This is a genomic window from Terribacillus saccharophilus, assembly GCF_002272075.1.
GTDB classification, from domain to species: domain Bacteria; phylum Bacillota; class Bacilli; order Bacillales; family Amphibacillaceae; genus Terribacillus; species Terribacillus saccharophilus_A.
Genome location: NZ_NPBJ01000014.1, coordinates 1 through 57,308 on the forward strand (window position 1 = coordinate 1; position 57,308 = coordinate 57,308).

61 protein-coding genes (1 of these 61 running past the window's edge) are annotated in these 57,308 nt (G+C 44.7%); 18 read left to right on the forward strand and 43 right to left on the reverse strand.

Annotated features, from left to right (window positions below):
- Positions 1 to 7: 7 nt before the first annotated feature.
- Both CHH48_RS07640 and CHH48_RS07645 read right to left on the reverse strand, forming a co-directional pair.
- The gene (locus CHH48_RS07640; RefSeq protein WP_095218550.1) at positions 8 to 688 is read right to left on the reverse strand and encodes a response regulator; all 681 of its coding nucleotides are present in this window, start codon (positions 686 to 688) and stop codon (positions 8 to 10) included.
- A 177-nt stretch (positions 689 to 865) separates the two neighbouring features.
- Entirely contained in the window at positions 866 to 2,005 is a 1,140-nt protein-coding gene (locus CHH48_RS07645; protein WP_095218551.1) for a sensor histidine kinase, read from the reverse strand.
- A 138-nt stretch (positions 2,006 to 2,143) separates the two neighbouring features.
- Between CHH48_RS07645 and CHH48_RS07650 the strand changes: the two genes are divergently transcribed.
- A complete protein-coding gene (locus CHH48_RS07650; protein WP_095218552.1) occupies positions 2,144 to 2,776 on the forward strand; it encodes a YigZ family protein in 633 nt (210 codons plus the stop codon).
- 56 nt (positions 2,777 to 2,832) lie between these two features.
- On the opposite strand, the gene nagB is transcribed toward CHH48_RS07650, so the two are convergent.
- Together nagB and nagA are read right to left on the reverse strand one after the other, a co-directional pair.
- Complete coding sequence (gene nagB / locus CHH48_RS07655) at positions 2,833 to 3,588, reverse strand: glucosamine-6-phosphate deaminase (protein ID WP_342747519.1); 756 nt, start codon at positions 3,586 to 3,588, stop codon at positions 2,833 to 2,835.
- A complete protein-coding gene (nagA, locus tag CHH48_RS07660; RefSeq protein WP_095218553.1) occupies positions 3,582 to 4,748 on the reverse strand; it encodes an N-acetylglucosamine-6-phosphate deacetylase in 1,167 nt (388 codons plus the stop codon). Before nagA ends, nagB begins: the two co-directional genes overlap by 7 nt.
- Positions 4,749 to 4,887: 139 nt before the next feature.
- Here nagA and CHH48_RS07665 point away from each other — a divergent pair, with 139 nt between their 5' ends.
- Entirely contained in the window at positions 4,888 to 5,610 is a 723-nt protein-coding gene (locus CHH48_RS07665) for a GntR family transcriptional regulator (RefSeq protein ID WP_095218554.1), read from the forward strand.
- Positions 5,611 to 5,926: 316 nt separating this feature from the next.
- Here the strand turns inward: CHH48_RS07665 and CHH48_RS07670 are convergent, their stop codons facing one another.
- Positions 5,927 to 6,430, reverse strand: a complete 504-nt coding sequence (locus tag CHH48_RS07670; RefSeq protein WP_095218555.1) for a VanZ family protein — start codon at positions 6,428 to 6,430, stop codon at positions 5,927 to 5,929.
- Between the two features lie 180 nt (positions 6,431 to 6,610).
- Here CHH48_RS07670 and CHH48_RS07675 point away from each other — a divergent pair, with 180 nt between their 5' ends.
- A complete protein-coding gene (locus CHH48_RS07675) occupies positions 6,611 to 7,207 on the forward strand; it encodes a class D sortase (RefSeq protein ID WP_095218556.1) in 597 nt (198 codons plus the stop codon).
- A 27-nt stretch (positions 7,208 to 7,234) separates the two neighbouring features.
- On the opposite strand, the gene lhgO is transcribed toward CHH48_RS07675, so the two are convergent.
- On the reverse strand, positions 7,235 to 8,416 hold the full coding sequence (lhgO, locus tag CHH48_RS07680) for an L-2-hydroxyglutarate oxidase (RefSeq protein WP_095218557.1): 1,182 nt from the start codon (positions 8,414 to 8,416) through the stop codon (positions 7,235 to 7,237).
- Positions 8,417 to 8,432: 16 nt separating this feature from the next.
- The gene (locus tag CHH48_RS07685) at positions 8,433 to 9,128 is read right to left on the reverse strand and encodes a FadR/GntR family transcriptional regulator (RefSeq protein WP_095218558.1); all 696 of its coding nucleotides are present in this window, start codon (positions 9,126 to 9,128) and stop codon (positions 8,433 to 8,435) included.
- Positions 9,129 to 9,360: 232 nt separating this feature from the next.
- Here CHH48_RS07685 and CHH48_RS07690 point away from each other — a divergent pair, with 232 nt between their 5' ends.
- Both CHH48_RS07690 and CHH48_RS07695 read left to right on the forward strand, forming a co-directional pair.
- Positions 9,361 to 10,638 carry an Nramp family divalent metal transporter gene (locus CHH48_RS07690; RefSeq protein WP_245840327.1) on the forward strand — a complete coding sequence of 426 codons (1,278 nt, stop codon included), beginning with the start codon at positions 9,361 to 9,363 and terminating at the stop codon, positions 10,636 to 10,638.
- A 126-nt stretch (positions 10,639 to 10,764) separates the two neighbouring features.
- A complete protein-coding gene (locus tag CHH48_RS07695) occupies positions 10,765 to 12,024 on the forward strand; it encodes a cation:dicarboxylate symporter family transporter (protein ID WP_095218559.1) in 1,260 nt (419 codons plus the stop codon).
- A gap of 23 nt (positions 12,025 to 12,047) precedes the next feature.
- Here CHH48_RS07695 and CHH48_RS07700 read toward each other — a convergent pair whose 3' ends face one another.
- The 4 genes from CHH48_RS07700 to CHH48_RS07715 are packed head-to-tail and all read right to left on the reverse strand — an operon-like array spanning position 12,048 to position 16,301.
- Positions 12,048 to 13,100, reverse strand: coding sequence for a DUF871 domain-containing protein (locus tag CHH48_RS07700; protein ID WP_095218560.1), 1,053 nt, complete (start codon positions 13,098 to 13,100; stop codon positions 12,048 to 12,050).
- 48 nt (positions 13,101 to 13,148) lie between these two features.
- Positions 13,149 to 14,525: a PTS transporter subunit EIIC gene (locus tag CHH48_RS07705; RefSeq protein ID WP_095218561.1), complete on the reverse strand. Its 1,377-nt coding sequence runs from the start codon at positions 14,523 to 14,525 to the stop codon at positions 13,149 to 13,151.
- Between the two features lie 15 nt (positions 14,526 to 14,540).
- Positions 14,541 to 15,431, reverse strand: a complete 891-nt coding sequence (gene murQ, locus CHH48_RS07710) for an N-acetylmuramic acid 6-phosphate etherase (RefSeq protein ID WP_095218562.1) — start codon at positions 15,429 to 15,431, stop codon at positions 14,541 to 14,543.
- 9 nt (positions 15,432 to 15,440) lie between these two features.
- Entirely contained in the window at positions 15,441 to 16,301 is an 861-nt protein-coding gene (locus CHH48_RS07715) for a MurR/RpiR family transcriptional regulator (RefSeq protein ID WP_095218563.1), read from the reverse strand.
- A 315-nt stretch (positions 16,302 to 16,616) separates the two neighbouring features.
- Here CHH48_RS07715 and CHH48_RS07720 point away from each other — a divergent pair, with 315 nt between their 5' ends.
- The 7 genes from CHH48_RS07720 to CHH48_RS07750 are packed head-to-tail and all read left to right on the forward strand — an operon-like array spanning position 16,617 to position 20,188.
- Complete coding sequence (locus tag CHH48_RS07720; protein WP_095218564.1) at positions 16,617 to 16,964, forward strand: YwqH-like family protein; 348 nt, start codon at positions 16,617 to 16,619, stop codon at positions 16,962 to 16,964.
- A gap of 13 nt (positions 16,965 to 16,977) precedes the next feature.
- Entirely contained in the window at positions 16,978 to 17,262 is a 285-nt protein-coding gene (locus tag CHH48_RS07725) for a DUF5344 family protein (protein ID WP_095218565.1), read from the forward strand.
- On the forward strand, positions 17,259 to 18,686 hold the full coding sequence (locus CHH48_RS07730; protein ID WP_095218566.1) for an LXG domain-containing protein: 1,428 nt from the start codon (positions 17,259 to 17,261) through the stop codon (positions 18,684 to 18,686). Before CHH48_RS07725 ends, CHH48_RS07730 begins: the two co-directional genes overlap by 4 nt.
- A 28-nt stretch (positions 18,687 to 18,714) precedes the next feature.
- Positions 18,715 to 18,960, forward strand: a complete 246-nt coding sequence (locus tag CHH48_RS07735; protein WP_095218567.1) for a hypothetical protein — start codon at positions 18,715 to 18,717, stop codon at positions 18,958 to 18,960.
- Positions 18,953 to 19,258 (forward strand): DUF4176 domain-containing protein, encoded by a 306-nt coding sequence (locus tag CHH48_RS07740; RefSeq protein ID WP_095218568.1) that lies wholly within the window; start codon positions 18,953 to 18,955, stop codon positions 19,256 to 19,258. Before CHH48_RS07735 ends, CHH48_RS07740 begins: the two co-directional genes overlap by 8 nt.
- The gene (locus CHH48_RS07745; protein ID WP_095218569.1) at positions 19,248 to 19,643 is read left to right on the forward strand and encodes a DUF4176 domain-containing protein; all 396 of its coding nucleotides are present in this window, start codon (positions 19,248 to 19,250) and stop codon (positions 19,641 to 19,643) included. Before CHH48_RS07740 ends, CHH48_RS07745 begins: the two co-directional genes overlap by 11 nt.
- Before the next feature lie 41 nt (positions 19,644 to 19,684).
- Positions 19,685 to 20,188: a hypothetical protein gene (locus CHH48_RS07750; RefSeq protein ID WP_095218570.1), complete on the forward strand. Its 504-nt coding sequence runs from the start codon at positions 19,685 to 19,687 to the stop codon at positions 20,186 to 20,188.
- Positions 20,189 to 20,226: 38 nt separating this feature from the next.
- On the opposite strand, the gene CHH48_RS07755 is transcribed toward CHH48_RS07750, so the two are convergent.
- From CHH48_RS07755 to CHH48_RS07875, 25 genes are all read right to left on the reverse strand, one after another.
- Positions 20,227 to 20,934 (reverse strand): ABC transporter ATP-binding protein, encoded by a 708-nt coding sequence (locus CHH48_RS07755; protein ID WP_095218571.1) that lies wholly within the window; start codon positions 20,932 to 20,934, stop codon positions 20,227 to 20,229.
- Positions 20,931 to 21,719, reverse strand: coding sequence for an ABC transporter ATP-binding protein (locus CHH48_RS07760; RefSeq protein WP_095218572.1), 789 nt, complete (start codon positions 21,717 to 21,719; stop codon positions 20,931 to 20,933). The genes CHH48_RS07755 and CHH48_RS07760 overlap by 4 nt, the downstream gene beginning before the upstream one ends.
- Entirely contained in the window at positions 21,700 to 23,001 is a 1,302-nt protein-coding gene (locus CHH48_RS07765; RefSeq protein ID WP_095218573.1) for a branched-chain amino acid ABC transporter permease, read from the reverse strand. The genes CHH48_RS07760 and CHH48_RS07765 overlap by 20 nt, the downstream gene beginning before the upstream one ends.
- Before the next feature lie 7 nt (positions 23,002 to 23,008).
- A complete protein-coding gene (locus CHH48_RS07770) occupies positions 23,009 to 23,968 on the reverse strand; it encodes a branched-chain amino acid ABC transporter permease (protein ID WP_095218574.1) in 960 nt (319 codons plus the stop codon).
- Positions 23,969 to 24,031: 63 nt separating this feature from the next.
- The gene (locus CHH48_RS07775; protein ID WP_095218609.1) at positions 24,032 to 25,189 is read right to left on the reverse strand and encodes a branched-chain amino acid ABC transporter substrate-binding protein; all 1,158 of its coding nucleotides are present in this window, start codon (positions 25,187 to 25,189) and stop codon (positions 24,032 to 24,034) included.
- Between the two features lie 242 nt (positions 25,190 to 25,431).
- Positions 25,432 to 26,400 carry a sugar phosphate isomerase/epimerase family protein gene (locus tag CHH48_RS07780; protein WP_095218575.1) on the reverse strand — a complete coding sequence of 323 codons (969 nt, stop codon included), beginning with the start codon at positions 26,398 to 26,400 and terminating at the stop codon, positions 25,432 to 25,434.
- Between the two features lie 2 nt (positions 26,401 to 26,402).
- On the reverse strand, positions 26,403 to 27,458 hold the full coding sequence (locus CHH48_RS07785; RefSeq protein WP_095218576.1) for a Gfo/Idh/MocA family protein: 1,056 nt from the start codon (positions 27,456 to 27,458) through the stop codon (positions 26,403 to 26,405).
- 24 nt (positions 27,459 to 27,482) lie between these two features.
- Positions 27,483 to 28,304: a carbohydrate ABC transporter permease gene (locus CHH48_RS07790; RefSeq protein WP_095218577.1), complete on the reverse strand. Its 822-nt coding sequence runs from the start codon at positions 28,302 to 28,304 to the stop codon at positions 27,483 to 27,485.
- 19 nt (positions 28,305 to 28,323) lie between these two features.
- On the reverse strand, positions 28,324 to 29,652 hold the full coding sequence (locus CHH48_RS07795; RefSeq protein WP_095218578.1) for a carbohydrate ABC transporter permease: 1,329 nt from the start codon (positions 29,650 to 29,652) through the stop codon (positions 28,324 to 28,326).
- A 13-nt stretch (positions 29,653 to 29,665) separates the two neighbouring features.
- Positions 29,666 to 30,940, reverse strand: a complete 1,275-nt coding sequence (locus tag CHH48_RS07800; protein WP_245840326.1) for an ABC transporter substrate-binding protein — start codon at positions 30,938 to 30,940, stop codon at positions 29,666 to 29,668.
- A gap of 218 nt (positions 30,941 to 31,158) precedes the next feature.
- The gene (gene pfkA / locus CHH48_RS07805) at positions 31,159 to 32,124 is read right to left on the reverse strand and encodes a 6-phosphofructokinase (protein WP_095218580.1); all 966 of its coding nucleotides are present in this window, start codon (positions 32,122 to 32,124) and stop codon (positions 31,159 to 31,161) included.
- A 91-nt stretch (positions 32,125 to 32,215) separates the two neighbouring features.
- Positions 32,216 to 33,226 (reverse strand): zinc-binding alcohol dehydrogenase family protein, encoded by a 1,011-nt coding sequence (locus CHH48_RS07810; RefSeq protein ID WP_095218581.1) that lies wholly within the window; start codon positions 33,224 to 33,226, stop codon positions 32,216 to 32,218.
- Between the two features lie 67 nt (positions 33,227 to 33,293).
- Entirely contained in the window at positions 33,294 to 34,022 is a 729-nt protein-coding gene (locus tag CHH48_RS07815; protein WP_095218582.1) for a ThuA domain-containing protein, read from the reverse strand.
- A 164-nt stretch (positions 34,023 to 34,186) separates the two neighbouring features.
- Positions 34,187 to 34,717 (reverse strand): chromate transporter, encoded by a 531-nt coding sequence (locus CHH48_RS07820; protein ID WP_095218583.1) that lies wholly within the window; start codon positions 34,715 to 34,717, stop codon positions 34,187 to 34,189.
- Positions 34,714 to 35,268 (reverse strand): chromate transporter, encoded by a 555-nt coding sequence (locus tag CHH48_RS07825; protein ID WP_095218584.1) that lies wholly within the window; start codon positions 35,266 to 35,268, stop codon positions 34,714 to 34,716. Before CHH48_RS07825 ends, CHH48_RS07820 begins: the two co-directional genes overlap by 4 nt.
- Positions 35,269 to 35,282: 14 nt before the next feature.
- Positions 35,283 to 36,893, reverse strand: a complete 1,611-nt coding sequence (gene ggt / locus CHH48_RS07830; protein WP_095218585.1) for a gamma-glutamyltransferase — start codon at positions 36,891 to 36,893, stop codon at positions 35,283 to 35,285.
- 40 nt (positions 36,894 to 36,933) lie between these two features.
- Complete coding sequence (locus tag CHH48_RS07835) at positions 36,934 to 37,689, reverse strand: Cof-type HAD-IIB family hydrolase (RefSeq protein WP_095218586.1); 756 nt, start codon at positions 37,687 to 37,689, stop codon at positions 36,934 to 36,936.
- Between the two features lie 24 nt (positions 37,690 to 37,713).
- Positions 37,714 to 38,406, reverse strand: a complete 693-nt coding sequence (locus CHH48_RS07840) for an HAD family hydrolase (protein WP_176466376.1) — start codon at positions 38,404 to 38,406, stop codon at positions 37,714 to 37,716.
- A 76-nt stretch (positions 38,407 to 38,482) separates the two neighbouring features.
- Positions 38,483 to 38,959, reverse strand: coding sequence for a hypothetical protein (locus tag CHH48_RS07845; RefSeq protein ID WP_095218588.1), 477 nt, complete (start codon positions 38,957 to 38,959; stop codon positions 38,483 to 38,485).
- Positions 38,960 to 39,228: 269 nt separating this feature from the next.
- Positions 39,229 to 40,137 carry a hypothetical protein gene (locus tag CHH48_RS07850; RefSeq protein WP_095218589.1) on the reverse strand — a complete coding sequence of 303 codons (909 nt, stop codon included), beginning with the start codon at positions 40,135 to 40,137 and terminating at the stop codon, positions 39,229 to 39,231.
- A 62-nt stretch (positions 40,138 to 40,199) separates the two neighbouring features.
- Complete coding sequence (locus CHH48_RS07855; protein ID WP_095218590.1) at positions 40,200 to 41,006, reverse strand: alpha/beta fold hydrolase; 807 nt, start codon at positions 41,004 to 41,006, stop codon at positions 40,200 to 40,202.
- A 2-nt stretch (positions 41,007 to 41,008) separates the two neighbouring features.
- Positions 41,009 to 41,206, reverse strand: a complete 198-nt coding sequence (locus CHH48_RS07860; RefSeq protein WP_095218591.1) for a hypothetical protein — start codon at positions 41,204 to 41,206, stop codon at positions 41,009 to 41,011.
- 100 nt (positions 41,207 to 41,306) lie between these two features.
- Entirely contained in the window at positions 41,307 to 41,717 is a 411-nt protein-coding gene (locus tag CHH48_RS07865) for a hypothetical protein (RefSeq protein WP_095218592.1), read from the reverse strand.
- 94 nt (positions 41,718 to 41,811) lie between these two features.
- On the reverse strand, positions 41,812 to 44,469 hold the full coding sequence (locus CHH48_RS07870; protein WP_095218593.1) for an MMPL family transporter: 2,658 nt from the start codon (positions 44,467 to 44,469) through the stop codon (positions 41,812 to 41,814).
- Entirely contained in the window at positions 44,466 to 44,915 is a 450-nt protein-coding gene (locus CHH48_RS07875) for a MarR family winged helix-turn-helix transcriptional regulator (RefSeq protein ID WP_245840325.1), read from the reverse strand. Before CHH48_RS07875 ends, CHH48_RS07870 begins: the two co-directional genes overlap by 4 nt.
- Before the next feature lie 388 nt (positions 44,916 to 45,303).
- Here CHH48_RS07875 and CHH48_RS07880 point away from each other — a divergent pair, with 388 nt between their 5' ends.
- On the forward strand, positions 45,304 to 47,952 hold the full coding sequence (locus CHH48_RS07880) for a beta-glucosidase (protein ID WP_245840324.1): 2,649 nt from the start codon (positions 45,304 to 45,306) through the stop codon (positions 47,950 to 47,952).
- A 57-nt stretch (positions 47,953 to 48,009) separates the two neighbouring features.
- The gene (locus CHH48_RS07885; RefSeq protein ID WP_095218594.1) at positions 48,010 to 49,449 is read left to right on the forward strand and encodes a glycoside hydrolase family 30 protein; all 1,440 of its coding nucleotides are present in this window, start codon (positions 48,010 to 48,012) and stop codon (positions 49,447 to 49,449) included.
- 17 nt (positions 49,450 to 49,466) lie between these two features.
- Here the strand turns inward: CHH48_RS07885 and CHH48_RS07890 are convergent, their stop codons facing one another.
- Positions 49,467 to 50,012: a PadR family transcriptional regulator gene (locus CHH48_RS07890; protein ID WP_095218595.1), complete on the reverse strand. Its 546-nt coding sequence runs from the start codon at positions 50,010 to 50,012 to the stop codon at positions 49,467 to 49,469.
- A gap of 104 nt (positions 50,013 to 50,116) precedes the next feature.
- On the opposite strand from CHH48_RS07890, the gene CHH48_RS07895 reads away from it, so the two are divergent.
- Together CHH48_RS07895 and CHH48_RS07900 are read left to right on the forward strand one after the other, a co-directional pair.
- Entirely contained in the window at positions 50,117 to 50,569 is a 453-nt protein-coding gene (locus CHH48_RS07895) for a DUF3237 domain-containing protein (RefSeq protein WP_245840323.1), read from the forward strand.
- Positions 50,570 to 50,583: 14 nt separating this feature from the next.
- Positions 50,584 to 51,072 (forward strand): phenolic acid decarboxylase, encoded by a 489-nt coding sequence (locus CHH48_RS07900; RefSeq protein WP_095218597.1) that lies wholly within the window; start codon positions 50,584 to 50,586, stop codon positions 51,070 to 51,072.
- A 40-nt stretch (positions 51,073 to 51,112) separates the two neighbouring features.
- Here the strand turns inward: CHH48_RS07900 and CHH48_RS07905 are convergent, their stop codons facing one another.
- Positions 51,113 to 51,469, reverse strand: coding sequence for a nuclear transport factor 2 family protein (locus CHH48_RS07905; RefSeq protein ID WP_095218598.1), 357 nt, complete (start codon positions 51,467 to 51,469; stop codon positions 51,113 to 51,115).
- 145 nt (positions 51,470 to 51,614) lie between these two features.
- Between CHH48_RS07905 and CHH48_RS07910 the strand changes: the two genes are divergently transcribed.
- Entirely contained in the window at positions 51,615 to 51,881 is a 267-nt protein-coding gene (locus CHH48_RS07910) for a hypothetical protein (RefSeq protein ID WP_095218599.1), read from the forward strand.
- A gap of 29 nt (positions 51,882 to 51,910) precedes the next feature.
- On the opposite strand, the gene CHH48_RS07915 is transcribed toward CHH48_RS07910, so the two are convergent.
- From CHH48_RS07915 to CHH48_RS07935, 5 genes are all read right to left on the reverse strand, one after another.
- Complete coding sequence (locus CHH48_RS07915; protein WP_095218600.1) at positions 51,911 to 53,818, reverse strand: BglG family transcription antiterminator; 1,908 nt, start codon at positions 53,816 to 53,818, stop codon at positions 51,911 to 51,913.
- 62 nt (positions 53,819 to 53,880) lie between these two features.
- Complete coding sequence (locus CHH48_RS07920; protein WP_095218601.1) at positions 53,881 to 54,213, reverse strand: PTS lactose/cellobiose transporter subunit IIA; 333 nt, start codon at positions 54,211 to 54,213, stop codon at positions 53,881 to 53,883.
- Positions 54,214 to 54,226: 13 nt separating this feature from the next.
- Entirely contained in the window at positions 54,227 to 55,576 is a 1,350-nt protein-coding gene (celB, locus tag CHH48_RS07925; RefSeq protein ID WP_095218602.1) for a PTS cellobiose transporter subunit IIC, read from the reverse strand.
- A gap of 5 nt (positions 55,577 to 55,581) precedes the next feature.
- The gene (locus tag CHH48_RS07930; RefSeq protein WP_095218603.1) at positions 55,582 to 55,893 is read right to left on the reverse strand and encodes a PTS sugar transporter subunit IIB; all 312 of its coding nucleotides are present in this window, start codon (positions 55,891 to 55,893) and stop codon (positions 55,582 to 55,584) included.
- A gap of 135 nt (positions 55,894 to 56,028) precedes the next feature.
- Positions 56,029 to 56,907, reverse strand: a complete 879-nt coding sequence (locus tag CHH48_RS07935; RefSeq protein WP_176466375.1) for a TetR/AcrR family transcriptional regulator — start codon at positions 56,905 to 56,907, stop codon at positions 56,029 to 56,031.
- 201 nt (positions 56,908 to 57,108) lie between these two features.
- On the opposite strand from CHH48_RS07935, the gene CHH48_RS07940 reads away from it, so the two are divergent.
- On the forward strand, positions 57,109 to 57,308 hold the start of the coding sequence (locus CHH48_RS07940; RefSeq protein ID WP_095218605.1) for an efflux RND transporter permease subunit. Its footprint extends 3,028 nt past the window's final position; 200 of the gene's 3,228 nt are visible here — the first part of the coding sequence; its start codon is at positions 57,109 to 57,111; the stop codon falls past the right edge of the window.

A 57,308-nucleotide genomic window follows, 5' to 3' on the forward strand; every position in this document is an offset into this window, starting at 1 on the left:
TTTCACCTTACAATACTTCTACCCAACCGTTGCGGATTGCCGTTACAACTGCCTGCGTACGGTCGTTTACATTCATCTTCTGCAAGATATTACTAACGTGGTTCTTAACTGTTTTTTCACTGATATATAATGCTTCCGCTACACCGCGGTTGCTCTTACCGTCAGCAAGCAGCTGCAGTACTTCACATTCTCTGCGTGTAAGCAAGTGCAATGGACGGCGGTGTTCGCCGATTTTGCTCGAGATGGACGAATTGCTTTCCTCTGAAAGGCGTCGATATTCCTTCACAAGATTATGAGTGACTTTCGGATGCAAATAGGATCCGCCTTCACTAACGACCTTGATGGCATCAATTAAAGAATCTGCATCCATTTCTTTCAGCAGGTAACCTTGTGCACCTGTTTTCAATGCATGTGTCACATAGTTTTCATCATCATGGATAGAAAGGATGATAACATTGATATCTGGACGGTGCTTAATCAAGTCCGCTGTTGCTTGTACACCGTTCGTAGTCGGCATATTAATATCCATCAGAACGACGTCAGGATTAAACTTTTCAACAAGATCAAGCGCTTCTGAACCGTCGTCTCCTTCTGCTACGACCTGGAAAGCCGGTTCGAATTCCAGGATACGTTTAACACCCTCTCGAAATAGCTTATGGTCATCAATCAATAATATTCCAGTACTCATGTGTTCGCTCCTCCTACAAGTTCTTGTTATTTTTCATCTTTTGCTGCATGTTTTTAGAAATTATGAGTAAATTGTCAATATGAGTGCGTTAACAAGTCCCGTCTAAGCGGTTGACATTAATGCATGCTCCTAATTATAAGCATAATTACCTGATTATCGCCACTGAAATCCTTCTTTTTATCCCTCTGTAAGCGGTACCTTGATTAGGACTCGGGTCCCTTTTCCAATCTCAGAATGGAAGGCAATGGTACCATCTAACATCTCGACGCGCTCACGCATTCCGATGATTCCAAAGGAGTTTTCCTTCTTTACAGTAACATCGAATCCTTTGCCATCGTCAATGATGCTTATAACAACCAATTCCCGCATAACTTCAAGGCGGACCTTGATTGTGCTTGGCTCTGCATGCTTGACTGCATTCTGGACTGCTTCCTGGGTAAGACGGAACAATGCCACCTCATACTTCGGATCCAAACGTTTTTCTGCCTTCAATGCTGTGAAATCAATATGGATATTATTGAATTCTTCAATATTAGCCAAGTACTTCCTAATTGTAGGCAGCAGACCTAGATCATCTAGTGCCATCGGGCGAAGGTCATAGATGATGCGGCGCACTTCGTACAGCGAGCTGCGGACCATCTTGCGCATATTCTGAATTTCAAGCAGCGCTTCCTCTGTACTTCTTTCGCGGAAGGTACGATCAACAAGTTCGGATCTGAGGAGTATATTCGCCAGCATTTGAGCAGGGCCGTCATGCATTTCCCTAGAGAGCCTGCGGCGTTCTTCCTCTTGCGCTTCAATAATTTTCAATCCGAATTCCTGTTTCTCTTTCGCATCAATAATTAGCTGGGAAACTTGTTTAAAATCATCATTCAGATAATTTAGGACGACGCTAATCTTACCTACAAGACCTTCTGCGCGCTTCATTTTCAGTTCCAGCCCCTGCAATCGGCGCTGGATCTCATTACGGCGTTCCCGGAGAAGTTTTTCCTTTTCACGGGACATGCGCAACTCAATCTGAAGCTTATGGGTCTGCTCGTACACTTCCCGGATCTCTTCTTCCGAATAGCGATCAAAATCACGGCTCACATCGGACAAGCGAATCTTGGAATAGCGGACCTTTTGTTCCAGCTGATCACCTTCCTTGATCATATCGCCCACTTTTTCTTTCGTGAGCTGCAGATCAGCGAGAAGCTGATCATATTCCATGCGCGACTCTTCCCCTATGTAAAAAATCTCATCCTTGCTGTTCTCGACAGCTTCCACCATTTCATTGATGATCCGGTCGAGCGCTTTGTCTTCGATTTTTTTACCCATTTCATTTCTCCAATCTTGTATGCTATATCATTCGAATTACCCAACTGCTTTATGGGGTTTGCGGGATACTTTTCTATGTAATTCGTCATGTTTTCTGCTATCTTTATATAATGAGTGCTCAAGGAGGTAAAATGCAAGATGCTTACAACTTATTTTACCGTAAAAACGGAAGGTTCACACGAAATTGTCATCCAAAAATCCCGTTTTATCGGTCATGTGAAGCGTGTTGAGACAGAAGAAGAAGCGATCAATTTTGTTCAGAAAATCAAAAAAGAACATAAAGACGCCACCCATAACTGCTCAGCCTATATGATTGGCGAACACGACTTGATTCAAAAAGCCAGTGATGATGGGGAACCGAGCGGTACTGCTGGAGTGCCGATTCTGGAAGTATTGAAAAAGAAGGGCTTGAAGGATACCGCAGTGGTCGTCACAAGGTATTTTGGCGGTATAAAACTTGGAGCAGGCGGTTTGATCCGCGCTTATTCTGGTTCTGCATCGCAATCGATCGACGAAATCGGTGTTGTAAAACGGCAGCTCATGCAGCTGGCTGACATTCATATCGATTATACATTGCTCGGAAAAGTCGAAAATGAACTGCGGCAATCTGCCTATACATTGCGTAATATTGATTATGCTGATCGAGTCGTGCTTCATGCTGCATTCCAATCGGGACAGGAAGAAGAATTCCAAGCATATGTTACAGATATGACGAATGCACAGTCAGAAGTCACCTTTGGCGGCCAAGAATATATAGAAGAAGATGTGTAAAAGTCAAAACGGCTTTTACACATCTTCTTTTTTTCGACAAATTATTCCCCGGGAAATCACTTCCCGGCTTGATAATCTGCTGCCTTCAAGCCACTCAATGCTCCTTGATCCGCAATAATAGTGACATTCGGATGCTCTTTGATTATGGATGCTGGAAATGCTTCGGTTTTATCACCGTATACCAGCCTCTCTAATACAGAAGCTTTTTGTTCACCTGCCACAAGCAGCAGCAGTTCTTTACTTTCCATTATATTCTGGATGCCCATCGTGATAGCATGTGTCGGGACAGCTTCTAAGCTAGGGAAAAAGCGGGCATTCGCATTTCTCGTTGTCTTGTCCAGCTCCACTACATGGGTCCGCTGCTCAAATGGCGTATGTGGTTCATTGAAACCGATATGTCCATTTAAGCCGATACCAATTACTTGTAAATCAATACCGCCAGCTTCCTCGATCCGCTGCTCATAAGCCTTACACGCCTCGTCCATATCATCTGCTTCTCCATCCGGGAGATGCGCTTTTTCTGGGGACAGATCAATATGTTGGAACAGATGCTGCTTCATATAGTACGCATAGCTATTCTCGTCATCGGAATGAAGCCCTACATATTCATCCAGATTGAATGTTGCAGCTTCTGCAAAAGAAATACGTTTTTGATTATACATCTTGATAAGTGCGTCATACATACCTTCCGGTGTTGAACCGGTCGCTAGTCCCAGCACAGCATTCGGTTTATTAGAAATCTTCATGGCAATACGTTCGGCAGCCATTACACTAAGTTCTTTATAATCCTTTGCTTTTTCCATTGTCAGCATGATTCTTCCTCCTTCTGATAAGCCAAGTGTCCCTTGCAATAGGTTGCTTGCAATGTCAGCTGGTCATCCAGCAGAACGATATCTGCATCTTTTCCTATAGCCAGTGACCCTTTCCGGTCATATATTCCATACTGCTTGGCCGGATTTTCCGCCGTCATTTTGGCGATATCTGCAATAGACACATCTGCAAATGCAGCCATGTTCCGAACAGCATCCTTCATTTGCAGCATGCTTCCGGCGAGCGTCCCATCCGGCAGCAATGCTTTACCATCCTTCACAGTGACAGCCTGCCCGCCAAGGTCATACGTGCCATCTTCCAACCCTTTTCCGCGCAAGGAATCTGTAATCAGAATCAACCGGTCTGGACCGATATTCTGATAAATCAAACGCAGCATTTCAGGCGCTACGTGGATACCATCTGCTATTAGCTCAGACATGAGCATGGGTAATAGAAATCCTGCACCGACAGCCCCCACATCGCGATGATGAATTCCATTCATCTGATTGCACAAATGAGTCAGCTGCGTAATTCCCTGATCAGCAGCATCCTTTATCTGTTTAAAAGAGGCGTCAGTATGACCCGCCGATGCTACAATCTGTTCCGAAGCAAGCAGCTTCGTCAACTGGTAATCTTCGTCGCATTCAGGTGCTAGCGTCACTACTTTTATTTTATTTCCTGATAGCTTCTGCCACTTCTGGAAAAGTTCTGTATCAGGTTGGCGGATATGCGCGATCGGCTGAGCTCCTGCTTTTACAGGATTAACAAACGGACCTTCCAAATGCACACCGATAAGTTCAGCTTCTCCCGCTTGATTTGTAAACAAGCGTACTTGTTCCAAAGCTGTCTCAATTGCCTCTTTTTCTTGGGTAATTGTTGTAGCCAGGAAAGTAGTTGTTCCTTCATTCGGCAGCCAGGCAGCCATTTTGTGCAGACTTTCCTGCGTCGCATCCATCGTATCTGCTCCTGCTGCCCCATGAATATGTCCATCGATAAAACCGGGCAATGCATATCGATTTTCCCCATCCACTTCCTGACCATACTGCACGGATGGCTCATCTTCTCCTATTTCTACTATTTCCCCATTTCTCATACCGATATAACCCGTCACCAGCTTATCTGGCAGGCAAATTCGTACGTTGCGAAGCAAGATGTCACCCATAGCAAGATTCCTTCTTTCTTTGATAGTACCATTAGCTTAGCACATTGTATACACATTGTCTAACCACACATACAATCTGTATACATTTAACAATCAGCATGCTATACTTAGTAAAATAAAATGACAGAGGAGCACTAGCATGATCGACAAAAATTCACCTATTCCGCTTTATTTTCAGCTGGAGCAGGCAATTCGTGAACGCATCGAATCCGGCAGCTTGCCTCCTGGGGAGATGCTGCCGCCTGAAAGGCATTATACCGACTCATTAGCTATCAGCCGAATGACAGTAAGGCATGCAATGCAGGCACTAATAGAAGATGGGCTGCTAGAAAGAAGAAAAAATAAAGGTCTTTTCGTGAAAGTGCGTCCTTATCATCAATCTTTATCAAAATTGACAAGTTTCAGTGAAGATATGCAAGCTCGCGGACTTTCTTCATCCAGCAGTATATTGGAATGGAAGGAAATAAAATTAAGCAGTATGACTGCAGACAAATTACAAAAGGAAATCGGTGCAGCCGCAATCCGAATCAAACGTTTACGTTCGGCGAATCAGGAACCGATTGCTGTCGAAATAATAACGTCTCCCCTGGAAATGGCTAAAGATTTGACAGAAAACGACCTAAAGGAGAGCTTCTACGCTTATTTAGAGAAAGAAATGGGGTTTTCACTTCATCGCGCTGAACAGGAAATTGAAGCTGATTTGGCAGACGAAGAGCTAGCTGGATTGCTGAACATAACGCCAGGCGATGCAGTTCTGCGCATCCACCGCTTATCTTATCTGGAGGATGGCAGGCCCTTTGAGTACGTAACGAGCACGTATAGAGCGGATAAATACACGTTCACAAGCAGTTTCTATCGTTAATGGCACACAAAAAGAGCAGCGCCGGTTTCCGGTACACTGCTCTTTTAACTTTGGCTTACTGTACGATATGATTGTAGTTCTTGAATTAGTTTTGTCATCATGTCTTCCGTATTATTAATCTGTTTATTTTCCGTCTGGGAGATCAGCTTTACTAGGATATTCTTATATATTTCCTGCTCTTTCACTATGTCACCTCGTTTGGTAAATCGATACAATACATTATGTACGTAATCTGAATCGTGTGAATCATAGTGAATATACCACATTTTTCGCAAAAGCATGTCTATTTTTGCCAAAAATAAGGATTTCGGAGGATTTATGATCGTTTCCAGTAAATGTGATACAGATTTCTTCCGATAATTACCACTAGAAGTCCCACACAAGCACCGATTGTATCAATGACCACATCTCCGATATATGGTGTCCTGCCGGGAGTCAGGCTTTGATGGAATTCATCGAAGCAGGCATATAGAATTGATATTACCAATGCTATACGCAATGATAAGCGGTACTTCAAACCAAATCCCTTATAAAGTGCTGCAAATGCGAGAATCGCCAAGCAGAAATAGACACCAAAATGGGCCGCTTTCCTTATAAAGAATTCCACGAAAGAATACACGCCTACTGCCTGGACACTGACCTCCTGCCCATGATAGATAAAATGGATAGGTGAAAGAATTGGTTCAAGCGGACTTAAATCTATGTGGGAAGCAAGCATAGGCTTGATGTCCTGCTCCTGGTAAGGGGTAGCGGAAAATAGGAAGATGATGATGATGCAAGCAAGCGGCAGCATACCATAGACCCATTTTTTCAAACTCATCTTCTCCCCTCCCTTTTTTTGGATAAGCTTCGATTATATCATAACAGCGTATATAAGGGCAGTTTATCCCGTGCTTTGCTTTACTAAACCTTTACAAGAAACAGCTTCCGCGCTGGAAAATTTTTATATATAATATAAGTTAGATAGTATACAAGCCAGCTTGTACATAAAGGAGAACATATGAAACGATTCGCTGTCATATTAGTGGTTGCAGGGCTTTTATTGGTTGGATACGGAGGATTTGAATGGTATACGACCGCAAAGGCACAGAAAGATTCGCTATCCAGTGCAAAATCAATGCTTCATGAAGCTCATGCAGCAGAGAAACTTACACCTGAGCAAGCGGAAGAGAAAGCAAGCAGCTTCGAGCCTGGTCAAGGAGATGTGGTTGGTGTGCTGCATGTACCGAAGCTGGATGCAGATTTACCGATCGTCGAAGGGACAGATGCTGATGATCTGGACAAAGGCGTTGGCCATTATAAAGGAACCGCTTACCCGCTCCAAGATGACCAGATTGTCTTATCCGGCCACCGTGATACAGTATTTCGAAATATGGGAGAAGTGAAAGTTGGCGACACCTTTGTCGTTGAAATGCCGTATGGCTCCTTCACCTATAAAGTTGAGAATACGAAAATCGTCGATAAAGATGATTTGACAGTTATCGTCCCAACTGCTCCAGAGGAAGTTTTAACTGTGACAACATGCTACCCGTTTTCTTATGTAGGAGATGCTCCCGAACGCTTTGTCTGGACAGCAGTACCTGTGGAAACAGAATAAACCGAGCAGCCTAGACTGCTCGGTTTTCTATTGAACTTGTTTCCAAATTGTTTTGCCAATTTCCAGCGAGGCTGTCGCCGCTGGTGATGGTGCATTGCATACATGCAGCGTGCGTTTTCCTCGGATCAGCTGAAAATCATCCACCAGCCCTCCATCATGCTGCAAGGCTTGCGCCCGGACACCTGCCGGGGCAGCTTCCAGGTCATCCGCTTCAATAGCCGGGATAAGCTCTTGGAGACTTTTGACAAATTGACTCTTAAAGAAAGATCGGAAGTACTCCGCTGCTCCCTGCCGGTAATACTTTCCGGCAAGCTTCCAAAAACCCGGAAAGCGCAGCGTGTCAGCTAGATCTGCCAATGCAACATCCGTCTTTCGGTACGCTTCCCGCTTGAAGCCGAGCACTGCATTCGGTCCAGCTTCTACTCCTCCGCCGATCATCCGCGTAAAATGAACGCCCAGAAAGGGGAAGGATGGATCCGGAACAGGATAAATAAGATGTTTGACATAGTGCTTTGCTTGCGGTTTAAGCTCATAATATTCCCCGCGGAATGGAACGATTTTCGTATCGGTCAAATAGCCAGCCGCTTTTGCAATTCTGTCACTGTAGAGACCAGCACAGTTGATGACATAACTCGCTTGAAGCAAACCGTCTTTTGTGTGTATGACTGCTTGATGCAGCTTCTCCTCAATCTGTACCACTTCTGTGCCCAGCATAATCGTTCCGCCCTTGGACTGGATTCGTTCCGCCAGCACATGACATACCTGTTTATAATCTACAATCCCAGCCTGCGGAACCCGGATTGCAGCTAGACCGTTAGTATATGGTTCGATTTTCTGCAGCTGGCTTCTATCAATTTTTTCGATTTCCAGTCCATTCGCCAGTCCCCTGCGATAAAGCTGATCCAATTGTCTTAGCTCATCTTCCTTGGTCGCAACGATTACTTTCCCGCATTGCTCCACTTCGATGCCTGTTTCGCGGCAAAAGGCAAGCATGCTTTCACTTCCACGCTTTGCAAAAGCGGCTTTGAAGCTTCCGGGTTTGTAATAGATGCCCGAATGGATGACGCCGCTGTTATGACCCGTTTGATGCATCGCCAGCTCTGTCTCCTTTTCGAGGATAACAATTTCTTTATCAGGTGCTTCCTGCAGTATCGCATGGGCTGTAGCCAGACCAACGATGCCGCCTCCAACAATAGCTAAGTCATACATCTGTATCGCCCCTTTTTCAGCTGTCAGGGGTAAGCTTCTTCTCGACATTCCGCAGATGAATCAAGCACTGCAGACGTGCAAGCTCTGCTTCCCCTGCCTGGATGGCTTCATAAATCTTCTCATGTTCCTTGTAGATGATTTGCTTATTTCGCAAAAGATCCTGTTTCTCTTCAAAAGACAAAGCCAGTGCTTTCTTATAAACAGTGTCTAGATTGGCAAAGGTCTGGATCATGACCGGATTATGTGTTGCTTTCATAACAGCAAGATGGAAAGCAAAATCCGCATTGCGTCCTTTATGAGATTCAACGCTGTCAACTTCCACTTCTTTCATTAGTTCAAGCGCAGCGCGCATTTCATCCAATTCCTTCTCCGTCCGGCGTTCTGCCGCCAGCATAGCTGCTTCCGGCTCCAAAATCTTTCGCATTTCGAAAAGATAGCGGAAGCTGGCAAGATTCGATTCATCTACCATCACTTGGTGGAAGAATTCACCATGAAATGCCTGCTCCACGTAAGTGCCGCCGCCTTGTTTCGATGTGACAGCTCCCTGAGCTTTCAGCTCGCTTAATGCTTCCCGAATCGAAGCACGGCTGACACCATATTTTTCACATAGCTTTTTCTCCGTTGGCAGCTTTTGTCCCGGTTTGATATCTCCTTCCACTATTTGTTCCAATATTTCAGCCGCAATTCGATGCGCCATTTTCTCCTTTTTCATGTTGTATGCTTCTTCTCCTTTTTTGTCTGACAAGTACCAACCTATAAATATTACAAAACATTTTCCTATTCAGGTTTCCATCTTTAAAACTCCTGATATATCTAGGTTTTTTTAGCTCACTTATTATTTTAACATTCCATTTTTATTCATCAAGGATTTTTTGCCTTACAAATTTATCTTGCCAACTCTTATCTTTTATGTTTACAATCACAGTAGCGAAGGGGGTACGTGTATGGAAAACGAAAACAAACCAATGGCGCCCGCCAGTCCTACTCCTCCGAAGACTTTCGGCCAGAAACTCCGCAATGTCGGACCTGGCTTTGTCACCGCAGCAACGGGCGTCGGAACAGGCGATCTTATCGCTGCTCTAGTAGCCGGATCAGGCTTTGGCATGATGCTCGGCTGGGCAATCATATTAGGTTCTATCATCAAATATTTCCTCACCGAAGGGGTCGGCAGATGGCATCTTGCAACTGGCAAGACCATCCTTCAAGGCTGGCACTCACTCGGTAAATGGGCAACCGGCTATTTCGGTGTCTACGCAATCATTTGGGGCGTCCTTTACGGCGCTGCAGCCGGTTCCACGAGCGCATTGATGATGCGTTCGATGTTTCCGATCATGCCGCTTTGGGCATGGGCCATCATCCATCTCCTTATCGGTTTTGCATTAGTCTGGACCGGCAAATATATGTTGTTTGAGCGGGTTATGCTCGTCTTCATCGGCATTATGTTCGTCACTGTAGTAGGTACTGCAGTTATCTTGCTTCCTGATATCGGCAATATCGTACAAGGCATTGTTGTTCCAAAAATGGAAGCTGGAAGTTTCCTACTCGTCATGGGTCTGATAGGCGGCGTCGGAGGAACGATTACGATGGCTTCCTATGGCTATTGGCTGCAGGAGAAGAAATGGAAAGGAAAGGCTTGGGTCTCGATGATGCGCGTCGATAACAGCGTCGCCTACACGATGACGGCAATCTTTACACTTTCCTTGATGGTAATCGGTGCCGAATTCCTGCACAGCTCCAACATCCAGATTGACGGAGAAGCAGGCTTAATCACTCTTTCTGGAATGCTTGGGGAGGAGTTCAATGGAGCTGTTTCCTGGATGTTCATGCTTGGCGCTTGGTCAGCAGCTTTTTCTTCTTTGCTTGGTGTATGGAATGGTGTTCCATATCTGTTTGCGGATTTCATCCGTACCGTACGAAAAAAGAGGCAGTCAGAAGACAAACCTGTCTCTGAAAAAGATCCCGCTTATCGTTTTTATCTTGTTTGGCTTACATTTCCACCGATGCTTTTGTTATTCTTCGGCAAACCGGTAGGACTTGTACTGATTCAAGGAGCGCTCGGAGCATTGCTCATGCCGTTCCTCGCAATTACACTCATATGGCTGCTTAACTCGAAGCGTGTTGAATCGGATTACAGGAATGGCTGGATCACAAACGGCGTATTGGGTATCAGTATTTTGTTATTCGGTGCTTTGATGATCAACGAATTAATCAATTTGTTCTGATATACCCGGGGAGGGCACACAATTGTGTCTTCCTTTTCTTTGTTAGGAAAGTTGACATGATTCTAGTAAGCTATGCTATTATTACACGTACGTATTCATATCTTTACAACAACATGGGGGTACATCATGAAGCGTTTCAAAATCGGACTAGCCTACCAGATTCTTATCGGTCTAGTGCTAGGTATTATTGTTGGTGCAATTTTCTATGGCAGTGACACTGCCGTTAGCGTTTTACAGCCTTTCGGGGATCTATTCTTACGAGCAATCAAGATGATCGTCGTACCAATCGTCATTTCCTCCATCATTGTCGGTGTTGCTGGTGTTGGAGACATTAAACAGGTTGGTAAACTTGGATTCAAGACAATTCTTTACTTCGAAATCGTAACGACGATTGCTTTGATTGTCGGTCTGGCATTCGGTAACATCTTCCAGCCTGGTGAAGGCATTGATCGTTCTGCATTAGAGACAACCAGTATTTCACAGTACGAGGAAACTGCTGAAACACAAGAAGATCACTCAGTTGTGGATACATTCCTAGAGATCATCCCAACGAACGTCTTTCAGGCCATGACGGAAGGTGACATGCTCGCCATTGTATTCTTCTCAGTAATTTTCGGTGTCGGAGTAGCTGCCATCGGCCAGCGAGGACAACCTGTCCTTTCTTTCTTCCAAGGTGTCAGTGAGGCAATGTTCTGGGTAACCAACCTTGTGATGAAATTAGCACCTATTGGTGTATTTGGTCTTATTGGAGTAACAGTAGCACAATTTGGTCTACAATCTCTAATTCCGCTTGGTAAACTAGCTATTGTAACTTATGGCAGTATGTTATTCTTTGTCATTGTAGTTTTCGCCATTATAGCGAAGATTTGCGGAGTCAATTTATTCAAGATGCTTCGCATGCTGAAGGATGAATTACTGCTATCATTCTCCACAGCCAGCTCTGAGACGGTACTACCTAAGATAATGGAGAAAATGGAGCGATTAGGTGCACCTAAAGCGATCACATCCTTTGTCGTACCGACAGGGTATACGTTCAACCTGGATGGATCGACACTCTATCAGGCTCTGGCAACACTTTTCATTGCTCAGATGTATGGCATAGACATGTCTATTTGGGATCAATTGCTAGTACTAGGTGTCCTGATTGTCACTTCCAAAGGGATTGCAGCTGTACCAGGAGCAAGCTTTGTTGTATTACTTGCAACATTGAGTGCTGTAGGACTTCCAGCAGAAGGACTTGCCTTCATCGCTGGTATCGACCGTATTCTTGATATGGGTCGTACTGCTGTTAACGTTGTGGGTAACTCGTTAGCCGTTATTGTCATCTCAAAATGGGAAGGCAAATTCAAACTAAATAAAGATGTACTAGAACAGAAAGCAGGCTGAGGAATATCCTCACCTGCTTTTTTTCATAACCATATGACTCTGAATTGCGTTCCACCCTCAATATAGTTTAAAAGCGGTACATCCTCTGGTACAATCTGTCCGATCACATTGACTTTATCGTCTTGAGGCAAGTTTCTCCTGGTAATCTGGATTTCACCTTTGTAACGCATGTACAGATCGTTATCGATAGTTATGCTGCCTTCTTTTCGTTCGATACAGTTGAAGGGTTTTATCTCTGCATTCTGGAACATTCCGCTCATTCTGGATTCCTCTGAGCGGATCACATCCCGAGCCCGATCAGGCCGGTTATGTGTCCCCTTTTCCAGTAAATGATGAGCTTCTGTTCGCTCACCATAATAGTGTGCACGGAGTGTAATTGTATTTGATGCATCCTTAAGTTGCATTAGAGCCTCATCCGTCACGTCTGGATCTCCAATTAGGATTTTGTCCACATTGTACACTTTAAGCTCTTTATACGCAGCAAAGCTTCCATACATACGATGCTGCTCCAATGTTGGCAATCCTTGATGAAGCGGTCCCCGTAGATTACGGTCACCTGGTATAAATGCTTGCACCTTCAAGCCATGTGTTTGGAACAGGAGATTTTTCGCTAGGAAATCGCTGCGCGCAAGCCCCGTTTCCGGCCGAGGGTAAAAATTATGCCAGACTTCTGTGTGGGTAGTGCGCAAACCAGCCTCAATCAGTCGCTCTAGCTGTTCTTCTGTAAGTGTACTTGCATTCAAAGCAACCTTCATCTCTTGCGATAACCGGACAATCACATCATCCTCAATTCCGTAATCAATCCGCAAGCCTGTCAGTCCCCAATCCAACACCGTCTCTGCAGAATTCCAATCCAAATCGAGCTTCTCCATCGAAGCGGTCGAAATATCCGCTATCAATTCCATATCAAGAGCAGAAGCGATCGAACCAAGAAGCTGCAGTTTTGTTCGGTAAGCGGACGCATCTTCCTCCGGGATGTGAAGCGATGTAAACAAACTCCGGAAGCCAGCTTCATAAAACCGTCTGATTTTTTCTTCCTCTATACGTTCCTGTAAATACACAGATATCCCTAACACCTTATCCCTCCTATGTACAAAAAAGGCGTCATAAAGACGCCCTGATAATTATATATCCTTCGCCATGTCTTCCTTAAACCCGAAGAAGTAAGTAAACAAGAATCCAGCAATATAAGCGACAAAAATACCAATCAAATATTGCAGGTACTTTCCTTCTGCGATGAGCGGCGTTAAAGAAAGTCCGGAAACACCGATAGAAGTCGCGCCTGTTGCAAACAACGCCTGTGTGGCTCCACCAACAGCGGCACCAAGACATGCTGTTAGGAACGGACGTCCAAGCGGCAAGGTTACCCCGTATAATAGTGGCTCGCCGATACCAAGGAATCCTGCTGGTAAGGCACCTTTAATAATATTTCGCAAACGTTTATTACGTGTTTTGACAAAGACAGCAATAGAAGCTCCGACCTGTCCGCCGCCAGCCATCGCCAGAACAGGAAGCAATGCTGTAAAGCTGAACGTTTGGATAAGCTCCATGTGAATTGGAGTCAATCCATGATGCAGACCCACCATGACGAGTGGCAGGAAGAATCCAGCAAGCAAAGCACCCGCTACGACACCGCCGACATCAAGAATGGCGTTGATTCCGGAAGTAATACCATCTGATAGCACACCGGCAACGGGCATAATGACAAGTAAAGAAGCAACACCAACGAACAGAACGGTTAAGATAGGAGTAAAAATAATATCAATACTATTAGGCATGAATTTTCTTACGCGCTTTTCAATGAAACTCATCAGCCAAGCAGCAAAGATAGCTCCGAATAATCCGCCCCGGCCAGGAACGAGTGTTTCACCGAATAACGTGATATTTGCCAGCGCCGGATTGAACAGAATCATACCTGCGATAGCACCAAGCACCGGAGAACCGCCGAATTCTTTCGCCGTATTCCAGCCGACTAGAATCGCTAAGAAGCTGAACAAACTGCCACCGATCAGCTGCAGAATCTGGATGATACCAAGCGTAGGATCTGCACCAGCATTGACAGCGAAGCTCACACCACCATTGATGATACCAGAAGCAATCAAACCAGGGATAAGCGGAATGAAAATATTTCCGATACGCTTTAATAGGAACTTTATTGGCGTTTTATTTTTTTCCTTCATGTTCTCCCGTTTTAGCTGGGCTTTTTCCTCAAAGGTAAGATCATCAATTTCGGCTGCTTCTTCCCCGACACCGAGACCGGTGATTCGGCTGATCTCATCGGATACTTTATTAACTGTCCCAGGTCCGACTACAATCTGAATCGTATCATCTGCTACTACACCCATGACGCCATCGACTCGCTTTAGAGCATCAAAGTTCACCTGATTATCGTTTCTTACCCGCAAACGCACTCGTGTCATACAATGCGTCAAAGAAACTACATTCTGCTCTCCGCCAACTTCGCGGAGAATGTCTTCTGCCAATTGCTTCATCTTCGCCATTCTGATTCCTCCCCTTTACGCTTTTATCGCTGAACGGACAAATCCCTCTGCATTTCGAAGCTTCTCCTCTGCCTCCTCTTTTGTGACATCAAGCAGCAGCATGACAATTGCTGTTTTGACCTGGCCGTCTGCTTGATTAAAAACTTTCTCTGCTGCATCATAGTTCGCACCGGTTGCTTCCATGATGATGCGCTTGGCACGCTCCTGCAGCTTGTCATTCGTCGGCTTTACATCAACCATTAAATTTTTATATACTTTTCCGACTCCTACCATACTGGCAGTAGATATCATGTTCAGCACCAGCTTCTGTGCTGTTCCGGCTTTCAATCTTGTCGAGCCTGTCAGTATTTCCGGACCTGTTTCTACCTCAATGCTGATCTTCGCATGCTTTGAGATGGCTGCTTCTTTGTTACAAGCAACGCTGACTGTTGCAGCTCCTAGGGCTGCAGCATAATCCAGTGCCCCGATCACATACGGTGTTCTGCCGCTTGCAGCAATACCAATTACCGTATCTTTTGCAGTCAGACCGATATCCTGCAGCTCTTTTGCCCCAAGCTCCGGATTATCCTCCGCTCCTTCCTTCGCCTTACGGAAAGCGGACATTCCTCCAGCCAGCAGTCCTTGCACCATATCATGTGGTGTACTAAAAGTTGGCGGACACTCTACTGCATCCAAAATACCAAGTCTGCCGCTTGTGCCTGCCCCCGTATAAATGAGTCTGCCGCCTGCTTGAAAAGTTGCGATTACTTGCTCCACTGCTGCTTCAATTTCTGGCAGTGCTGCTTCCACCGCGTCCGGAACAGTTCGATCTTCCTTGTTCATCAGCTGAAGTACTTCCTTCGTGGTAAGCTGATCCAGCTTCATCGTACTTTCATTGCGCTTTTCTGTCGTCAGTTTATCTAGCATGTAATTCCCTCACTTTTGCTCTGTTTGGAATGCTTGCTGAATTGCCTGCCGTGATTTTTCTAGTGCGTCGATTGTATGCTCATAATCTCTTCCCGCCACTGCTGTGTAAATGATATCCATCAAGTACATTTGAACAATCCGGGAGCTTGTAGCCGCACTTCGGATACGTGCTTCTTTTGCCACAGTGAACAACTGGATATCAGCGAGCTCCTGCAGTCGGTTAGGACCTAGCTTCGTCATCGCAATCGTCGTTGCTCCAGCTTCCTTTGCCTGCTTTAAGACAGGTAGCAGCTGCTCCGTTTCTCCTGAGTAACTGATAACAAATGCAACATCCCCATACGTCAGATTCGCCGCCGATGCCAGTTGCTGATGGGCATCACTGTAAGCTGTACACCATTTACCAATCCGACCAAATTTCTGCTCTCCATCCTCTGCAACAAGATAAGAAGCTCCAACTCCATAGAAATCAATCTTTCTTGCCCTGGAAATCATAGAGACCGCCTGCTCAATTGCCATCGCTTCATTAACCTGCATCGTCTGGCTGATTGACTGGGTATGCTTCTCTGAAATTGCTTCCATCAAATGTGCAACCGTATCGTTCGGCTTGATTTCACCAAATGCATTTTTGTTACCGCTTTCATTTTGCAAATCTCCCGCAATCTTCAGCTTCAGTTCCCGGTACCCTGTCACACCGATTGATTTACAAAGACGGATAACGGCCGCCTCACTGGACCCGCTTTTTCCTGCCAGCTCCTGCACCGAAAGCTTTACCACCTCAGATGGATGGGCAAGTATGTAGTTGGCTGCATTTCTTTCAGAGGGCTTAATCAAAGGTAAGCTTTCTCGAAGCAGTGTTAAACCGCCCTTCACTGTCAGGATCACCTGCTTTCACTCTAAAATTTTAATTCATATTTAGATTATATTACTAAAATAAAATTTCATGAAGTGTTTTGTGAGAATTATTTACAGACTTTTTCTTGGATATGGTTTTACAATAAGATTTCATGGGTATGGAAAGTTATTTACATTAAATGGATATGTTAAATCATTTCGTAATGGGCATATGGATTCACAAAACTGCTTTATGTAATAAAAAACGAGTAACTTTTTCCTGTTTATAACAGCATTTACCATTTGTTATTATAACTATAGTAATATTAAAAATTACCGATTGTAGGTGTTTACATGTCTTTACTGGCATCTTTAATAGCTGGCCGTACCGATAAGTTAGAACAGCTATCACGACTTCGTCACGCTAAGTCCTCTATAGAATCCCTTCAGATTGATATGGTTCAGCATGGCAGAACTATTACTGAACCTGCACTTCCTTCCAATGCGTGGAAAGGAAGGACGACAGATAATTTTGATAAGAAACGTGATAAAGCTTTTCGTACTTATAAGGAACTCTCTCAAAATACGATGGACGATGCAATTAGGTTAATAAATAACAAAATTGGTACGCTACAAACAAGCATTCACACCACTGATTTTAGAATAGAAAAAGAAAAACAGCGTATTGAGGCAGAAAAGTGAAGGTGATTATCAAATGAGTGAAGAAATAAAAGTCGCCTATGAGGAGGCAAACAAATTAATAAGTAAGATTCAAAGTAATGCTGACAGCCTTGATTCAGATCTCCTACAAGCATTCGCTGATAAAAATGAATTGAACGCAGTGAAAAAAGTAAGGCAATCTAATGAAGCATTGATAAAGGTGACAGAAGCTTATAAACGGTTACTGACACAAAATAATGGAACAGCTCTACAGACAATCGAATCTTTCCGTACGACGGATGACTCTCTATCTAATTCGATTAAGGGAGTGATTAAATGAAACAATTACATAACCAATCCCTTCATACTGACATTAATCAACTGCTGAACCAATTTGACACAAAATTAGATCAAATGAACCAGCTGAGAAATGCTATAGTTGAACTTGTAAGTAACCAAGAGTCCTTCACTGGGGCAACAGGTAATTCCATCCGAACCTATTATCAAAATATACATCTTCCTTTCATTTCTTTTTATTGCGCTTCGCTTGAAAACTATAAGTCTAGCCTTCAAAAACTCCGGGAAACATCTTTTAACTTGGAAGAAAATAAAAGCGGTGTTATTAAGCAGGAATTTTTAGAAGGAGAACTGACTGATAGTCTGGACAGAACAAAAAGAAAAGCAATTGATTTAGTTGATGAAGCTAACAGTACGTTCAGTTCAATCAGTGATATAGTCCACATTAGTCATTTGAACACTGACGACTTTAAAAGCAGCATAGATGAAGCAAAAAGGGCAACTGATGAAACAGTAGAAGATCTTGTCAATTTTGATTCAAATAATAGTGAAGGTTTGGAATCTGTTGGAGACGATATTCTTATGATGGAGCAGTATGTAGCTGAAATGGAAAGTATGGTTAAGAATGGCACGTTGAGTTTGGAGAATTATACGCCGCTTCAAACTAATTTATCTCTAGCTCATTCGGCTATAATTCAATCATTGGATTCAAGAATTAATAGTTCATCTACTACTTATCCATATCAGTTTGAACCAATGAAAGCCCTCTATTCATCTAAAACACCATGGCAAAACATTACAACAGGGCAAAAAGGTTACGCTGCTTCTGCGTACAAGGTTTCCTCTGATACCAAGAAAGGCTATAACTTTGAACCTAATATAAAAGATGGATGGTCAGATGGAGTTGGTAATGCCAGCTTCTTATTAAACATTGACCTAGATGATAAAAAAGGTGAAATTGGCGGTTCTGCTTCTATAGTTAATACTGATTTCATGGATAAAGGTATAGAAAGTCTCAAAACTAAGCTTCTTTACGGTGATTTTCAAGCGGATGTGCCGTATGCTTTTAATTCGATATCGAATAGTATACTTTATGGACAAAACATCGGCGGGAAAATCGAAGCGGGCGTAGGGAAAGTTGAAATTTCTCACGATAATTCACCTATTTCTGGTTCCTTTAATTTTGGTCAAGCAGAAGCAAAGGCAAATTATGAAGACTATACTCTCTCTGCGGGTGCAAGTGCATCAGCAGTGAAATTAGAAATTAAAGTAGAACCTTTAAACTTCTTCGGTTACGAACCTCTCGAAGAATGGTTTGGTATTGAAAAAGATCCTTATTTAGGAGTTGATATATTATTAGGTTCTGCCGGTATAGGTGGATCAGTAGGAATGGAAACTAGTATATATGCAGCTTATGGTATCGGAGTAGGAGGAAAAGCTGGTCTTATGCCTGAGGATCAAGAGTAACTTAAAAACAACTTGAGGAGATTACACTATGGTACCCAATAAAGGAGAAAGAAAAAAAGCTATTCGCTTTGCATTACTTTTGTACAGTATTTTAATAGGATTAGCTAGTACTATCTGTTTCATAACCGCTATCTTCTTCGTGATTCCAAAAGAAGATTTACCTTATCTTATTGAACCACTCGTAATAATGGCTGTATTCCTTTATGGAACATGTGCTATCGCATTATTTATAAGATCAAGATTTTTCAATAAGGAGCGAATAAAGAATGAGTGACACCAATATTGAGTTAATTCCTATTGGTAGTGTAGTTAAATTAAAAAAAGTTGAAAAGCCTGTGATGATTTATGGCAGACATCAAATACAAGCTAAATCCAAAAGAATATTTGATTACATAGCAGTCCCTTATCCTGAAGGGAACTTGACTGAAGATTTTAATGTCTTCTTTAATAGAGAATCAATAGAAACTATTCTACATAGCGGGTATGATTCACCGATTGAAGTGATGATGAAAGAACAAATAGAAAAGGATTTATCCAACAGCAGAAAGAATGGTATGAAACATGAAGATTAAAAAACTTATATCCTTTTTTTTCCTCACTCTATTCCTAACTGGCTGCAGTGTCGGATTCACTACTTCATCTGGTGATGATGGATCCACCGAACAGCCACCGACTGTAGAAAATGTAAATACTGAAAACCTTATCCCAATAGGATCTGTTGTAAAGTTAAAGGGAGCAGAAAAGCCTGTAATGATTCATGGTTATGAACAGCAGGAGTACGGCTCTGAGAAACTCTATGATTACATATCCGTTCCGTATCCAGAAGGACATATCAGACCTGATTACAGCATCTTTTTTAACAGGGTAGATATTGAAGAAGTTCTGCATGTTGGTTATGTAACACCAGAAGATGAAAAACTTCGAGAAGAAGCTGATAGCAGGTTAAAAGAAGAATAGAATGCTTAAACAGCCAGGAATCAACAAAGTGAGGTGCCTGCATGTTTCCAAATAAAATATGGTTTAGAAGTGCAATGCGTTTTGGTCTGCTTTTTTATAGCATCTTTGCGAGCATAGGCGGAACAATCCCTGTTCTTACTCTATTCATATTTGATACAACTGCCGAAGAAGTTCCAAAAATGCTTATACTTGCAGCTATTCTTTTAATACCTCTCTATGTAACTTGTATTATCTCATTATTTATTAGAGCAAAATTCTTCAAAAAAGAAGATGTCACAATATCTGGTAAGGGTACTCTAACACAAGATGAGATGGTTTTGCTCCAAGCTAAAACATTTATAAAGAAAGCACTTCGAGCAGCTCTGCTAATCTATTCCATCATGTTTAGTATTTTAGGGACTATCATGTTAGGTATATTTATTTTCTGGCTTATACCTAAAGAAGATCTTTCTATAGCTATTACACCTCTATCTATAGCTGCAATCTTTTTATACGGTACTTGTATTCTAGCAATATGGTTCCGTACAAAGCTTCCAAAGCAATAGATTACATAATAAAAGACCCGCCTCCCAGCGGGTCTTTCCTATGCCAAATACGCTTCCGTAATCGTTGGATCTGCGAGCAAAGTCTGTCCCTTGCCGCTGCGCCAGATGCTGCCGGTTTGGAGGACGTAGCCGCGGTGGGCGACTTTGAGTGCTTGGAAGGCGTTTTGTTCGACGAGCAGGATGGTCATGCCGTCGTCATTGAGTTCTTTGATAATGTGAAAAATTTGTTCGACGATGATTGGGGCTAAGCCCATCGATGGCTCGTCGAGCATGAGCAGGTCAGGGTCCATCATCAGTGCCCGGCCGATGGCTAGCATTTGCTGCTCGCCGCCGCTCATCGTTCCGCCAAGCTGATGGAGCCGTTCTTTTACACGCGGGAAATAGCTGAATACCTTCTCCATCCTTTCTTCGATCAGCTTTTTATCCTTTACCCCGAATGCGCCAATTTGCAGGTTTTCCTTCACCGTCAGCTTTGGGAAAATCCTTCTCCCTTCCGGTACATGTGCGACACCAAGCTTCGTCGTCTGATGGGCTTTTCGAGAGGTTATATCTTGACCCTTATAAATAACAGAACCTTCCTTTACCGGAACGAGACCGCTAATCGTCTTTAGAGTAGTAGATTTTCCGGCTCCGTTACTGCCAATCAGTGTAACGATTTCGCCTTCTTCTACAGTAAGATCAATTTGTTTCAAAGCTTGGATAGCGCCATAAAAAGCAGTCACTTGTTTCAGCTCCAAATAGCTCATCCTTCCGCCTCCTGTTCCTCGGCAGCTCCCTTACCCAAATACGCCTCGATTACCTTTTTATCATGTCGAACTTGAGCTGGCAGTCCTTCGGCAATTAATTCTCCATGGTCCAGTACATAAATATAATCCGAGATTTCCATGACGAGCTTCATATCATGCTCAATCAAGATGATCGTCATATCCATTTCTTGTTTGATTTTCTCGATAAGACCAGTCAGATCAGCCGTCTCTTTTGGATTCATTCCGGCAGCAGGTTCATCAAGCAGCAGGACGGATGGCTTCGTCGCAAGTGCTCTGGCAATCTCCAAACGCCGCTGACTTCCATATGACAAGCTGGCAGCTTCATCATTGTAATGCTCCTCCAAACCTACATACTCCAGCAGACGATATGCTTCCCGTTCGGCAATTCGCTCTTCCTTATCCACTCCTGGCAAATGAAAGATCGTCCCGAAAATACCTGCTTTCAAATGTGTATGCATACCGACCAGCACATTTTCCAAAACCGTGATCGGGCCGAAAAGACGGATATTCTGGAATGTACGGGAGATTCCTTTCTTTGCTACTGCATGCGGTTTTAGACCACCGATTGATTCTCCGCGCAGTTTGATAGAACCGGATGTTGGTTTATACACACCGGTAATCATATTGAAGAAAGTCGTCTTGCCCGCACCGTTCGGTCCAATAACAGCCGTTATCTTGTTTGCTTCCGCTTGGAGGCTGATTTCCTTATTGGCAGTTAGTCCTCCGAACGTTTTGGTCAGTTTCTCAACTTCCAGTATGGTCATGTTCATCCTCCTTTGGTGCAGCAACAGATTGCAGTCGTTTCTTCGTGCCTTTCTCAGACAGGAATTTACGTTTATCATAGACGACATTTTTTGCCGGTATCAGCCCTTTCGATCGATACAGTGCAAACAATATGAGTAATGCACCAAAGAAGAAGCGTTGCATTTTTACCGGTGACATTGCATCTGGCAAGGTGATGATACCTGCGGTGCTTAAGCTGTTGAACCACATTGTCAATTCATTCAGTACTTGGGCATTCAGGATTGTCACGACTGCAGCCCCGAGGATAACCCCTGGCACACTGCCCATCCCACCGAGCAGAACCATCACGAGTATATTGATTGATTGCAACAAAGTGAAACTGGTCGGATCGATGAATGCTTGCTTGGCAGCAAATACGACCCCCATCATACCAGAGAAGGAAGCACCGATTGCGAAAGCCATCAGCTTCGTCTTTACGAGCGGAATTCCCATTGCTTGGGCTGCAATTTCATTTTCACGCACTGCTTTCCACGAACGCCCTAGCTTCGAGTGCTCCAGGCTGCGAACCGCAAAAATGATGAAAAGCAAAATGAACAGAACGACAAAATAAATTTGATTGGAATACAGCAGCTCAATGCCGAAGATTTTAGGTGGTGCAATCGAAGATAGTCCTAATGCACCATTTGTAATATTAACTGGCTGGTCCATGTTATTGAAAACGATCCGGATGATTTCCCCGAAACCAAGTGTAACAATGGCCAGATAATCACCTTTCACCCGCAGTACCGGGATTCCAAGCAGCACACCGAACAATGCGGCGACGAAACAGCCGAGGATGATGAAGATCCAGAAACTGTTTCCCGATAATGGGTACGTACCGAATGGCATGAAGTTGTTCGCCTGCGCTGTGGCGAAAATACCGTATGTATAAGCACCGACGGCAAAGAAGGCCACAAACCCGAGATCCAATAGACCAGCCATTCCGACGACAATATTCAAACCAAGTGCCATGCTGACATAAATGCCTACAAGCGTTGCTACATCCATGTATTCCTGATAAGCAGGTCCCTGCATCGCAGAAAAAGGTAAAATGAAGAACATGATGGCAAGACCGATTGCCCACTTTGACCAGTTTGGCAGCTTTGTATAATACAGCAGCAAAAACGATAGCAGCAACAGCAGAAATGCCGCAACCGAACGCTGTGCTAAAATCAAGCTAAGAGAAGTGAGCGCGATATAACCTACTAAAAGTCCGAGCTGGAGCCATTTGTTTCCACGGATTTGATCCAGGATTTTTTTCATATGTCACCTACACTTTCTCGATTGCGGCTCTGCCGAACAAGCCTTCAGGCCGGAATATCAATACGAGGATAAGGATGGCGAAAGCAAACACATCTTTGTACTCAGAGCTAAGGAGACCCGCAGTTATCGCAGATAGATTTGCCGCTGCGAACATTTCCAATAATCCCAGCAGCATACCGCCAGCCATGGCACCCCGGATATTCCCGATACCGCCCAATACAGCTGCAGTGAATGCCTTCAATCCAAGTATAAAGCCGATATACGGATCGATTGTGCCATAGTGGATGGCGAACAATACTCCTGTTGCACCGCCTAAAGCTGAGCCAACAAAGAATGTCACACTGATAACTTTGTTTACATTCACACTCATCAGGGAAGCGGTATCCTGATCCTGCGCAACAGCACGCATGGCCAGTCCCCACTTTGTCCGGTTGACGAAAAACTCCAATGCGACCATCATCAATATCGCAACGATGATGACGACGAGGAAGGAGTAGCGAATGTTCAAGCCGCTTATCGACAAACTACCCGGGAAAAGCGATGGTGTATTGACGATATAGTTATTCTGCTGTGTCTCCGTAATAAAGCGGACAATGTCCTGCAGCAGGAAGGAAACGCCGATTGCCGTAATTAACGTAATCAGCTTGGATGCTTTTCGGAGCGGACGGTATGCGAGTCGCTCGATTCCCATGCCGAGCATACCAGTGAGCCCTCCTGTTATCACTAGGACAAGAAGCAAAATGAATATAGCTGGCATGACAGCAACCCAGCCAAGACCAGTCAAACCGATCAGGACGGCTGTTCCAATAAAAGCTCCTGCCATGAAAATCTCTCCATGAGCAAAGTTAATCAGCTCCAAAATACCGTAAACCATTGTATAACCGAGAGCGATGATTGCATAAATTGCGCCAAGTGTCAGGCCATCAATCAGCACCTGCGGCAGTGTATCCCAAACCTGCGTCATCATTCCAACTCCTTTCTTTCTGTAATGGAAAAGGATATGGTACCGTGACCATATCCTTTTCACCTCTTACTGTGAAATTTCGCCTTGGATTTTGGCTGGATAGCTTGCTTCATCGAATTTGTAAATGAATATTTTAGCGAATTCGTTGTCGCCTTTATCGTCAAAGCTGACCTGGGTCATTTCCCCTTCATAATCATCGATGGCACGTACAGCAGCTGCCACTTTATCTTTAGCAGGAAGCTCGCCTCCATTTTCCTCCACTGCATTCAGTATGCCTTCCATCAGTACCTTGGCTGAATCATAGCCATAAATGGAGAAGGATTCTGGTTTCGCTCCATATTCTTCTTCATAATTCTTGGCAAATTCAGTCGCACTTGAATCTCCGGCTACTGAAGTCAGATAAACGTTACTAATTGTGTCACCAGCAATTTCTACAAGTGTGGAGGAATCAAGTCCATCTCCGCCCATGAAGGCAGCATCAATACCATTATCACGAGCCTGCTTGATCAGCAAACCGCCCTCTGAGTACAGACCGCCAAAATAGACAAGATCCGGATCTGCTGATGATACTTGATTCAGCACGCCGTTGAAATCTTTCTCTCCGACTGTGATTCCGGCTTCACCGACGATTTCAGCTCCCTCTTCTGCTGCAGCCTCAGCAAAGGCGGTTGCCAAGCCTTGCCCATAAGCTGTCTTATCATTGATAACGAAGATTTTCTTAGCACCAATTTCCTGAACAGCATATTCAGCACCTGCTGGACCTTGGAAATCATCACGTGCTACAATCCGGTTGACCGATTTCAACCCACGGTCGGTTACATCCGTCGCTGTTGAGGCCGGGGAAACAGAAGGAATATTATAACGTTCATACACTTCACTCGAAGGTATGAAAACACCAGAGTTCAAATGGGCAACAACGCCGTAAACGTCTTGATCGGAACCGATAATCTGTGCGTTGGAAACACCTTTCTGCGGATCACCTTGGTCATCGTATTCTACTAGCTCCAGACTGAATCCAGCTTCCTCGAATGCAGCTTTTTCCTCTTCCACTGCCATAACAGCACCATTCTTAATTGCTTCCCCTAATGTCGCACTGCCGCCGGACATTGGTGCTTGGAGTGCAATTTTTACCGTTTCGCTGCCTTCTCCACCTGATGCAGAGTCTGTATTACCGCATGCTGCCAAAAAACCAAGTGCCAATGTACTCGTCATCGCTAAAGCCATTACTTGTTTCCTCACCTGTTTTCCCCCTTTGCTTCTTTCAGCGTTTGTAAGATTATGTACGTGCCGCCTCGAAGTTAGGTCTAATAATATACAGGCAAATGTGGCAAGTCAAGATAGTTTTTAGAAAATTAATAATATTATGTATATTTGTCAGAAACCCTGACACACCGCGGTTTTTGGCAGATGTTAGCGTATCTAACAAACAAAAAAACACCTGCCATTTAGGCAGATGCTCTTAAATCTTACGACCACCACATTGTAGTCGCAGGTTCATTTATCACGACATTTTTCAGATTATCAACTGCACGTTGGAATCCTTCTTCAATCGACATCAACGAATCTTCATGCTCAATACTGATTACATAATCGTAGTCATAGGTGCGCAGCGCACTGATCATCTTGTTCCACTCTTCCTGACCATGTCCGAGTCCGACTGTACGGAAATTCCATGCTCGCTGCTTGATATTGCTGTACGGCTGCATATCAGTCAGCCCATACATGTTCACATTATCAGGATCGATGTACGTATCTTTGGCATGGAAATGATGGATTGCGCCAGCTTTTCCGAGTATTTTAATGGCTGCGGTTGGGTCGATTCCCTGCCACCACATATGACTTGGATCAAAGTTGGCTCCGATAGCATCACTCGTCAGCTCACGCAGCTTGAGCATCGTATAAGGCGTGTGGACAAGGAAGCCTCCGTGCAATTCCAGCGCAATCTTTACCTGATGCTCCTCTGCAAATGTACCTAGCTCCTTCCAGTATGGAACCAGTTTCTCTTCCCATTGCCAGTTCAAGACATCTGCATACTCAGTCGGCCAAGCTGTAACCGGCCAGTTCGGCTTTGTTGCGCTCTCTTCGGAACCTGCCACACCAGAAAAGCAGTTCACAACCGGAACTCCCATTTTAGCAGCCAGCTTAATCGTCTTGCGCAATAGCCAATCTGATTCTTCCGCAAATGCCTTGTCTGGTGAAATTGGGTTGCCATGACAGCTAAAAGCACCAATTGTAACACCGTACTTCTCAAATGTTGCTTGGTATTGCTTCAACGCATCTTCACTTTCCAATAATTCATCAATCTTACAATGCGCATTGCCTGGATAGCCACCGGTACCTATTTCAACAGTATCCAACCCTGCTTGTTTTACACGTGCAAGCATATCCTCAAGTGAAAGCTCCTGGAACAGAACTGTAAAAACGCCTAATTTCATGCTTATTCCCCTTTCTCGACTGCTTCTGGTGCAAGTGAAATTATTTTTTTCGTACCGTTGGAGTCCAGCGCTGCCAAGATGACAGCCAATGCAGACCGGCCTTTTTCTGCTGTGATTGGACAGTTAGAATTTTTATCCAGCACACAGCTGGCAAACGCGTCCACAACGCCGGAATTCGATTGTGTATCCGAATCATTTGTCTGAATTGCTCCAAGCGAATGATTGCTGCGGTCTCCGTTATGATACTCGACAACCAAGCTATATTCAGGGTTTTCCTCGAGACGGATGACCCCTTTCTCACCGTAAATGATTGTGGAGTTATCTTCTTCTGCTACATACGACCAGCTAGCAGTAAGTGTACCGATGATTCCTGACTTCGTACGCAGTACAGCGACTGCATTATCATCCACATCTGCGTAAGGCTTTGCCAGCGTATCGACAAAAGCCGCCACCTCCTGAATCGGTTCGTCGAGCAGGAACTCAATCAAGTGGGATTTATGCACGCCCAGATCACCAAGTGCTCCGATATAAGCTTTGTCTTTATCAAAGAACCAGCTGTTTTTCCCATCGATGCTCCACTGCTCCGGACCTCCGTGACCGAATGTCGTCCGGAAGCTGAATATTTTGCCCAGCTCTCCGTTTTGAATCATCTTCCGTGCCTTTTGATGAGATGGTACAAAACACTGGTTATGAGCGATCAGCAATAGCTTGCCGCTCGCCTTTTGTGCTGCGATCATTTCGTCTGCTTCTTCCAGAGTTGTTGCCATCGGCTTTTCACAAAGCACATGCTTTCCTGCCTGCAGAGCAGCGATCGATACTGGTGCGTGCAAATGGTTGGCCGCAGAGACGATGACCGCATCGATACGCGGATCCTCTATCAGCTCTTCATATTCGGTATATGCTGTTGCGTTAAATTCTTTGGCGATTTCCTCTGAGCGGCTCGGCACCACATCACAAACAGCAGTGATTTCGGTGTTCGGATTTTGTTCCAGCTCCGGCAAGTGGCGATTACGTGCAATACTTCCTAGTCCGACTACTCCTACGCGTAAGGTTTTCATTATCCAGCAGTACCTCCAAGTTTATTATTCTTTGACAGATCCACTTGTCAGACCAGCGACGATACGGCGCTGGAACAAGAGTACGAGAACAACGATCGGGATCGTCACGATAACAGTTGCGGCAGTGATATCTCCCCACGGAACGCTGTATTGGCTTTGATAGAATGAGATACCGACTGGTATCGTGCGCCAGCGATCATCCGTGTTGATCGTCAAGGCAAATAGATATTCATTCCAGGCAGCGATAAAGACAAGAATGGCTGTCGTAAACACGCCTGGGGCTGCCAGTGGGAAGATGATTTTGCGGAATGTCTGGAACGGAGTCGCTCCATCCAGCTTCGCTGATTCTTCCAATGCCAGCGGAATCTTGATGAAAAACGTCGATAGAATCCAGATTGCCAGAGGCAAACTGATCGTAATGTACGGGATTACAAGACCAAGATAGCTGTTGCGCAAACCTGCATCGGTGACAAAGTTGAAGATTGGTGATAGGACTGCGATTTGCGGAAACATGGATGCAGCAAGTACCAATCCTAGAATCAAACCTTTGAAACGGATTGGCAGCCGCGTGACCGCATAGGCTGTGAATGATGCGACAATGATGGAGATAATCGTGGTGAGAGTTGCTACAACAAAGCTATTCATCATGTACATAAGCAACGGCCTTGTTTCCAATGCCGATGCATAGTTATCCAATGTCATATTGCTCGAGAACCATTGGAAGGAGGAAAAAATTTCTCCCTGCGGTTTGATTGAAGTCAGGAACACCCAGATAAACGGGAACATGACCAGAAATACAAAGATAATCAAGAAAATATAGAATCCGACTCCAGCACGTTTTACCATACGATTCTCCTCCTCCGTCCTATTGTTTTAGCCTTCCGCTGAACAAATCCGAGCCGATTAGTTTGATGAAAATCGTACTGAGCAATGCGACACTCAGGAATACGATTACGCTCAAAGCAGAACCTGCACCGAAATTCTGTTGTTCAAACAGCAGTTTGTAAGCATAGACGCTGATTGATTCCGTCGAGTTGGCTGGACCTCCGCCAGTAAGAACGTAGATGAGGTCGAACACACGGAATGCGTCCAATGCACGGAATAAGACTGCAACTAGGATCGCCGAACGAATCATCGGCAGAGTGATAGAGATAAATTGCTGGAATTTGTTTGCTCCATCCACTTCCGCTGCTTCATACAGTGAGCGTGGAATGGTCTGCAAGCCAGCTAAAAGTAAAAGTGCCATATACGGTGTCGTTTTCCAAATATCAGCAAACATGATAGAGAACATACCGCCTGCTCCAGTCGAAAGCAGTGCACCTGGATCATCGATGAGACCAAACTGAGCCATATAATGGGCCATAATACCGGACTGACCATCAAACAGGAATGTCCACATCATTGCTGCTACCGCTGTCGGTATCGCCCATGGAACGAGTACAGCAGCTCGGACAAGCCCACGTCCAATGAAGACGCGATTGATCAGTAAAGCAACGGCCAACCCAACGGCAAGTTCAACACCTACAGTAACGACGGTGAACAATAACGTATTCAGCATCGCTGTCCACGTCCGTCCATCACCAAGGTAGGTTGAATAATTCTTTAGCCCGACAAAGTTCGGCTCCAGGATTGAACCTTGTGTATTCGACAGCTGAGATTCTAGATCCGTCAGCGGTTGGACAGCTTCTTCAGGAGCACCTTCTCGTAAACCCTGAACAGCGGCCGTTTGCTCTTCTAAAGTGTTGGCAAATCCATCTGCCCATTCCTCTGGAACCTCTACCAGCCGGAGTTCCTCATCGTTCACTGGCTGGAAATTATCCAGCATAGTGTTGACTTCTTCATACCGGTCCGCAAGTCCTTCATCGGTATTCAATAATGTTTCATGCTGTTCATCCAATGCTGTTGTGATGTCATCTAATGTCCCGCCAGCATCAGGCATCGCATCTCTGACATCTTCCATTGTGTCGTATACCAGATATCGGTTATCAGCATATGTTTCGAGATTAATACTTAAAGATGAAATCCGCTCTGCTTTTGCCGGGTCATTTAAACGGTAATCAAACAAGCTGTTCCAGGCTGACAACATAATTGGCCAAATGATGATGACGGCAATAAGAATGATAGACGGTGCGACCATCGCGTAACCAAGCTGCCGTTCACTCAGCTGAAACCGTCTTTTTTTCGGTTGCTTCATACACTCAGCTCCTTTAATTGGTTACGGATTCCAACGCAGCTTGCATTTTTGTCTCCATACGTTCTACCGCTTCTTCAGCAGTTATATCTCCTGCCATCGCACGAGAAAGCTCGATTTGCATGATATCAGAGATCTCCGGATAAATTGGCGTGATCGGGCGCGGTATCGCATTTTGCAGCGAATCATAGAAATCCTCGCTTGCAAGCACGGTACTGACATCCGTAATCTCTTTATCGTCATATAAAGCTTCCAATGTCGGAGCCTTACCGCCTTCAAGAGCACTGATCTTCTGCCCTTCTTCTCCGCTCATCCACTTCACGAAAGTCCAGGATGCTTCCACTTCATCGGAGTAGCGGTTGATCATCCGCATCCATCCTCCTAGTGATGATGCTGCTCCTTCACTTCCAGCCGGAAGTGTGGCAATGCCAACATTACCTGCCACTTTGGATATCTCCGGATCATTCGCTGTATCATTCAAATATGGCCAGTTTCTTGCATATACGGCATTTCCCTCATTAAAGGAGGACTCTGTGTCGATTTCCTGGAAGTTAAGTATGTTGTTTGGTACAAAATCGCTATTTGTTATATCAATCATCTTCTGCAAGCCTTCTATTGCTTCCGGGCTGTTAATGACAACATTCCCATTAGCGTCCAATACCTGCCCGCCGTAAGAGTAAATATACTCAATCGCATTGGTCACGATGCCCTCATATTGGGCTGCCTGCATGAGATAACCGAATTTGGAGCCTTCCTTACCCATGTTTTCTTGAGCCAATTGTTCCAGCTCATCCCATGTTTCGGGCACCTGATCAGTTATATCCGTCCGATAATAAAGCAATCCTGCGTCGGCATAGCCAGGCATAGCATACTGTCTGCCGTTATAACGGCCAGCCTCTACCGTAGCCGGGAAGTAAGCGTCCATATCCACTTGATCCCGCTCAATCAATCGGTCGAGCGGCAGCACATAGTTTGCCTGACCAAACTCTGCTGACCAAACAATGTCTGCATCGAATACATCTATTTCCTCACTTCTGCCGCTGAACATCGTCACATATTGATTATGTGATTCCCCAGTATCAGACGGCATTTCCCGGACCTCCACATCAATTTCAGGATGCTCCTTCTCGAATGCTTCGACTAGTACATCCGTGGCACCAGTCGTATCTGTCCCCCTCGCGTATGTAATCTGAACTCTGTCATCACTCGCACCATCTCCGCTCGTCACGGCCGAGCAGCCTGCCAGCCCAATACCGGCAAATAAGGCAACCATCAGAAAGCTTCGCTTCATCACAGCTCCTCCTCGCATTTTGGTAAACGCTTTCTTTAGTGCGGTTATCTCATTCCCTCCTTTTTGTTATATTAAGCCTATCCCCCTAAATTTTGTCTTTACTGCAGAAGTTATAAAAAGTTTATCATAATATTGCAAACGCTTTCAATAATATTGTATATACAAGTTTCGCCAAAGAAAAAAACACGCCTGTCTCAGGCGTGCTCTGTTCCGCTTATTCATATAGTATGCAATAGCATATCAAGCAAGTCATAATTCGGTTGTTTATCAGTCTTTTCATCGAGCATCGTACGCAAATCTTTCTCAATTAGCTGATTGGCTTTAATTCCGATTGCATAACCGGACTGTCCCTCCATCAGCATGTTCACAGCTTTGACGCCCATCTTGTTGGCAAGAATCCGGTCAAATGCAGAAGGCTCGCCACCGCGCTGGATGAAACCTAGGACTGTAGTCCGTACTTCGATATTCATTTCTTCTTCGATGAATCGCTGCAGTTCATCCAAATCATACATCCGTTCTGTGACAACGATGATATTATCATTCCGGCCTTTGGAAATCTTGTCTTGAAGTTTTTCACAAATCTGCTCGAAACTCAGTTTAAGCTCCGGCGTAGAAATGATATCCCCTTCTCCTGCAACAGCAGTGAACAAGGCTAGATCACCACAATGTCTGCCCATCACTTCCACGATGGTTGTTTTGTTATGTGATAAACCAGTATCCTTGATTCGTCCGATGGAGCTGAGCACTGTATTCAATGTCGTATCAAAGCCTATAGAATAGTCGGTGTAATCCAGATCATTATCAATCGTTCCCGGAATGCCGATGACTCGGATACCCAATTCATGCAGCTTTTGTGCACCTTGAAGTGAACCTTCCCCACCGATAACGATAACATCAGCAATACCATAGTTGCGAAGCACTTCGACTGCCTGCTTTCTGCCAGAATCATCCATGAAGGCAAGCGAGCGTGACGTTTTCAAGATTGTTCCGCCTTTGTTAGCGATCGTCTCTACATCAGGTGTACGAATAATCGATAATTTGTCCTCAATTAGCCCCTGATAACCGCCTTCCACACCATAAACTTCAATATCATGATAGTTTGCCGCCTTGACAATAGCCCGTATGGCCGCATTCATGCCTGGTGAATCTCCACCACTTGTGATAACAGCTACTTTATGTAACATCGGTTCACCTCTCCACCATATATGTCTTATTTTCATTATACAACAGAATTGGCAGGAAACAGAACAAAGACAGGCGTAACGCCTGCCCAAGTCATACAGAAATGACGAGTTTCCCGATCATACTGCCATCTTCCAATCGCTTATGCGCTTTTTGCACATTCTCGACGGTAAGACCCTCGAGCTCCTCCGCTATCGTCGTACGTATGCGTTCGTCCTCGACCAGCTCTGCTACTTTGGACAGAATTTCGCCTTGCTTATATCTGCTAGGTGTCTGATGAAGCGTACGTGTAAACATATACTCCCAGACAAGTGTCAGGCTCTTGGACGTCAGATCAGTCAGTTTGATATCTTCAACTGGGCCAGTGATGGCACAAATGATACCTTCTGGTTTCACGACTTCGATAATATCATCCCATGCCTTGTCCAGCTGATGCATACAGAAAACATAATCGACATTGTCTATACCCAGTTTTTCTAACTGTGGATGAAACGGTTCATGATGGTTGATTACTCGCTCGGTACCATGCTGCTTAGCCCATGTAATTGTCTCTTCCCGTGAAGCAGTTCCGACTACATTCAGACCATACAATTGTGCAAACTGAGAAGCAATCGAACCAACACCTCCAGCTGCGTTAACCAGCAAAATTGTCTTGTCTTTATTCGCTTCCGCGTCTAGCGGTATATGCATCTTCTCAAACATAGCTTCCCATGCAGTCAATGCTGTCAATGGCAACGCTGCTGCTTCAGCAAAACTGAGATTTTTCGGTTTTTTGGCGATAACTTTATAGTCGACAAGCTGGAATTCACTATTGGATCCCTGACGGGTAACGGATCCAGCATAATAGACTTCGTCTCCAGGCTGGAACCCTTCTACATTCTCTCCAACTTCCTCGATGATTCCTGCCGCATCGAATCCAAGGATACGGAAATTACCATCGTCCTCTTTCTGCTTGCGCTGTTTTGTATCAACTGGATTGACGCTGACAGCTTTTACTTTGACAAGCACATCCTCGCCTGATGCTGTCGGCTTATCCAGCTGCTCTTCTGTAAAGCTGTCTGCCTGATCCACGGATGTATGTTTGTATATCCCAATTGCACGCATCTATTTCTCCTCCTCTATTTTTGTATCTGTTTATGTAAAAGCCGTCGACCTAAAGACGGCTTTATACTTATTTCTTCGCAAGGCGCAGTATCGGCTCCAAGGCTTCTGACTTTCCGTAGTGCGGGACGACTGCTGATGGTGCTGCTGCCCACTCACAAGCATTTCGGATAACAGTCTGCACATTCTTATCATAGTAAGTCGGGTACGTTTCATGACCGGGTCGGAAATAGAAGATTTTCCCTTTTCCTCGATTGTACGTGCAGCCGCTGCGGAAAACTTCGCCGCCTTCAAACCAGCTGATGAACAGCGTATGGTCTGGTTCTGGTATATCGAAATGCTCACCGTACATTTCTTCTTCCGGAAGCTCGAAATACTCACCTAGTCCTCTCGTGATCGGATGACTTGGCTGAACCACCCAAAGACGTTCCTTCTCGCCATCCTGTCTCCATTTCAGGTCACATGTTGTGCCCATCAAGTTACGGAATATTTTGGAGAAATGGCCGGAATGAAGGACAATTAGTCCCATACCTGCCAGAACACGCTGCTTCACTCGCTCAATTGCATAGTCATTCACTTCATCATGCGCCTTATGTGCCCACCAGATCAGGACATCCGTTTGTTCCAGCGTCTCTTGGTCCAATCCTTGCTCCGAATCATCAAGTGTCCTTGTTTGTACGGTAAATCCAGTGTCCTCCAGGAATTCGGCAATTGCTCCATGAATGCCTCGGGGATAGATGCTTCTCACCTGGTCGTTTTCCTTCTCATGACGGTATTCGTTCCAAATGGTAACGCGCATAAGATGCTCCTTCTTCATTTTTTATCCTATTCCCCATGTTAAGTAGCTACCCGGTTCCCTATTAGATTATGCAGTGAATTTTATTTTACTAATTACATTAGCCCTTTTCTTTTCATCTCCTGCCCAGAGAAAAAGATCCTGCAAAAAACTGCAGGATCTTTTTCTCATCCGAGGAGCACAGCACCATAAACCAAAGCCCCAAGGATAACGAAGGCAGGATGCACCTTCCACCTCTCCATGAGCAAATAGCTAAGTACAACCAAGATGATTGTATGTATCCAGCCTGCACTTTCATAAGAAGTGTGGAAAAAGCTTATTGCCATCCCCCCCAGCAGCACAGCGATAGTCGGCCGAATATAAGCTGTCATTCTTTTCACCCGAGGAGAATCCTTGAATTTCGCTAAAATACTCAATAATCCAATCATCAGGATGAGTGAAGGCGCTACTGTAGCAAACAAACCTATTGCTGCCCCCAGTACACCGGCTTGCTGAAAGCCGATCACCCCTGCCAGCTTCGTCGCAATAGGACCAGGAAGTGCATTTGCCAGTGCCAGCATCTGGCTGTAATCAGCTGTTGTCATCCAGCCATATCTGTCCACAACTTCATTTTCGATAAGCGGAATAGTTGCTGGACCGCCGCCATATCCGACAATTCCAGGAATGAAGAAGGCAAGAAATATCTGCCAGTAAATCATGTTCCCTTTTCCTCCTTCCGTTTCTCCGGTTTTACAAGTGCAAACAGAAGAAGCGCCAGGATAAGGAAAGCAGGGTGGATATGAAGCAGTTCAATCAGCACAACAGATGCGGCTAACAAAGCAACAATTTGCCAGCTACTCAACCCATTACGAGACTTTTTAAGAAAATCCAGTGTCATCACTGCCAGCATTACCCCAACAACGGGTATGACAGCTGTTGTCATTCCGCTGAGCCAGGGCTGATCGCTCAAAGCTTCGACAAAATAAAATAAGATGATGAGTAAAATGACTGTCGGGATGACGGTAGCTATCAATGCGCTGATCATACCGATCGAGCCGCCGACCCGATAGCCGATATAGCCTGCTAATTTGGTTGCAATTGGGCCAGGCAAGCTGTTGCCAAGTGCCAGCGTATTACCGAACTCCTCGTCATCCATCCACTTATACTGTTTGACGACTTCCTTTTCCACAAGCGGGATTGATGCAGGTCCTCCGCCGTATCCGAGGATGCCGACCCGGAAAAATGCCATAAATAATTGCCAGTAGATCATGTTGTTCAACCTTTCTAATACGAAGCGATACTGCCGTCTGCTCGCGCTTCTGTTCCTCCATATAATGTTCCGTTCTCTGGGTCGCGCCAAATGACTTGTCCGCGCCCGAATGTAGATCTGTCCGCTTTCACTTCGATATCATGCCCTTTACGGATCAGTGCCTCCGCGATATGTTTCGGGAAATCTGCTTCTACGTGGAATGTCTTGCCTTTGATCCACTGCCAGCGCGGGGCGTCCAAAGCTGTCTGTGGGTTAAGCCCGAAATCAAGCATATTCATAACAACCTGAGCATGCCCCTGTGGCTGCATGAATCCTCCCATTACACCAAATGGTCCAATAGCCTTATTATCTTTCGTCAAAAAGCCTGGGATGATCGTGTGGAAAGATTTCTTTCCGCCTTGCAAACTGTTTGCGTGGTTTGGATCAAGACTGAAATTATGTCCGCGGTTTTGCAGCGCAATACCTGTTCCTGGTACGACCAGCCCGGAACCGAAGCCATGGTAGTTGCTTTGAATGAAGGAAACCATATTCCCATCATTATCTGCCGTTGCCAAATAAACCGTTCCGCCTGCTTTCGGTTCGCCCGCCTCCGGTTCCTGTGCAGTCTCCCCAATTAGGTCTCTTCTTTTGGACGCATAAGCATCTGACAGCAATTCCTCCACAGTGACAGGCATATGCTGCTCTTCGGTTATGTATGCATGACCATCGGCGAAAGCAAGCTTCATCGCTTCCATTTGCTTATGATATGTATCAATTGATTCTTTTTCTTGGAAAGAAAAACCTTTTAATATATTCAAAGCTGAAAGAGCTACCAACCCTTGGCCGTTCGGAGGAATTTCCCACACATCGTAGCCTCGATAATTAACAGAAATCGGCTCCACCCATTCCGGCTCGTAAGCTGCCAAATCCTCTTTTGTTAAGAAGCCGCCATTATCAGCAGAAAATTCCGTCATTTTAGCGGCTAGTTCTCCCTTATAAAAAGCAGCCGCATCTGTACGCGCTATTTGCCGAAGGGTTTCCGCATGATCAGGAGATCTCCATATGTCCCCGATTTTCGGAAACTCTCCGTTTGGAGCAAATGTGTCAAACCAGCCATTGTACATCGCTTCTGTACATGACGTGCTGAACTTTTTGTACGCGCGTTCCCATAGCTTGGCAACTGTCGGCGTTACCGCAAACCCGTTTTCAGCATAGTAAATTGCTGGCTGCAGCACTTCTATCAATGGAAGCTTACCGAATCGCTTGCTGAGGGCCGCCCATCCGCCTGGTGCACCTGGCACCGTCACCGGCAGGAAGCCATGCAAAGGCATCTCTTCATGTCCGAGTTCTCTCACTTTATCAATGCTAATTGATTGTGGTGCTGGACCGCTGGCATTCAAACCATATAGCTTGTCCTTGATCCAAACAAGTGCAAAAGCATCACCGCCGATTCCATTCGAAGTCGGCTCCACAACTGTCAGCATGGCTGCAGTTGCAATCGCGGCATCGACTGCATTGCCGCCTTTTTTCAGCATATCCAGTCCTGCTTGTGCAGCAAGCGGCTGTGACGTAGCTACCATTCCTTGTCTTGCAATTGTCGTCATTCGCTGTGAATGATATGGGTAATACAAATGATCTGTCTTCATTCTGTCTCCCCCTTATGTAAGAAGCCCGGGAACACCGGGCTTATGACCATCCTAGCAGATGATGGATCGCTTTAGCTACCCCATCGGCATCATTTGTATCCGTCTGATAGTTTGCAACTTCTTTGACTGCATCCTGGGCATTGCCCATTGCTACGCCGCATCCGACAGCTTCGATCATCTTAATGTCATTCAGGCTATCACCCATGGCAATTACTTGCTCCATTTTGATATCAAGCCGATCACAGACTTTTTGTACCGCTTCTGCTTTGTTGATCCCTACTGCATTGACCTCGATATTCGTCAGACTGGAATTGGACAGCTCCAGCTCATTTTTATCGGAAAGTGCTCTGACAATTGCTTCCCGCTTTTCATCGTCGAATGTATCAAAGCCGAATTTCAGCCAATCATATTCCTCCATATTTGCAGGGAAATTACCGCGGAACACATGCTCCGTGCTGACAGCCCAATAATGCGTGTCATACTCATCAGCCAGCCGCTTCATCTTTTTGATCAAATCATCCTCGATCAATTCACGCTCTAGCAATTCACCCTCAGCAGTCCAGATTTCACTTCCGTTTACTGTTACCAGAAAAGACTGCAGCCCAAGATCATCCGCATAAGGCTTACATGTCCGAATGCCTCGGCCTGTGCTCAGAATGACATGAACACCTTCCTCCTGCGCCCGTTGTATCGCCTCTCTATTCGCATCCGACACTTCTTCACGCGTATTGAGCATTGTTCCATCCATATCAAGTGCGATCAGTTTGTAATCCTTTCGTTTTACGTTCTCAGCCATCCAATCTCCCCTTTATGTAAATGCTTAGTCCATGTCCATTATAGTATAGTCGCCTTTATTTTTCCTTTCAGACCGATTCCAGTTGGCTAGCAAAGCTGGCAGTACGCGCCAATCAGAGAAACTCGGCACTCCCTCAAGTTTCCCACCGAAGAAGACCGGCTGCAGACCTGCATTTCTGCTCCCAGCCACATCAACCTCTGCATGATCTCCGACAAAAACAGCTTCTGATGCAGCGGCCTCCACCTCTAACAGCGCCATTTCAAAGATTGCCGGATCCGGCTTTCGTAAGCCGACCACTTCAGAAATGACCAAGCTTTGGCAATGCCAGTACAAGCCAAGCTGTTCGATCACCTGCTGTTGTAGCAAAGCCGGCCCATTTGTGACAATGCCCAATGTATAAGACATACTTAGTTCCTGCAAAGTCTCAAGTGCTTCCGGAAATGCGACAGCGAACTGCGCCACATTATCAAAATAATCAGCAGTCAACACAGGCTCCATGCTCATATCCAAGGAAAATCTGCTTAATAGTGCATGATAGACAACCGGTTTCTCCACATAGCCATTTTGATCTAATTCCAGAAATGCCGCTGTAAAATCCGATTCACTAACTCCTGCCAGCTCAGATTGAAATCGCTGAAATTGATCAGCCAAGAACCGCTGTAATGTAGTATGCCTGTCATGGATTGTTCCATCCAAATCGAAAAGAATTGCTTTCATACTGTCTCTCCGTTTCTCTTTTTCTCCATCATACGCCATTTAAAAAAGAATTCAACGGTCCTGACAAAAGTGCAAGTCAATTCTGGTTCCGATAATCCCACAAAATACGCCATTCTCCCTTTTCCTTTGTCACATAAACATACTGCACAAAGGAAAAGCGCCCGTACTTCCCTTGATAATTCTGTTTTACTGTATAGGAATAGACATCTTTGTAGGTCTGCCCATTTGGTTCTGCTCGCCACTTCTTCTGCTTTTCTCCCTTTTCTATTTCAAATGAAAAAGTGTCTGCACCAAAATGACCCATAAATACATGAGAACGATCCGTCACATAATCCTTAAGCGGAAATCTGACCTGCAAATCCTTATGCAGCAACCCCCAGGAGGTCGCAAATTCGCCCTTCTGTTCTAACGTATAAAAATCTTCTACAGTCTTTTTAGACTGATTAGGAGAAGCACTTTTCAGCAAGAGGACAAACAGACAAAGCAGCAGCATAATAAGCAAACATATGGCCATCATCAGTTGCTTACGTTTGAACCTCCGGTAATGATGCATAAACCAAGCCCCCTTCAGGACTAGCTTATTCACCACCGATTAAAGGTAGTATGAAAAAAATGAATGCGATAAAAGCGTTTAGTCAAATACAAATACAAATCCAAACTCACTCAAATTCTCAAATAAGATTTGCGTAAGTTTGGATTGTTTTATTTCAAGAAAGTATTAAGCTTACCTTGCGCAGTGTATTTCGCAGCGGTAGATCAAGATAGTACATTATTAATTAATAATCGCTTTATTGATCATTAAATAAGACCATTCTGACCAGTTTATTGTTTCTGCATCTTTCCAAAGGATTCATTTGTTGCATAAAACCCACTGCCCTTACCGGTGTACAATGCGAGCTCCCGTTTTTCCTCATCAGTTGCTTCATCTCTGATACAAAGAAAGTAGAGGATGCTCACGTCCATCTCGCGATCCTCTTCACTTCCCTCCGGCCCAGCTTGATGATCACGAAGCTCGTCAGCGTTGGCCTCCATGCCCCATTTTATATGATGGTAAAAGTTATCGAATGTCCTTTCTGCATCTGCAGTGATATTCTCCGCCATATATTCCTGTTTCACTTGCTCTATATCATGTGTACTTATATATTCCATGAACTCTTTTCCATCGCCATATTGGAAAAATTCTCCCCAAAGCGTCGGTGTCCGTTCTCCTAATTGGAACAGCATCAAATATTTGACTTCAAATCGTTCTCTTTCCTCGGCATCCCGTTCCCCGCGCTCTGAAGCGTCTTCGGTTATTTCCCCATCGAAGAACCGCAGACAAAACGTCTTATATTCCTTTTCGAATTGACGCATCACTTCCCATAAGCGGTGAATATCCTTATTGAATAATTCCTTCCGCCGGAAGATCGAGGCAAGAAGGAAGAAGCGGAATAAGCCGCGGAAATGTGTATTGATTTTCATTTGGCTCCAATCATAATACTCTCTTCGAAAGGCATCATTAATTCTTTCCAAATAATCATAATCCATTGCCTGCTTCAGTCTATCGATGTGCTCTTCATCCACCAATTTTGTCGGACGCACTTTTAACGTGTCATACTGCAGTTTCAGCTGCTCCCGATGGCGATCGGAATTTTGCATTGGGCGTTTACGTGCTCCAGTGTTGTAGAAAACTGCAATTCCGACAAGTACAATAACAACTGCTAAACCTACAATCGTAACAATTCCATTCATCTCTTCTCCTCCTGGCCATGGCAAATAGAGCTGACACACTTGTCAGCTCTATTTTGTTACTTTTAGCTTTGCAATACACGCAACAGCTCTTGATTGAATTTTTCTTTCTCGTCGAACATAAGTCCATGGCCGCTGTTCTCAAAAGGAACGATTGTTGAATTGACGATACCGCCTGTCATTTCTGTGGCGAAATCAAACGGACAAATCTCATCCTTTTGACCATGGAAGATATATGTCGGTGTACTGATCTGCGCTAGCTCAGCACGTAGATCCTCATCACGAAGTGCTTCCATCGCCTGAATCGTACCATGTCCGCTAGCTTCCAAGCCAAGATGGAAGAACCATTCTTTGAAAGGCTCAGAATGATCTTGAGCAAAGAACATATTACCGAAGTCCTGCAGGGTTTTCGGACGATCCGTTTGGATTTGCTCAATCATATCATCTGCCTCTTCCTTCTTCATACCGAATGGATAAGCATCACGCTGCGTGAAAACAGGAGCTGCTGCTGACAGCAGAAGCAGCTTGTTCACTTTAGCAAGACCGTATTTATTCATATAACGAATGGCAATCGGACCACCCATCGAAAAGCCAGCTAAAACGAAATTATCAAGTCCCAGATGCTCGACAACAGCATGTACTGCTTCTGCCTGTGCATCATAGGTGTAGCTGTTCCATGGCTTATCCGATTTTCCGAAACCGAGCAAATCGATACCGATGAAACGGTAGCCATGCTTCGGCAGTTCATTCATTTGATACTCGAACATTTTGTGGCTTACCGGCCAGCCGTGCAAGAAGACTACAGGAATGCCTGTACCTATATCCTCTGCGAAAATGTTATATCCTGATTCTGATTTGATCACATGTCCCATTATTATCTCCCCTTCTTGTTATAATCTCGTTCCCTTGGTTCTTTCTTTTCTCTTGTTCTCAATTCTCGGAATAAGAAAAATGCCCCTACTACACCTGAAAGAATGGTGAGCAGAAGAAATAGCGTATTTGTAGTAAATGCAAAGAATAGTAGGAAGACAAGCGCCAGGATGAAGAATCCAAAATAGCCTGCTATCTTCATACGCCTCACTCCTTCCAGTTATGTTTTTATGTTCTTGCTTCTTTATACCCGTTAGGCACCACGATTAAGCAAAAGAAAAAAGCATGCCTCCTTAGCATGCTTAATGTGTGTGCAAGACAGTGTTTTCCGGTCCGATTAATTTGACCTCCAGTTCGATTTCCCGGTTGATGTCATCTTCTAGATCATGTGCTTCCACAACATCCGCTGCTTCTCCTTTCACTTCTTCCCAAACAGTCAGCATATGATGATCGACTTCCTCTTCCTCGTTCTGAATTCGTAAACTGATAATGCCTTCCGGCTCAAAACCAACTCCCAGTACTTCATACGTATCATAAGCAGCTAGCTCCTCGACTGCTGTATTGTTCACTTCCTCCAATGCGTGTCGGATCATCTCTTCGTGGACATCATTATACGGAACAGGATGGGTGGATCGGTCGGTGAAGAAAAAGAGCAGGCCAGCTATCACCATTGTCCCAGCCAAAACAAGACGCAATCCAAGGCTTCGTTTCATCTGCATACCTCCATTCCTTGCTACTATATGCCGTATAGTATGGAAACTTGTCCATAAAAAAAGGAGCACGCCTCGCGCGGCGCACTCCTTTTACTTATTTATCTTCTTCTCTTTGTTTCCGTTTGAATGGCCACCAGTTCAGCTCGCCAAGAGTCGTAGCGACTGCTGGGATAAGCAGCGGTAGTATCACGAGTCCATACAATAATAGACCAATAATGATTACTGTTGCGACTTCCAGGAGCGTTAACACACCTGATGGCATCATGGCAGCAAATGTACCTGCCAAAATGATGGATGCGGTAATGATAACTCCGCCCATTTTCTTCATAGAGTGAATCATGCCTGCCTGCAGATCACCACGCGCTTCTTCGGTGAATCGATCAAGCAGGAAGATGGAGTAATCGACCCCAAGTGATATCAAGATAACGAAACTGAAGAACGGAACAGCCCAGCTAACACCTGCATAGTCCAACCCGTTGACAAAGATCAATTCGGTGATGGAGATAGCAGTATAGTAGGTAAGCAGCAAGGATCCGATCATGTAAGCCGGAATGACCATAGAACGGAACAACAAGGTCAGGATGATGAATAAACCGACCATCATGATGACCATCGTCCGGGAAAGATCTGATGTAGATAGATCTTCCAAATCGGCGTTAGTGCTTGTTACTCCTCCATAGACGATTTCCGCATTTTCATAAGGTGTATCCTTCACTTCTGCATCGATACGGTCCTTAATTGTTTGCAATGTCTGAATCGCTTCCTCAGAATATGGATCAGCATTCAATACGACATCAAGCGTTACACCTTCTCCATCACGGAAAGCATACGTATCGATACTTTCCTGGAAGTCACCCTCCAAAGCATCCTCCGGAATATACATACCAGTCTCGCGGACTGTCTCACTGTCGCTAATATCACGCAGTGTATCAGATGCTGTTGTCAGTCCATCTGATACTTGTGTTAGTCCTTCGTTTGCCGAACCAACACCATCTGCTAACTGCTGCAATGTTTCAGTCAATGTACCAACCTGTTCCTGCTGACCTTGCAATTGCGTATCAGCTTGTTCCAGACCTGTTTGAATTTGCGCTAGCTGCTCGCTGATTCCTGCCAGCTGAGCAGATGCTTGCTGGACGTTACCAGTTTGCTGCAATTGGCCAGTTACTTGCTGCAGCGCAGTATTGACTTGCCCAAGGCCTTCTGTCGCATCAGATAATCCGCCACCGCTTGATGAACCAGCCCCGCCAGCCTGACCAGATATTTGGTTCAGTCCATCTTGTACTTGTGTCAGACCATCCTGCACCTCGCCGATACCATCAACTGCATCATTGATACCATCCGCGATTTGAGCCGTTTGGGAATCTACATACAAGTCATCAATTTTCTCACCCGTAGGCTGTGTTGCTGTCCGGACTTTTTCCACACCATCAATCTTGCTGATCGCATCACTCAGATTATCCAGATACGGCAGAGTATTTGCTGTGGTAAGATTTTCATCGTCATTGATGACAACCTGTATCGGCATCGCTTCCCCTTTTCCGATAGCGTCCCCGATAGCGTTAAGTCCTTTTATTGAATTATAATCACTGCTGATTTCCTCGGTAGAGTTAAAGGAAACTTGTTCATCGTACGTAAGTACAAACGGCACTGTAATTACCGCTGTGATTACCAGGAACAGCACCGGTCTTGCTACCGAATGTCGCCCAAGGAAATGCCATAGCTTGTTATCTCCATGAGAGGCAGCCTTTTTGGATGGCCAAAATAGTTTCTCGCCAAGCGTTACCATGAACAATGGTAATACCGTCACGAGGACAATCAGCAATACCGCAACCCCTACTGCCACACCCACTGCAGATTGGAAGATAGCAAACTTCGCGAAGAAGATAGATGCAAATCCTACGAATACGGCAATGGCACTGATGAATAATGTACGTCCGGCTGTCCGATAAGCCGTAACAGTAGCTTCGACTTTATCATGACCATTAGCAAGTTCCTCTCGGAAACGGCTAAGCAGCAGAATACAATAGTCGGTCCCGATACCAAATAAAATCGCCACCAGGAATGTCTGGGTAAACGTTGAAATCGGAAAGTCCAACGTGTCTACTAAAATAGCTAGAATACCCTGACTGATCAAGTATGTAATACCTACAGTGATCAAAGGAACGAACGGTGTCACGATGGAACGGAAAACAATCAAAAGCAATGCCACAATAATGAATACTGTAATCAGCTCGGTCTTCTTCAATCCATCTTCTGATGTATTGGCGAAATCCTGATTAATCAATGACGCACCTGTCACATATGCTGTTTCATCGTCAGGTACAGCATCATAGATCTCCTCAGAGATTCTCTCGGCTTCTTCATCTGACCCTTCCACCGTAACCGGCATCATGACTGTCTTTTTATCCTCTGACATCATTTGATCCTGTATTTCTTGATTATCCGTCAGCGGTGTTGTTATCTCACTTACACCGTCAATTTGTTCGACTTTATCGATGACACCCTGAATCATATCTTCACTGTCCTGATTCAAAGCTTCGTCGAGCTCGAAAACAACACTAAGTGAATTACTATTCTCCCCGGCATCTTCTAAAATCTCGCTTGCCCGGATGGAAACCGCATCTTCTGGAAGCTGTGTCTGCCCCTTATCTGATGCAAGCTGGGTCAGATTCGGTGAAAAAATCGTCAATCCAACCGCGATCAAGATAACTGCAATCGCGATAATCCATTTAAAACGAATGATTGTCCTCAATCTTCTCTCTCCCCTTTTTTAAGCTGTTCTTTTACATCTGTGAAAATTCGGATGAATGCTTCTACGTCTTCGTCCTTAATATGCTCGAAAAGCCCGCAAAATCTATCATAAATAGCTTCCTCGGCTTGTTTCAGAATCTCTTCCCCATCTTCTGTAATTTGTACAAGCTTCGTCCGCTTATCCCCTTCTGAGTCGACCCATTCCACCCAGCCCTTCTCATGCAGCTTTTTCAGCCGATTGGAAATCGCACTCTTATGTACTTGCTGCACGATAGCCAAGTGGCCAGGCGAGGACGCTCCGTACAAGCTCAAGATTTTTATCAAACCAACTTGCTGCGGTGATACCTCCTTGAACACGTCATACGCTGACCCTTTCTTATGGAACAATTCGGTTGCCATGAATGACACCTCATTGAAGAGATCAATTGCTTCTTTCAATTTATCCACATTAGTTTACCCCCTATACCAATTCAGTTTATACCCTAAACTATAAGCAGTCAAACTTTTTACCAACTAAAAATATTATGTAACCAGAAAAAAACATGACAATATGAATGGGTACATATAGGCAGCAAGCGATTCATCCCCATATTTAACCAGAATATAGGCTCATGAACCCGAAAGAATATATTCCCATTACGCTGCGATTACAAAAGTGCGTGTATAGCACTGTACTTTTCCTAGTTATACCCTTTTCTTAGTGTATTAGAGGGGAAAATCTCCATGGTAGAAACAAACAGTTTCGTCTATTCCCTTCCTTGTGCTGATTCCGTAGCATTATACGAGGAACAGACGCCGCCACGTCTGACAGCTTTAAAAGAGGAGTGGAATTATATTGGCTAAGCTTTCACGCTTTCCGATCATCGGATTCATTACTGTATTACTTGTAGGACTTATCGCAGCTCCATTCCAAGCTTTTGCAGAAGAAGCAGATAAGCCTTGGATGAATGAGGATCTGTCCGCTAAAAAGAGGACAAACCTGTTACTTGATGCTATGTCACTTGAGGACAAGGTAAGTCTCATCACAGGAAACTTAAACAATTATTATGGATACTACAATGAAGGAATGGAGAAATACGGAATTCCTGAATTAAAAATGGCAGACGGCCCGGCTGGGGTCAGAATTGCTAACCCAGATATACAGAACAAACAGTCGACTGCCATGCCGGCTCCGATTGCCCTTGCAGCTTCATGGGATACAAGTGCAGCAGCTGCATACGGAGATGTTCTCGGTAATGAAGCCTTCAATACGACACATAATGTATTGCTCGGCCCTGGTCTTGATATCGCGCGGAATGCATTCGGTTCCCGTAACTTCGAATCTTTAGGGGAAGATCCAGTGCTGCAATCCCGTATCGCTGCTTCTTACATAAATGGTGTACAAGACAATCATGTTATGACAACAGCCAAACACTACCTGCTTAATAATCAGGAAACATTGCGTTTCACCAATGATTCTCAGGCAAGTGAACGTGCTATTCATGAGATTTATGCCCGGCCATTCCAAGCAGCTATCGAAGATGCTGATCTTAGCAGTATCATGTGCTCCTTTAATAAAGTGAATACGGAATATGCTTGTGATAGCAAGTCATTACTAACTGATCTGCTTCGCGATCAGCTGGAATTCGAAGGCTTTGTTATGAGTGACTATGGTGCCAACATCAGTACGGTGAACTCCATCAATTCCGGACTTGATCTAGAAACTCCAGGAGAGCCAATTGGTAAATGGGGCGATAATCTGCTCCAGGCTGTTAAAGATGGTCAAGTGAAGGAAGAAACAGTCAATCAGAGCACATACCGACTGCTTTACCAAATGTTCGATAAAGGCTTGATTGATCATCCGACACAGAATAAGCAGATTGACACAGCAGCTCATGGACAAACAGCTCGTGAAATAGCCGCCGAGAGCATGGTATTGCTGAAAAACAAAAAAGACGTTCTGCCAATCCAGGACAATACAGATTCCATTGCTGTAATCGGACCTGATGCAGATAATGCATCAGCAGCCGGCGGCGGAAGCTCGCTCGTGAATCCAACGTATACTGTAAGTCCGCTAGAAGGTATCAAAAACCAAGCTGGGAAAAATACCGAAGTCAGCTATACAGCTGGAACGGATCCAATCAGTGCAGGTGATGTTATGCCTGGACCTGACGCTGTCCCTTCTTCCCTGCTGCACACTGAAAAAGATGCATCTGAGAATGGATTAAAAGCGGAATACTGGACGAATAAGAACTTTGAAGGAAACCCGTCACACGAACGTACAGACAGACAAGTTAATATGAACCTTGGATTCTATAACTATGAAGGCTTTAACTCTCAGTCACCTAAACTGGACAAACTGCCGACAGACTTGAACGGCATGATGTCCGCTCGCTGGACTGGTGTAATTGAAGCTCCTGAGAATGGAACATATAATCTATCCACTACTAGCTTCGGTACAAGTAAACTTTATTTGGATGGCAAGCTGATTGTCGAGAATGAAGGAAAAGAACTTGGAACAAAATCCGTTGAAGTAGATTTGAAAAAAGGCGAGCAGCATGATATCAAAATCGAATATCAAACAGATTATGAAACTGGAGATGGCCGTGATTATGGCGGTCAAGTGAGATTCGGCTGGGAACCTGCAAAAGGCGTGGTCGATGAACAAATCAAAAAAGCTGTCAAAGCTGCCAAGAGAGCAGACAAAGCTGTCATCGTCACACGCACATATGATAGCGAAGGCTATACAGATCGTTCCGACATGGAATTGCCGAACAACCAGCAGCAGCTGATTGAAGAAGTTTCAAAAGTGAATAAAAACACGATAGTCGTGAATGAGAGCGGAATCGCAATTGAAATGGGCGACTGGCAGGACGATGTCAAAGCTATCGTTCAAGCTTGGTATCCTGGTCAAGAGCAAGGAAATGCCATTGCGGATGTCCTCTTCGGAGACGTCAACCCATCTGGTAAGCTTCCAGTGACATTCCCTGTCGATGAAGACAAGACGCCAACTAACAGCGAAGATCAATTTCCTGGAACAAATGGCGTAAACAACTACTCAGAAGGTGTATTCGTCGGTTACCGCGGCTATGACAAACAAAACTTGGAAGTAGCTTATCCATTCGGATACGGCCTTTCTTATACCGACTTCAAGTATCGCAATCTGCATACAAAAGTGAAGCATAAGAAAGATGATACTAGCATTGAAGTAAAACTTAACCTTCGTAACACAGGAGATACAAAAGGCGCAGAAGTCGTCCAAGTATATGCAGGTGAACTACCGACAAACGATGTAGAAACACCTAAAAAGCAATTAGCCGGCTTTGAAAAAGTCGAGCTGAAAGCTGGTAAACAGAAGTCCGTTAAGATTAAGCTAGATCCGAAAGCATTCTCTTATTATGATGAAACGAAAAATGAATGGGTCATGCCTTCTGGCGAAGTGCCTGTCTATGTGGGCAGCTCATCTGAGGATATTAGATTAGAAGGTACTGTGACCTTGCCATAACAAAAAGAAAACATCCTGCAGATATCCTGCAGGATGTTTTTATAAGGAGGAAATAAGATGAAAAGACTCGTTTTCCTTCTTTTAATCATTCTATGCTTTTTCCTGCTAATGGATAGGTTTAAAGAACCTCCTCCCCTAGCAGACAGCTGGCTGACGACCGGAGATGAGCAGCATCTTCTGGAAAAACAGCCTGCTAAATTATTTCTGGATGACAAGCAGGATCTCCCCACCATTTATGTCGATAAACACAAAACGTTTCAGCAAATGGAAGGCTTCGGCGCGGCAATGACTGGATCAAGCGCCTATTTGCTCGAGCATACATTGGCGAAACAAGAACGTAACGCGCTATTTCAGGACCTGTTCACCGACTCTGGCATTCAATTGTCCTATCTTCGCCACACAATCGGAGCTTCAGATTACAGTGTGGATGATCTAGGAAATCCATCTTCCTACACGTATGCAGATCAGCAAGGTCCGCCCGAAGATCCGCTGCAGCATTTCTCCACTGCACCAGATCAAACCGTGATGAACATGCTGAAACTAGCAAAGATAAGCAACCCCGAGCTGCAATTGATGGGTACGCCATGGACTGCGCCACCGTGGCTGAAATACGGAGAGCACACATACAATGGCTCCTATCTAAATTACACAGATCAGCGCACCTATGAGATTTACGCCGATTATTTTCTGCGATATTTGGAAGCTTACCAGGCACAAGGACTGCCTATCGATCTGCTAACCGTGCAAAACGAACCGCAGTTTGAAACAGCAGCCTATCCAAGTATGTCAATGAATGCAGCAGAGCAGCAATACTTTATCCAGAACTTTTTGGGCCCGGCAATTCAGGATACAGGTTTGCAAACATCTATCCTTGCTTATGACCATAACTGGGAAAATAGTAAAGACTATGCGGATACAGTATTAAATGGCGCCTCAGATTATACAGCAGGGACTGCTTATCATTGCTATGCTGGCAATCCAAAAGACGCTGCAGAATTACAGCAGCTTCATCCCAAGAAAGGCATCTACTTTACAGAGTGCAGCGGCGGAGCATGGAGTGAGGATTTCGGAGACAACTTAAGCTGGCTGATGGATCAGGTGATCATCGGTACAACCCGGAATTGGGCCAAAACGGTGCTTCTATGGAACTTGGCATTGGACGAGACAGGCGGACCAACAAATGGCGGCTGTACGAATTGCCGAGGTGTCGTCACAATCAACAGCCAAACGAGCAGCATCAAGAAAAACGTTGAATATTATGTTCTTGGGCATATTAGCAAGTTTGTCCAGCCGGGTGCTAAACGAATTTCGAGCACACAGCTGCCGCAATTAGCTACAGTAGCCTTTTATGATGAAAGTAAGGGAGAAGTTGTTCTGCTTGCAGCCAATACAGGTAACAGTAGCCAAACATTTCAACTCTCTGAAAGCAAACGATATTTGCAGTACACTCTGCCCCCGCAATCAGCCATCACCTTTACATGGAAAAATGCAGCATAAAATATGCTGCATTTTTTTCATTCCATGAATTGCAGACTTCGCTCCAACCATTGAATGTACCCTTTTTCCCTTTCGATTGCCCTTGTCAGAACCAAATAATGACCAAACTCAGGTGAAGAAAAAACTATGTTACTGCCAAACTCCGCTTCAAGCTCTGTTAATATTCTCCCAAGCTCGTCCAACTTACGCTTCCGGCTATCTAGCTGATTAGAAAATAACTCCTTGGCTTCTTCCTTCTCCATACTGGAAATGAAAAATGTCTTCAACATGAATTCATCTTTATGGGAAACGTCGACAGCTTCCAAACGCTGCATCCATTCTTTTAGTTCTGCTTCCCCTGCTACTGTCAGACTATAAAGCTTTTTCTCCAGCTTCTCACCTTGGATTACCGTTTCAAATTCTATTAAGCCTTCTGCGACCAGTTTTTTCAGTTCAGGATAAATTTGACTATGTTTTGCACTCCAAAATTGACCGAGCGCCCCCTTGAACGCAGCCGCAATATCATAGCCTGTCTGCTTCTCCTGTTCTAGCAGTCCTAATATTGCATATTTCAATACGCGCATTGACGTTCTCCTTCACTTTTCATTTGACACAAGTATACCATAGCGTTAAACTAAACATGTAAATAGTTACATGTTATATTTTACTCAATAGGGAGATGAACAGTATGACTCCTTCTTTGGAAAAAGTCGCCACTCTTACAATTGATGTGGCAGAACCGATTAGCGCAGGACAAACAGGCTTAGGCTTGCGGCGTCTAATCCCGATTGAAACGGGTACAATCACAGGAAAAATAGAAGGCCGTATCCTGCCAGGTGGCGCCGATTCTCAAATCATCCGCCCAGATGGGCGTACAGATCTATCGGCACGTTATGTAATTGAAACATCATCTGGCGAGATCATCTACTTAGAGAACAACGGAATAAGGCAAGTAGAAGCTGCTTATCGAAATCGTGCAGCCCATGGTGAAATCATTCCAGCGGAACATGTTTATTTTCGGACAGTTCCAACCTTTGAAACCGGCAGTGAGCAATACCGCTGGCTGATGGATAAGATCTTCATCGGTGCAGCAACACGCTTGGAGAATCAAGTGCTGCTGGACGTCTATCAAGTTAATTAAGGAGGAAATTAAAAATGGAAGAATTCATTGGAAGTCATATGATTTATACGTATGAAAACGGCTGGGAATATGAAATGTATATCAAAAATGAAGATACGATCGATTACCGTATCCACAGCGGAATGGTAGGAGGACGCTGGGTCAAAGATCAAAAGGTCGACCTAGTCAAATTGACAGAGGGTGTATATAAGGTTTCTTGGACAGAGCCTACCGGAACAGATGTATCCTTGAATTTCATGCCAAACGATAAACGAATGCACGGCATTATCTTCTTCCCAAAATGGGTGCATGAACATCCGGAAATCACAGTCTGCTATCAAAATGACCACATCGATCTCATGCATGAATCACGTGAGAAATACGAAACATATCCAAAATATGTTGTGCCGGAATTCGCTGATATCACATACATCAATAATGCTGGCGTAAATAATGAGCGAATCGTGGCAGAAGCACCTTATCCTGGTTTGACGGATGATATCCGGGCTGGAAAATTAAAATAATCCAAATAAAAAGGCGGTCTGCTTCATGCAGCCGCCCTTTTCATATTTCCGCTGGAGTTCCTTGATGGAATAACATCCGCCAGCCGCCTGGCTGATAACGCCAAATGGAGCTTCGCAGCTGTTCTCCTCCCGATGCTGTATCACAAGTCCGAAATGTAGCAAGAACTGTGTCCTCAGATAGAATACGCACATCGAAATCTCTGATATCTAAATCGACTGAATTCAAGCCATTTGTGACAATATCAACTTTACTGAATGATTGACCGGATGATCCATGCTCCAAATAGTCTTCTGTCAGTAAATTGCCGACAGCGTCTGTCGATAGTCTCGTGTCATCTTCCAGCAGGGACCTTTCTAATTGCAGAATTGTCTCTTTCACTTGCAACTGTTCATCCATCTCGACTCGCCTCGCTTTTTTTCTTAATTATATCCTTACGTCCATTCTATGAAAAGGGTTTCAAAATACAACAAAAAAGACTTACCAACTGTATTTGTATACAAATGTGAAAACTGGTACAGTATTTAAAAGATGAGGTGACAAAATGGATTTCAAAAGAACACCGCTCGTTGCGGCACTATTGAGCTTTCTATTTGCTGGCTTGGGTCAGTTTTATAATCAGCAGCATTTGAAAGGGACAATCTTCGTCCTGATCAATCTGATCAACTTGTTCCTGATGTGGTTTGTTGTCGGTCTGTTCACGTTTTTCATTTTCTGGATCTATAATATCTATGACGCCTATAAAATGGCAAAACGCGCGAATATGAAGCTTGCCCGTCAGAGCGGTAAAGTCGAGCCTTCCACGAACTAAAAACAGCTGCCCATCTGAGGCAGCTATTTTTATATTGATACAAGCGCCTTATGGAAGTCCTCATATGACTCGGCCTTTAATAGTTTTTGAACATGTTCCGGCTCTTCGATAATGCGGACAAGCTGCTGATACATGCCGGTGAAATCCTCATCACTTTCTTTCTCGATACATAAAAGACACACAAACCGCACTTGCTTACCTGCCCAGTCGATCGGCTGTTTCAAGGTGCAGATAACCCACAAAGTCTCTTCCACTCTAGCTTCAATTGGATGCGGCACAGCTACAAAATTTCCAAAACTAGTTGGCGCCATAGACTCTCTCTCATATACAGCAGTAAGAAAATCCTCCCCGACCTTCCCATCAGATTGCAGTACCTCTGTTAAATAAGCCAAAACTTCTTCCCGACTCCGTAAATCCTGCTGCAGGAATACATAAGCTGGCTTTATATAGCGGATTTGCGGACCAAAATGAAGGTAAGCTTTTAGTTTCGAAATTGCTTCTTTATCCAAGATGACAGGTACAAGTATCACAGGCAAGGGCGTGACCGTCGATTCAATTGGGATCGTACTGATAATCAAGTCAGCATCCCATTCTTTTTCGCGCAGCAGGCGATAATATTCAATCGTATCGATGATGTCCAACTTGTCCGGAAAAAGAGATTGCAGCTTATAGCGCAGCAGTTGTGCACTGCCTGCACCTGATGCACAGACTAGCAAACATCTAATTTTTCGTCCCGTTTTCCCGCTCCGCTCTAAGGCAGCACCGATATGCAGTGCCAAATAACCGATTTCCTCCTCTGCCAGCTGAATGCTAATCTCTTTTTCTACTGCACAAGCACCAATGACGGCTGCTTCAAATGCAAGTGGATAATGCCGCTTAATATCCTCCAGCAGAGGATTCCTTACATTCATAGCATACAGGTGGCGGTGCACAGCTGGCTTGAGATGCAAACTCAACCCATGCAGCAGCTCCTGATCCGACCTGAGATCTAGCCCTGTCTTATCATATATCCTCGCTACAATTGCTGATGCCAAGTCCGGCATCCCTATGTGACCATCCAATTTACTCTTGGAGACATAATCCGTTCCCATCAAATGGATCGTCATATAAGCTACTTCCACCTGCGGGAAAAACAGATGAAGCTCCGCTTCAAGCATAGCGGTAAGCTGGGCTGCTTCCCGGAAGGCTGGCTGCTGGATAATATCTTGCATGGCATCAGGGGCGAGCTCAACATATTGTTCATCCTTGATACGTCGGCAGGCGATCGCAATATGCGTAACCAAGTTCTGCACAGCTACATCCGACAGCATCAAATTGTTTTCCGTCACGAACTTATGTACAATATCATGCACATAGCGAATTTCCGCCTCAGAGACGATAGCATCCGGTAAGCTGTACGGCTTATGCCAACCCGCCTGCTTCGAAAAGAATGCAGACAGGAAATACCGTTTTTCTGTCTCTGTTCCCGCAATCCGAATGCCATACTTCGGCTTTTTCTGCAGATCCAGTCCTGATTGCTGTAACAAAGATCGCACTTGCTTGAGATCGTTTTGCACTGTCGGAAAACTGACGAAACATGCTTGCGCCAAATCTTCCATCTTGATAAAACTATCTGCTAAGAGTAACAGCTGCATAAGATGATTCACTCTTTCTGCAGGTGTCTCTACCCGCGTATACAAACGCTCCTGCTTCACTCGAATAGTTTCCTGCAAGTACTGCTGAAATAGTTTTTCCTCAATGACAATCAGCTGATAGCCTTTTCCTCGTAAGGATTCAATTTTTGCGTAGTCCGCTGGCAACTCCTGCTGCAGCAGCTTGATATCAGAACGCACTGTCCGCTCTGAAACAGCCAGTTTCCTTGCCAGCTCATCCGCTGTCAGCGTGCGCGATTCAGATGACAAGAAAGTCAATAATTCCAATAGTCTCGGTTGCAGCATACAGATCCACCCCCATATCCTCCATGCCTATGCAAAAAAGGCGATCAAATGACCGCCCAGCTTCAAACTGACCCTTTAGCAGCTGCCTGTCTGGCCAGCTCCTCCTGCAAATATATGATTTCCTCCGCCAATTCCCTTACAGTCATAGCATTCATCAGGTGATCCTGCGCATGCACCATCAACAGAGTTAAGGTCGTTTGTTCGCCGCCTGCTTCGGCAGTGATAAGCTCAGTCTGGACATGATGCGCCTGATTAATCGCTTCTTTGCTAGCCTGAATTTTCTGTCTCGCTTCCTCAAAAGCATGCTGTCTGGCTAGTATCATTGCTTCCATCGCATAGCTGCGGCCATCACCGCCATATAGTATCAACTGAAATGCTTTCTCTTCTATATTCATTACGTTCCTCCTTTTACCTGCTGACCGGACCTGTGCTGTCCTCTGATGCTGCCACTTCACGCTGTCTTGCTTCCTCTTCCTTCAGCTGGTTTTTCTCCAGAGCGCGGAAGAATGGATAATAGATAAGCATCGCAAGCGCTAGGTTGATCAGCTGAATGACAGCACCTGAGATTTTCCCTCCTGTTGCCAAATATCCAGAGATGAACGGGGGCATGGTCCAAGGAACAACAATCCCGGCTGGTTTCGCCACTAGACCTGTGCTCATCCCAATATAGGTGGTGATGACCATCACGAGCGGAACAGTGATAAACGGTATGATCATAATCGGATTCAGTACAATCGGAAGACCGAAAACGATCGGTTCGTTTATATTGAAGATCGCTGGACCAGTCGCTAGCTTACCCAGCTGTTTATTTTGCTTCAACTTCGCCCGCCAAATCATGATCAAAACCAAACCGATCGTCGATCCGGATCCTCCGACATGAATAAACACTTCAAAGAATTGAGCTGTAAATATATGCGGCAAATCTGTGCCGGCAGCAAAAGCCGTTGCATTCTCCGCTGTCGCCTTCAGCCAAATCGGAGACATGATACCACCGACGATATTGGCTCCATGCAGACCACAAACCCATAGCAGTACGATCATCAATTCTGCGACAAAGCTTCCGATGAAGGAGGAACCGACGAGCGTAAGCGGTGATCCAATAACAGTTGCAATCAAATTATGGATATCACCAAACGAAGTTGCTTCAACAAGCAAACGAATAAGCCAAACAAGGATGATGACTGCAAAACCTGGAATAAGTGCAACGAATGATCGTGCTACAGCCGGCGGTACGCCATCTGGCATGCGAATGACGATATTCCTTTTAACAATGATTCGATACACTTCGGTAGCGAACATTGCTACTAACATTCCGACGAACAAGCCGCCGCTTCCAAGCAAAGAAACCGGCACGAAATTGGCAGTAGCTTCTCCAACTTGGAAAGGACTGTAAGGCGTTGCAAGCAAAAATGCAGATAGTGCAATTGCACCTGAAGACAGCGGATCCACACCGTCTGATTCATAAGCCTGCGCCAGTCGGTACGCTATACCGAAACAGGCAAAGATCGCCATAACATCAAACGTCACATTAACGGGATATTGCAGCTTCGTACTCCATGACTCTCCAAAAATTCCAGCCATGAAATCAGCGTATCCCGGTATCGGTAAGTTACCGAGAATAAGAAATAGCGATCCGACAATGATCAATGGCATTGTCAGGATGATACCATCCCGCAGTGCTACCAGATGCCGCTGTGCTGCAACCTTACCAGCAACCGGCATCACCTTCATCTCAAGAAAATCATTGAATCGGCTCATCTACCTCACCCCTTCTTCGCAAATAGCGATTCAGCATGATGAAGCACGTTTTTTCCGTTCCCAGTACCATAATCGACACTATTGATTACATCAACGGGAATACCGCGCTCTTCTCCTAGTTTTTTCATCTGTGGCAGCATATAGCGTACTTGTGGTCCAAGCAGTAGTACTTCCGCATGTTCGATATGTTTTTTCGCCTGATCGGCTGATACAGCTTGGATATGATAGGTTTTCGATTCTGCTTCTGCTGCCTTTTGCATTTTTGAGACAAGCAGACTAGTAGACATTCCAGCAGCACACACGAGTAAAATATTCATTTTTCTACCCCCTTCAGTTCTTACTCTTAATATACTGTGAAAGCGGTTACATTTCCTGCTATTCTTTTGCCGTATCATAACGGAAACTTGTTTAAGTACAAGAAAGCCGGCATGCATGCTGCACCCGGCCTTCACTCACAGTACTTTTATATCCAGAAGCCTTGCCAATTCCCGGCGTAAGTCATCCATTTCCTCAATGCCTTTAAAGTTGGCTGACAGTCCTTGAATAAGCAGCTTTCTTGGCTCCTTTTTTTGTAACTCTTCCTGTATCAGTTCGACTACACCTTGCAGTTCTTGCACTTCCTGAATTTCTGCATCAAGCGTAAGGATGACAATCTGCATGCGCTCCAATACTTGTTTCACTTCCCGTTCCTTCATCTCTTTCTCGAAAATGGAAGCTGAGACTGGTGTAGCATCTGTCACGAGCGGTTCTGCTTTCCTTTTCAAAAGACCTTCTACCATATCATCCATCCGTTCGAGAATATAAGCAGCAGTCTTGTCCAAATCGAGTATCAGCCCATGAAGAAGCATATCCCCGATGATTTGGAAAAGTATCCCTTCCTGCAAGATCCGCAAATCCTTTAAATAAGGCTTGCTTACCTCGCCATAAACGTCCAGCAAGTCAAGCTCCGTTTTCCGTCTGCCCTTTTCCATTTCCTCCAGAAAGAACAGTTCCATTTCTTTACCTATATCGGAATCAATATCATGACGCTGCATAACGATGAAGTTTCCACGTTTAACAAGTTCCCGCATCATGGTTGAAAGACGCAGCTTCGCTTTCTCACGGCTGTTTATATCCTGTCGATCAACTTTTTCGATTTCCTCCGTTATCAAACCAAAATGATAACGAAGGATTTCCGCCATCAGTTCATCCTTAGATTTAAAATAAAGGTAAAATGCTCCCTTGGAGAGCTTACTCGCTTCTGCAATCTCCTGGATACTAGCTGCATGATAACCCTTTTTGGCAATAATCTCGGTGGCTCGTTCAATTATTGTGATTTTTTTCTCCTGCATATTGCCTTCCCTTTCGACTGACCGGTCGGTCATAAGTGTGTTAAAAGTCTGTGAATAATATATGAATCCTTAGATAAATTCCTTGTAAAAGCTATTGAACTTCCTTATATCCTTGATATAATTGTTGCATTGCAATGTGGTTGCCTATAGTATAGAGGAATAATGACCAGTCGGTCAAATAGAGGTTAAAGGAGCTGGACCGTGAGAAAGTTTATCAACTTTTCGTTAAAAAATAAGGTTGCCGTATGGTTGCTTACCATAATGGTTGTAGTGACAGGTATTTATGCTGGAACAAATATGAAACTGGAAACACTACCTGATATCAGTGTACCAGTCCTCACCGTAACGACTACATATCCTGGCGCACCGCCAGAGGAAGTATTGGAAAGCGTAACAGAACC

Bases quoted from the DNA above. Each gene is read 5' to 3' on its own strand.
- CHH48_RS07640 (WP_095218550.1), bottom strand. From the start codon at position 688: ATGAGTACTGGAATATTATTGATTGATGACCATAAGCTATTTCGAGAG.
- CHH48_RS07645 (WP_095218551.1), bottom strand. From the start codon at position 2,005: ATGGGTAAAAAAATCGAAGACAAAGCGCTCGACCGGATCATCAATGAA.
- CHH48_RS07650 (WP_095218552.1), top strand. From the start codon at position 2,144: ATGCTTACAACTTATTTTACCGTAAAAACGGAAGGTTCACACGAAATT.
- nagB (WP_342747519.1), bottom strand. From the start codon at position 3,588: ATGCTGACAATGGAAAAAGCAAAGGATTATAAAGAACTTAGTGTAATG.
- nagA (WP_095218553.1), bottom strand. From the start codon at position 4,748: ATGGGTGACATCTTGCTTCGCAACGTACGAATTTGCCTGCCAGATAAG.
- CHH48_RS07665 (WP_095218554.1), top strand. From the start codon at position 4,888: ATGATCGACAAAAATTCACCTATTCCGCTTTATTTTCAGCTGGAGCAG.
- CHH48_RS07670 (WP_095218555.1), bottom strand. From the start codon at position 6,430: ATGAGTTTGAAAAAATGGGTCTATGGTATGCTGCCGCTTGCTTGCATC.
- CHH48_RS07675 (WP_095218556.1), top strand. From the start codon at position 6,611: ATGAAACGATTCGCTGTCATATTAGTGGTTGCAGGGCTTTTATTGGTT.
- lhgO (WP_095218557.1), bottom strand. From the start codon at position 8,416: ATGTATGACTTAGCTATTGTTGGAGGCGGCATCGTTGGTCTGGCTACA.
- CHH48_RS07685 (WP_095218558.1), bottom strand. From the start codon at position 9,128: ATGAAAAAGGAGAAAATGGCGCATCGAATTGCGGCTGAAATATTGGAA.
- CHH48_RS07690 (WP_245840327.1), top strand. From the start codon at position 9,361: ATGGAAAACGAAAACAAACCAATGGCGCCCGCCAGTCCTACTCCTCCG.
- CHH48_RS07695 (WP_095218559.1), top strand. From the start codon at position 10,765: ATGAAGCGTTTCAAAATCGGACTAGCCTACCAGATTCTTATCGGTCTA.
- CHH48_RS07705 (WP_095218561.1), bottom strand. From the start codon at position 14,525: ATGGCGAAGATGAAGCAATTGGCAGAAGACATTCTCCGCGAAGTTGGC.
- murQ (WP_095218562.1), bottom strand. From the start codon at position 15,431: ATGCTAGATAAACTGACGACAGAAAAGCGCAATGAAAGTACGATGAAG.
- CHH48_RS07720 (WP_095218564.1), top strand. From the start codon at position 16,617: ATGTCTTTACTGGCATCTTTAATAGCTGGCCGTACCGATAAGTTAGAA.
- CHH48_RS07725 (WP_095218565.1), top strand. From the start codon at position 16,978: ATGAGTGAAGAAATAAAAGTCGCCTATGAGGAGGCAAACAAATTAATA.
- CHH48_RS07730 (WP_095218566.1), top strand. From the start codon at position 17,259: ATGAAACAATTACATAACCAATCCCTTCATACTGACATTAATCAACTG.
- CHH48_RS07735 (WP_095218567.1), top strand. From the start codon at position 18,715: ATGGTACCCAATAAAGGAGAAAGAAAAAAAGCTATTCGCTTTGCATTA.
- CHH48_RS07740 (WP_095218568.1), top strand. From the start codon at position 18,953: ATGAGTGACACCAATATTGAGTTAATTCCTATTGGTAGTGTAGTTAAA.
- CHH48_RS07745 (WP_095218569.1), top strand. From the start codon at position 19,248: ATGAAGATTAAAAAACTTATATCCTTTTTTTTCCTCACTCTATTCCTA.
- CHH48_RS07750 (WP_095218570.1), top strand. From the start codon at position 19,685: ATGTTTCCAAATAAAATATGGTTTAGAAGTGCAATGCGTTTTGGTCTG.
- CHH48_RS07755 (WP_095218571.1), bottom strand. From the start codon at position 20,934: ATGAGCTATTTGGAGCTGAAACAAGTGACTGCTTTTTATGGCGCTATC.
- CHH48_RS07760 (WP_095218572.1), bottom strand. From the start codon at position 21,719: ATGACCATACTGGAAGTTGAGAAACTGACCAAAACGTTCGGAGGACTA.
- CHH48_RS07765 (WP_095218573.1), bottom strand. From the start codon at position 23,001: ATGAAAAAAATCCTGGATCAAATCCGTGGAAACAAATGGCTCCAGCTC.
- CHH48_RS07770 (WP_095218574.1), bottom strand. From the start codon at position 23,968: ATGATGACGCAGGTTTGGGATACACTGCCGCAGGTGCTGATTGATGGC.
- CHH48_RS07775 (WP_095218609.1), bottom strand. From the start codon at position 25,189: ATGGCTTTAGCGATGACGAGTACATTGGCACTTGGTTTTTTGGCAGCA.
- CHH48_RS07780 (WP_095218575.1), bottom strand. From the start codon at position 26,400: ATGAAATTAGGCGTTTTTACAGTTCTGTTCCAGGAGCTTTCACTTGAG.
- CHH48_RS07785 (WP_095218576.1), bottom strand. From the start codon at position 27,458: ATGAAAACCTTACGCGTAGGAGTAGTCGGACTAGGAAGTATTGCACGT.
- CHH48_RS07790 (WP_095218577.1), bottom strand. From the start codon at position 28,304: ATGGTAAAACGTGCTGGAGTCGGATTCTATATTTTCTTGATTATCTTT.
- CHH48_RS07795 (WP_095218578.1), bottom strand. From the start codon at position 29,652: ATGAAGCAACCGAAAAAAAGACGGTTTCAGCTGAGTGAACGGCAGCTT.
- CHH48_RS07800 (WP_245840326.1), bottom strand. From the start codon at position 30,940: ATGAAGCGAAGCTTTCTGATGGTTGCCTTATTTGCCGGTATTGGGCTG.
- pfkA (WP_095218580.1), bottom strand. From the start codon at position 32,124: ATGTTACATAAAGTAGCTGTTATCACAAGTGGTGGAGATTCACCAGGC.
- CHH48_RS07810 (WP_095218581.1), bottom strand. From the start codon at position 33,226: ATGCGTGCAATTGGGATATACAAACATACATCCGTGGATCAGGCAGAC.
- CHH48_RS07815 (WP_095218582.1), bottom strand. From the start codon at position 34,022: ATGCGCGTTACCATTTGGAACGAATACCGTCATGAGAAGGAAAACGAC.
- CHH48_RS07820 (WP_095218583.1), bottom strand. From the start codon at position 34,717: ATGATTTACTGGCAGATATTTCTTGCCTTCTTCATTCCTGGAATTGTC.
- CHH48_RS07825 (WP_095218584.1), bottom strand. From the start codon at position 35,268: ATGATCTACTGGCAATTATTTATGGCATTTTTCCGGGTCGGCATCCTC.
- ggt (WP_095218585.1), bottom strand. From the start codon at position 36,893: ATGAAGACAGATCATTTGTATTACCCATATCATTCACAGCGAATGACG.
- CHH48_RS07835 (WP_095218586.1), bottom strand. From the start codon at position 37,689: ATGGCTGAGAACGTAAAACGAAAGGATTACAAACTGATCGCACTTGAT.
- CHH48_RS07840 (WP_176466376.1), bottom strand. From the start codon at position 38,406: ATGAAAGCAATTCTTTTCGATTTGGATGGAACAATCCATGACAGGCAT.
- CHH48_RS07845 (WP_095218588.1), bottom strand. From the start codon at position 38,959: ATGCATCATTACCGGAGGTTCAAACGTAAGCAACTGATGATGGCCATA.
- CHH48_RS07850 (WP_095218589.1), bottom strand. From the start codon at position 40,137: ATGAATGGAATTGTTACGATTGTAGGTTTAGCAGTTGTTATTGTACTT.
- CHH48_RS07855 (WP_095218590.1), bottom strand. From the start codon at position 41,006: ATGGGACATGTGATCAAATCAGAATCAGGATATAACATTTTCGCAGAG.
- CHH48_RS07860 (WP_095218591.1), bottom strand. From the start codon at position 41,206: ATGAAGATAGCAGGCTATTTTGGATTCTTCATCCTGGCGCTTGTCTTC.
- CHH48_RS07865 (WP_095218592.1), bottom strand. From the start codon at position 41,717: ATGAAACGAAGCCTTGGATTGCGTCTTGTTTTGGCTGGGACAATGGTG.
- CHH48_RS07885 (WP_095218594.1), top strand. From the start codon at position 48,010: ATGAAAAGACTCGTTTTCCTTCTTTTAATCATTCTATGCTTTTTCCTG.
- CHH48_RS07890 (WP_095218595.1), bottom strand. From the start codon at position 50,012: ATGCGCGTATTGAAATATGCAATATTAGGACTGCTAGAACAGGAGAAG.
- CHH48_RS07895 (WP_245840323.1), top strand. From the start codon at position 50,117: ATGACTCCTTCTTTGGAAAAAGTCGCCACTCTTACAATTGATGTGGCA.
- CHH48_RS07900 (WP_095218597.1), top strand. From the start codon at position 50,584: ATGGAAGAATTCATTGGAAGTCATATGATTTATACGTATGAAAACGGC.
- CHH48_RS07905 (WP_095218598.1), bottom strand. From the start codon at position 51,469: ATGGATGAACAGTTGCAAGTGAAAGAGACAATTCTGCAATTAGAAAGG.
- CHH48_RS07910 (WP_095218599.1), top strand. From the start codon at position 51,615: ATGGATTTCAAAAGAACACCGCTCGTTGCGGCACTATTGAGCTTTCTA.
- CHH48_RS07915 (WP_095218600.1), bottom strand. From the start codon at position 53,818: ATGCTGCAACCGAGACTATTGGAATTATTGACTTTCTTGTCATCTGAA.
- CHH48_RS07920 (WP_095218601.1), bottom strand. From the start codon at position 54,213: ATGAATATAGAAGAGAAAGCATTTCAGTTGATACTATATGGCGGTGAT.
- celB (WP_095218602.1), bottom strand. From the start codon at position 55,576: ATGAGCCGATTCAATGATTTTCTTGAGATGAAGGTGATGCCGGTTGCT.
- CHH48_RS07930 (WP_095218603.1), bottom strand. From the start codon at position 55,893: ATGAATATTTTACTCGTGTGTGCTGCTGGAATGTCTACTAGTCTGCTT.
- CHH48_RS07935 (WP_176466375.1), bottom strand. From the start codon at position 56,907: ATGCAGGAGAAAAAAATCACAATAATTGAACGAGCCACCGAGATTATT.